We start from the raw sequence: 44257 nt of genomic DNA on the forward strand, positions 1-44257 counted from the left end.
GCTGGCGGTGCTGCTGATCCTGTTCGTGAGCCGGCTGGCCCGCTCCTACGTCGGCCGCGCCTGGGTGGCGCTGCGCGAGGACGAGCACGCCGCCGAGGCGATGGGCATCTCGGGCACGCGCTACAAGCTCATGGCCTACGCCTGCTCGGGCTTCGTCGGTGGCGTGGTCGGCGTGTTCTTCGCCCACTTCATGCGCTTCATCAGCCCGGCCAATTTCACGCTGTTCGAAAACATCCTGATCCTGCTGCTGGTGGTGCTGGGCGGGCTGGGCACGCTGGCCGGCCCCTTCCTGGGCGCCGCCGTCTGGCTGCTGTTCCTGCAGCTGTCCATGCACATCCCGCTGGTCACCCAGCTCCCCGAACTGCGCTTCGCCCTGCTGGGCATCCTGCTGATCGTGCTCGTGCTCTACCGCCCCGACGGGCTGGCCGGCAAGGCGCGCAGCCGCCTGACGATGGGATGAGACCCGCCATGACAGCCCCAACCACCCTGCACCCTGCGGCCGCCCCGGTGGCCCCCGCCGCCCCCACGGAGGTGGCCCTGAAAGCACGCGGCCTGAGCGTGGTCTTCGGCGGCCTGACCGCGGTCGACGCGCTCGACCTGGACATCCGCAGCCACAGCATCCACGCCATCATCGGCCCCAACGGGGCGGGCAAGACCACGGCGGTCAACGCGCTGTCCGGTTTCCAGGCCCCGACCCGCGGCCAGGTCTGGATCGGCACGGCGACCCGCCCGCGCTGGAGCGCCCACCAGATGGCGCAGGCCGGGCTTGCGCGCACGTTCCAGAACATCCGCCTGTTCGGCGGCATGACGGTGCTGGAGACGGTGCTCGTGGGTGCGCACAAGCGCTTCGGCAGCACGCTGCCGGCGCTGCTCTGGCGCTCGGCCCGCGCACGCGCCGAAGAACAGCACGAGGAAGCCCGCGCCCGCGAGCTGATCCGCTTCGTCGGCCTGCCGGACACGGCCGTGCTGCAGCCCGCCTCGTCGCTGTCCTACGGCAACCAGCGCCGCGTCGAGATCGCCCGCGCACTGATGTCCTCGCCCGCCGTGCTGCTGCTGGACGAACCGCTGGCCGGCATGAACGTGAGCGAAAAGGCCGAGGTCAGCGCACTGATCCGCGCCATCCGCCAGCAGGGCACGGCCGTGCTGCTGATCGAACACGACATGGACGTGATCCGCAGCCTGGCCGAGCGTGTCACGGTGATGCACCGGGGCCGCAAGCTCACCGAAGGCAGCTCCGCCGAGGTGCTGGCCGACCAGCGCGTGCAAGACGCCTACCTGGGGAAAGTTCAATGAGCACGCATCCGTACGAACTGCTGCGCGTGGAAGACCTGCGCGTGGCCTATGGCGAAGTCCAGGCCGTCAAGAACGCGAGCCTCACCGTCGGGGCGCACCAGATCGTGTCGCTGGTGGGCAGCAACGGCGCCGGCAAGACCACCTTGCTGCGCGCGATCTCGGGCGTGCTGCCGCTGCAGGCCGGGCGCGTGGTGTTCGGCGGGCAGGACATCACCCGCCTGCCGGTGCACGCGCGGGTTGGCATCGGCCTGGCGCATGTGCCCGAAGGCCGGCACGTGTTCGGCCCGCTCACCATCGCGGAGAACCTGCGCCTGGGCGCCTACAGCGGCACCGACAAACCGGCGATCCGCCGGCGCATGGAGGAGATGTTCGAGCTCTTCCCCATCCTGGCGGAACGCCGCAGCCAGCAGGCCGGCACGATGTCGGGCGGCGAGCAGCAGATGCTGGCCATTGCCCGCGCGCTGATGAGCCAGCCGCGCCTGCTGATCCTGGACGAACCCACCATGGGCCTGTCGCCCAAGATGATCGGCCTGGTGCTCGAAACCCTGGTGCGCATCCGCAGCCAGCAGATTCCCATCCTGCTGGTCGAGCAGAACACGGTGGAAGCCATCCGCATGGCCGACACCGTCTACGCCCTGCGTGTGGGCGAAATCGTCGCCCAGATGCCCGGCACCGACGTGACCGAAGACGTGCTCAAGCACTTCTACCTCGGCTGAAGCCGTCCCGTCCCCTTTTCCCGTTTCCCTCGTTTCTCCGTTTTCCTCTTTTCATTCTTTAGGAGTTGGACATGCGCACCTCTGCTTCGCTTCTCGCCGCCACCGCCCTGATGGCCGCCTCAGCCTGCGCCTCGGCGCAGGACACCGTCTCGGTGGCCTTCACCGGCACGCTGACCGGCGACTTCGCTTCCTACGGCGTCACCGGCAAACAAGGCTTCGACCTCGCCATCGAGGCCTACAACGCCAAGAAAGGCCCCCAGGTGAGCGTGACCGTGGTGGACGACCACGGCAACCCGGGCGACGCCGTGCTCGCGGCCAACCGCTTCTGCTCGGACAAGAACGTTTCCGCCGTGGTGGGCTACACCTTCAGCTCCGTGGCGCTGGCTTCGATGCCCATCCTCGACAAGTGCAAGCTGCCGGTGATCGGCACCGCCGTGACCAGCCCCCAGCTCACCGGCACCAGCCCTTACTTCCGCCGCGTCGCACTGACCGACGCCACCCAGGGCAAGCTGATGGGCGAGTACGTGGCCAAGACGCTGGGCCTCAAGAACGTCTACCTGCTCTACCAGCAGGACGACTACGGCATCGGCGTGCAACAGGCGTTCAAGGCCGCCTACGAAGCCGCCGGCGGCACGCTGCTGGGCAACGACCCCTACATGCTCGGCACCAAGGACTTCCGCACCCTGCTGACCAAGGTCAAGAGCAAGCGCCCGGAGGGCATCTTCATCGCCGGCTTCTACACCGAGGCCGCCAGCCTGGTCGCCCAGGCCAAGGCCATGCGCATCAACGCCCGCATGCTGGGCAACGACGGTTCGCTCTCGCCGCAGCTGATGGCCCTGAGCAACGGCGCCGCCGAAGGCATGACCCTGTACGGCACCTTCGACCCCAGCGCGTCCGCCGACGCATCGCCGGTGGCCGCCGGGTTCGTCAAGGCCTTCACCGCCAAGTACAAGAGCGAGCCCGACAGCTGGGCCGCCCTGGGCTACGACGCCGGCCTGGCGCTGACGGCCGCCATCGACGCGGCCAAGGCCAAGGGCGGCATCGACCGCGCCAGCCTGCAGACGCAACTGGGCGCGATCAGCGGCCTGCCCGGCGCCACCGGGCAGGTGCAGTTCGAAAAATCCGGCGACCGCAACGCGTCGGTCCTGTTCTTCACGGTCAAGAACGGCAAGTTCGCACTGGCCAAGTAACCCTCACGAGACGGACATCCCCATGACCTGTGCCGCAAAAACCGACGGCCGCTGCACGCAGACCCCGCAGGCCTTCGTCTGGTCCGGCAAACCGCTGGGCCAGGCCCGCAGCGCCCCGGCCAGCTTCTACACCTCGCAGGAGGTCTTCCAGGCCGAGGTGAACCAGATTCACCTCAAACACTGGATCTTCATCGGCCGCACCGACCAGGTGGCCGAGCCCAACAGCTACCTGGCCGTGGACACGGTGGGCGGCCCCGTGCTGCTCACGCGCGACCAGAACGGCGAACTGCACGCCTTCGCCAACTACTGCCGCCACCGGGGTGCGCAACTGGTCGAAGGCTGCGGGCGCCGCCAGCGCCTGGTGTGCCCGTACCACGCCTGGGGCTTCGGCCTCGACGGCCGGCTGCTGCGCGCCCCCGGCATGGAAGACGTGCCCGGGTTCGACCTGGACAAGGAATCGCTGATCCCCATCCGCATGGCCGAATGGGCCGGCAACGTCTTCGTCAACTACGACGACAGCGCGCCCGACCTCATGACGCATCTGGGCGGCTTCCCGGCGCTGTTCGCCTCGCACAAGGTCGAAGACATGCGCTGGGTCTTCGGTGTGGAGATTCCGGCCGCCTGCAACTGGAAGATGCTGCTGGAAAACGCCATGGAGACCTACCACACCGGCATCGTGCACGCCCGCACCGTCGGTGCCCAGACCAGCATGACCTTTGACGGCGAGGAAAACTGGGCCGCGATCCAGGTGCAGTCCACCATGACCACCGCCGTGCTCGACAAGAGCGCGCCCGCACCGTTCCCGCAGATCGCGAGCCTGGACGAGCAGGCCCGAAAAGGCACCTACTTCACGCTGCTGCACCCGACCACCCAGTTCGTCTTCGCGCAGGACTGCATGTGGTGGCTGGCGGTGCGCCCGGTGGCACCGGACCGGTCGGTGCTGAGCGTGGGCGGCTGCTTCCCCAAGGACTATGTGGCCCTGCCCAACTTCCAGGAGCTGGCCCAGCCCTATTTCACCCGCTGGGAATCGGTGGCCAAGGAGGACGTCGGCATCCTGGAGCGGCAGCAGAAGGGCGTGAGCTCCGTGCTGTTCAAGCCCGGCCTGCTGTCCTCGCGCGACGACGTGGTCCACACCATGGGCGAGTGGATCCGCCAGCGCATCGGCACCGCCATCTACAACGACCCGTTCTGACGCGCGTCCGGCAGTGCCCGCGCACTGCCGACCCGCCGGCGCCGCAGCCTGCGGGCCTTCGTTCCCTTGTTTCTGCCGCACGCCGCCGGCCGCCCCGGGTGGCCGGCGATGCCTTGCGCCCTTTCTCCGCCTGTCTTTCCATGACCCACGCCTACCCCGACACCCGGTTGCTGATCGCCAACGAATGGGTGCCCAGCCAGACCGGCGCCACCCTGCCGGTGATCAACCCCGCCACGGGCGAAGCCATCGGCCGGGTCGCGCACGCCACCCCGGCCGACCTCGACCGCGCGCTGGCCGCCGCCGAACGCGGCTTTGCCACCTGGCGCCACCTCAGCGCGCACGAGCGCAGCGCCCTCATGCGGCAGGCGGCCACCCTTCTGCGCGCCGACAGCGAACGCATCGCCCACTGGCTGACGCTGGAACAGGGCAAGCCGCTGCGGGAAGCCCGCGCCGAGGTGGCTTCGGCGGCCGGCATCATCGAATGGTTCGCCGACGAGGGCCTGCGGCTCTACGGGCGCATCGTCCCGGCCCGCAGCGAGCGCATGCAGCAATGGGTGACCAAGGAGCCGGTCGGGCCCGTGGCCGCCTTCACGCCCTGGAACTTCCCCATCAACCAGATCGTCCGCAAGCTCAGCGCCGCCCTGGCCTCGGGCTGCAGCTTTCTGGTCAAGGCGGCCGAGGACACGCCGGCCTCCGCCGCCGCGCTGATCGACGCCTTCGTGCGGGCCGGCGTGCCGGAAGGCGTGGTCGGCCTGGTGTTCGGCGACCCGCAGGCCATATCGGCCTACCTGATCGCGCACCCGACCATCCGCAAGGTGTCGTTCACCGGATCGACGGCGGTCGGCAAACAGCTCGCCGCCCTCGCCGGCTCGCACATGAAGCGCGTCACCATGGAACTGGGCGGTCACGCCCCGGTGATCGTGGCCGAAGACGCCGACGTGGCCACGGCCGCCACCGTCCTGGCGGCGGCGAAATTCCGCAACGCCGGCCAGGTGTGCATTTCGCCCACACGCTTCCTGGTCCACCGGCGGATCAAGCGCGACTTCCTGGAAGCCCTGATCGCGCAGACCGAAACCCTGCGTCTGGGCGCAGGCCTGGACGAGACCACCACGCTCGGCCCCCTGGCCCACGCGCGGCGCGTGCACGCCATGGAACAGCTGGTCACCGATGCGGTGGACAAGGGCGCCCTGCTGCTCACCGGTGGGCAGCGACCCGACGGGCCCGGCTTCTTCTACGCCCCCACCCTGGTGGACGAAGTGCCGCTCGATGCGGCGCTGTTCAACCAGGAACCGTTCGGCCCGGTCGCCGGCATCCGCGGTTTCGACACGCTGGACGAGGCCATTGCCGAGGCCAATCGCCTGCCTTACGGACTGGCGGCCTACGCCTTCACCCAGTCGTTCACCACCCTTCACCGGCTGAGCCGCGACGTCCAGGCCGGCATGCTGTGGATCAACCAGGGAGCCACCCCGTCGGCCGAACTGCCCTTCGGCGGCATCCGGGATTCCGGCTACGGCAGCGAAGGGGGCCCCGAAGCGCTGGAGGCCTACCTCTCCACCAAGGCGGTGGCGGTCACGGCGCTGTAGGGCCGGCGGGGTCTGCGGCGGCGAGGTGGCGGGCCACCTCGCCCATGTGGTACATCACGCGCGCCACCGGCAGGCCGGCGAAGGCGCGGCCGTCACCGTGCTGGCAATAGCCCCAGACCGTGGCACCGGCGGCCAGGCCGGCCTGCGCGCCGGTCGCGGTGTCCTCGATCACCAGGCAGCGCGCCGGATCGACACCCAGGTGGTCGGCAGCAGCCAGGTAGACGTCGGGATGCGGCTTCGAGCGCGGCAAGTCGTGGCCGCTGAAGATGCGCTCGCCGAAATACGGTGCCATGCCGGCCATGCCGATCTGCATCACGACCTTGGGCCGGTCGGCGCCCGAAGCACAGGCGATGCGCCCGGCGGTGTGGGCGTGCGCCTCCACCACCGCGTCGAGCGCGCCGACCACCGCCTGCAGCTCGGCCATCAGGCGCTGGTTGCGCCGTGCGTAGAAAGCGCGCATCCAGTCTTCGGTCAGCGGTTGGCCGGTTTCCGCCTCGATCAGGGCCCGCTGGTCGCGCACCGCGCGGCCGATGAAATGGTGCTCGCACTCGGCGGCGCTCAGCCCCCAGCCCGCTTCGTTGAGCATCTGGCGCAGCACGCCGTTGGTGATCGGCTCGCTGTCGACCAGCACGCCATCGCAATCAAACAGAACCGCATCGAATCGCATGCCCCGATTGGAACACGCGCCCCGGCCCGAGGCGGTGCCGGTCAGCAGCGGCCAGCCGCCTTGAGCAAGGCGTTGCAGGTGCCCGAGGGCACGGGCGCCGCTGCGCCCGAGGTGCCGAAGCGCGTGCACAGGGCGTCGGAGTTCGGTGTCATGCCGAAGGTCATCGCGCGCTGGAACCCGCTCGGGGAATAGAGATAACACTTGTAGACGGCGCCGTCCTTGGTGCGGGCAACGTAGTTGATGCGGCCGCCGCTCTCTTCGCTGCGGTCGGACAGGGTGAACGTGCCCACCTCGCGGCCAATGGCCATGGAGGTGCGCTGCTCAAGCCCCCCGTCGTCGATGGTGGCGGCGCAGGCCGTCAGGGCCAGGACCACGGCGAGGGCCATCGGTGTGCGGAAATTCGGTGTGGTGTGGTTCATGGGTTTTGCCGCGATGGCATTCAGTAGGACTGGAAGAACCGGCCTTTGCTGCCGTTGATGATCTTCATGCTCACGCCGCCATCGAGCAGCGACACGGTCATCACGGAGACGTCCGACGTGCCCTTGTCGGCGATCCAGTTGTAGTCGGCGCGGTTGTCGTAATGCGACTCGCCGTTGTTGTGGGCGTAGCCCACGAGGGACTCGACCTCGGCCAGGCTCATGCCCTTGCCGATCTTGTCGTAGGCGGCGTAAAGGGCGGCGGCATCGCCCCCCTTGCCACCGCCCGAATCCACGTCCCCTCCGCCGCCACCGCCGCCGCAGGCCGGCAACAGGGCGGTCAGCATCACCATTCCGCATCCGATCAGAAATTTGCGCATCGATCACCTCGTCATAGGAGCCCCCGGAACCCGGTGTCCGGGTTCGCTGCGGGGCGGTCAACACCATCAGTCATGGCGCGCCATTGGGCCACCGGCCCCGGTCGGCAACAACCCTACCGAAGTGGGGTGCCACAACGTGCGCCAGCGCGGCGGCGGGCGGTAGGATGTCGACCACCCCACGGTGCCCCTCATGGACCATCCACCCCCCTACGCCATCGTTCTGGACGACCATCCGCTGGTCGGTCGCGGCATGGCGCAGTACCTCGGCACGGTGCTGCCGGCACTGGAGGTGGCGGTGGCCACGCAATGGCGCGATGTGCCGCTGCTGAGCGCACAACGGGGCTGCCCCCGCCTGCTGGTGGCCGATGTCTGGCTCACCGAGGGCCCCTGCCTGGACGCCCTGGTCGCCTGGCGGCGGGGCTGCGTCGACACCCCCTGGCTGGCGGTCAGCGGCGACGACGACCCGTCCGTGATCGAGCGCGTGCGTGCGGCCGGCGCGCTGGGCTTCGTGCCCAAGAAGGCCGCCCCCGAAACCTTTGGCGCCGCGCTCAGGGCGGTGCTGGCGGGCCGGCCCTGGTTCGAGCCGGCGCCGGGCGCCGACGCCCGTGGCAGCGTGCCACACCAATGGACCATCGCGCCCCGGGAGCTGGGGCTCACACCGCGTCAGGGCGAGATCCTCGCGCTGGTGCTGCGCGGGCTGCCCAACAAGCGCATCGCCTCGCAGCTCGACATCTCGGAAAGCACCGTCAAGGAACACGTGACGGGCATCCTCGAACGGCTGGGCGTGCGCAGCCGGGTCGAAGCCATCACCCTGCTGCGCGGCCGGCGGCTGGAGCTGTCCTGATGCCCGCCTTCCGGTCCCTGCTGCTGGCCGGGATCCTGTGCCTGCAGGGTGCCCTCCCCGCCATGGCCCAGGCGCCGAACCCGGACCTGGCCGAACTCGACCGGCTGCAGACCCTGGTGCAACGCAACAGCGCCGAAGCCCTGCAGGCGCTGCAAGCCGAAGCGCCGCGCTTCGCCAGCGCGGCCGATGCCGATACCCGGCGCACCTACCTGGCGGCGCTGACGGACGCCGCCTTCGAGACCGGACAGGCCGCGGTGGTGACCCAGGCCATTGCGCAACTGAAGGCGCTGGCAACCGCACAGCACGACGTTTCCGCCCACGTGCTGGCCGTCGCTTTCGAAGCCCGGCAACTGGCCATCGCAGGCAAAACGCGCGCCGGACTGGACGCCCTGGCGCGCGAAACCGCCGCCGCCGAGCAGGCCACCGACCCCTGGGTGCGCTGGCTCTACCACCTGACGCTGGGCGTCCTCCACAGCGGCAACGGCCAGTTCGAAACGGCACTGCCCCACATGCTGCGCAGCCTGGAGCTTTCGCGCACGCTGCCGCGCCAGGCGGCCACGGCCGAGCTGCGCTCGCTCACCCACCTGGAGCAGCTCCACTTCGACATGAAGAACCCGGAGCGCGCGCTGCAGACCATCCGCGAAACGCTGCCGCTGGCCGAGCGTCTGGGCGCCCGGCAGGCGCAGGGCTGGCTGCACCTGCACCGGGGCAACGTGGCCAACGTGCAGGGCGACCTGGGCACCGCCATGGCTGCCTACCGGCAGGCGCTCGCCATCGCCCGGGACGGCGGGCTGGCCGGGCTGCGGGCGACGGCGCTGAACAACCTGGGCGACATCCTGCTGCAGCGCAAGGCCTATGCCGAGGTCGAACCCCTGATGCGCGAGGCCATGGCCGCCTACCGCGACGCGCACGAGCTGAGCGGGGTCGCCCTGGCGCAAGCCAACCTCGGTTTCTCGCTGATGGGCCAGGGCCGCATCGCGGCCGGTGTGCAGGACGTGGAAGCCAGCATCCGGTTCATGCGCGAAGCCGGCGCCCAGCCGATGGAAGAGCAGTTGCTCGCCGAGCTTTCGCGCATGTATGAGCAGGCCGGCCTGTACCGCGAAGCCATCGACACCACCCGCCAGCAGCAAGCGCTGGCCAGGGACCTGTTCCACACCGAGCGCGAACAGGCCGTGGCCGCGCTGCAGGAACGCTTCAACAGCGCCGAGCGCCAGCGCCAGATCGAGCAGCTCGCCCAGGCCAACCGGATCCAGGACGCCGAACTGCGCGTGCGGCGCCTGCAGCAAATCGGCCTGGCCGCCACGGTGGCGCTGGCCCTGCTGGCGGCCGGCATCAGCTTCTGGCAGTACCGGCGCACCCGCGCGGCCAATGCGGCGCTGGCCGCCGCCCGGCACCAGGCCGAGGGCGCGCTGGCCGAAAAGAACCTGTTCCTGGCGACCGCCAGCCACGACCTGCGCCAGCCGGTGCACGCCATGTCACTGATGGTGGAAGCGATCGGCCTGCGCAACAGCGACCCGGTGCTGCGCCCCCTGGTGGCCGACCTGCGCACCAGCATGCAGGCCATGAGCCAGTTGTTCAACGCGCTGCTGGATCTCTCGCGCCTGGAATCGGGCCAGCCGCTGGGCACCCAGGGCGCGGTGGACCTGAACGTGCTGCTCGCGGACGTGGTGCGGCTGTTCCGCGAGCAGGCCAGTCTTGGCGGTCTGGCCCTGCGGCTGCGCCTGCCGCGCGGCGGCGCCACCGTGTGGGCCGAACCCGTGCTGCTGCGCCAGGCGCTGGCCAACCTGGTGCAGAACGCGATCCGCTACACCCCGCAGGGCAAGGTGCTGGTGAGCGTGCGAGCACGCGGAGGCGACTGGCTGGTCGAGGTGCGCGACACCGGCATCGGCATCGCCGTGGCCGAGCAGGACCGGGTGTTCAGCCCCTACTACCGGGGGGAGCGGGCAGACCAAATGGCCGACGCGGGACACGGCCTGGGGCTGGCGGTGGTGGCCCGCTGCGCCGAACAGATGGGCGCCACCTATGGCCTGCAATCGCGGGCCGGCCGGGGTTCGTGCTTCTGGCTGCGGCTGCCGGCCCACGCCACCCCGGCAGCGGTCGCGCCCGCCGGGCCCGCTGCCATGCACCGGGAGGCGATCGCGGCCGATCCGCTGCAGGGCCGCTGCCTGGTGCTGGACGACGACCCGCACGTGCTCAAGGCCTGGCGCGCCATGCTCGACGCCTGGGGCGTGACCGCGGCGTACGCGAGCACCGGGGCGCAGGCCCATGCCCGGCTGGATGCGGGTTTTGAGCCGGACGCGATCTTCTGCGACCAGCGACTGGGGCCGGGCGACAGCGGCTTCACCGTGCTGCGCCAGTTGCTGGCCCGCTGTCCGCAGGCCAGCGGCGCCATGGTCAGCGGGGAGCTGCAGTCGGCCGAACTGTCGCAGGCGGAGGACGAGGGTTACCTGGTGCTGCGCAAGCCGCTGGACCCGGCCGCACTGCGGCCCCTGCTGGAGACCTGGCTGGCCCGGCAGCCGGCCCACACGTCCGCGCCGTGACCCGCCTTCCTGCCCCCTCAGGCCAGGTCCCCGTCCACGTACAACCAGCGCCCGCCCTCGCGCACGAAACGGCTGGTTTCGTGCAGGCGCTGGCCGCGGCCGGCCACCCGCGAACGCGCCACGAACTCGACCTCGGCATGGTCCGCGTCGACCGTCCGGTGCGCACGCACGTCCAGCCCCAGCCACTTCACACCCTGCTCCAGCGCCAGATCGGCCGGCCGGGTGCTGGCGTGCCAGCTCTCGCGCAGATAGGCCACGCGCTCCAGCACGAAGGCGCTGTAGCGCGAGCGCATGAGGCTTTCGGCGTCGGGGGCAGGGTCACCGGCCTCCAGGAAACGCCCGCAGCAGGCATCGAAGGCGAAGGGTCGGCCGCGCGCATCGGCACGGCCGCAAGGGCAGAGAGCAGGCAGCATGAAAAGAGAAAACCCGTCGGCGCACACACCGGATGGCGTGCAGACCATGGGCCTATCGTAGCGGCAACACGCAGCCCGGCGCGCCGGGTGCTACGGTCTGGAGCTGGCTGCCGGCACCTGCCCGGCATTCCCCCTATCTCCGAGGAGTCCCCCATGGCCGATCTGTCCGCCTTTCCCATCACCCGCAAGTGGCCCGCCGCCCACCCCGACCACATTCAGCTCTACAGCCTGCCCACGCCCAATGGCGTGAAGGTGTCGATCGCGCTGGAGGAACTGGGTCTGCCCTATGAGGCGCACCGCGTGGCCTTCGACACCAACGACCAGCTCTCGCCCGAATTCCTTTCGCTCAACCCGAACAACAAGATCCCGGCCATCATCGACCCCGACGGCCCGGGCGGCCAGCCGCTGCCGCTGTTCGAGTCGGGCGCGATCCTGATCTACCTGGCCGACAAGACCGGCCGCCTGCTGCCCGCCGACCCGGCCACGCGGTACCAGGCCCTGCAATGGCTGATGTTCCAGATGGGCGGCATCGGCCCCATGTTCGGCCAGCTCGGCTTCTTCCACAAATTCGCCGGCAAGGACATCGAGGACAAGCGCCCCCTGGGCCGCTACGCCACCGAATCGCGCCGCCTGCTGGGCGTGCTGAACCAGCATCTGCAGGGCAAGGCCTGGCTGGTGGGCGACGACTACAGCATCGCCGACATCGCGGTCTTCCCCTGGGTGCGCAACCTCGTGGGTTTCTACGGCGCCGGCGACCTCGTGGGCTTCCAGGACTTCCCCGAAGTCGAACGCGTGCTGCAAGCCTTCCTGGCCCGCCCGGCAGTGCAGCGCGGCCTGACGATTCCGGGCTGAGCAAACCATACCCCGGAACCCGTGCCCCCGGCCAGGGCACCCGTGGAACCGGCTCCGCCGGGCCACAGGGTGCGTCCCCCCTCCCAGCGCCGCGCGGCGGCGCGCCAGAGAGGGGGGAAGCCGCCCCCGGCGGCGCAGGGGGGTGCGCTCTACTTCCTCCAGAAGTGCCCGGTGAAAAGCACCAGGAACGACAGCAGCTCCAGCCGGCCCAGCAGCATGGCGAAACTCAGGATGTTTAGCTGCAAGCTGGTCAGCACGCCATAGTGGCTGGACGGCCCCACCAGCCCCAGGCCGGGGCCGATGTTGTTGACCGTGGCCACCACGGCCGAAAACGCGGTCACGATGTCCAGCCCCGTGAACAGCAGCAACATGGTCAGGCCCATGGTGGCAGCGCCGTAGATCAGCATGAAGCCGAGCACGGCGTTCATCACCTGCGGCGGCACCACCTGATGGCCGAGCGTCACCGGGTTGACCACGCGCGGGTGGATGATGCGCACCAGCTCGCGCCGGGCCTGCTTAAGCAGCAGCACCATGCGCACCAGCTTGATCCCGCCGCCGGTCGAGCCCGCGCACGAGACGAACGTGCCCAGGAAGATCAGCAGCACCGGCGCGAACACCGGCCATTGCGCGTAGTCGGTGGTGGCGTAGCCGGTGGTGGTGGCGACCGAAATCACGTGGAACGCGCTCTTGCGCAGCGCTTCGCCGATGTCGGCGTACACCCCATGCACCATGAGCAGCACCGTGACCAGCACGATGGCCAGCGCCATCACGACCAGGTAGGTGCGGATCTCGCGGTCCTGCGTCAGCGGCTTGAGCGTGCGGTTGCGCAGCACGATGAAGTAGCGCACGAAGCTGATGCCCGAAATCACCATGAAAAACATGCTCACGTACTCGACGCGGTCGGACTGGAAGTAGCCCAGGCTCTCGTCGTGCGATGAGAGCCCGCCCAGCCCCATGGTCGTGCACATGTGCATGAAGGCGTCGGCCCAGCCCATGCCGGCCCAGCGGTAGGCCAGCAGGCAGGCAGCGGAAAACAGGAAGTACACGCCCCAGAGGCCGCGCGCCGTCTCGGCGATGCGGGGCGTGAAGCGGGTGTCCTTCATCGGCCCGGGCGTCTCGGCCTTGTAGAGCTGCACCCCGCCCAGGCCCAGCAGCGGCAGCACCGCCACCACCAGCAGCATGATGCCCAGCCCGCCCAGCAGCTGCAAGAAGCACCGCCACACGTTGACCGACACCGGCAGCGCATCCAGCCCGTTGAGCGCCGTGGCGCCCGTGGCGGTGAGGGCGCTCATGGCCTCGAAGTAGGCCTGGGTCCAGGTGATACCGGGCACGGTGAACATCAGCGGCACGGCCGAAAACGCCGGCAGCAGCAGCCACACCATGTTCACCAGCAGGAAGCCGTCCTTGGCCTGGAGTTCACGCCGGTGCGGTCGCGTCAGCATCCAGATGACCCAGCCACTGGCCAGCGCCAGCCCGAAAGCCCCCTCCCAGACAAAGCGGTAGCTCTCGTGGTCCTCGCTCCAGGCCCAGGCCAGCGGCACCAGGAAGGCGAACGAAAAGGCCACGAGCACACGCGAGAAGACGTTGAGGGCCGGCAGGATGCTGGTCATAAAAAAAGCGCAGACCGGAAAATGGGATCAGCCGAAGAACGTGGCGCTGACCTGGAACAGGCGCTCGACCTCACGCACCTGGCGCTTGTCCGGGATGAAGATGATGATGTGGTCGTCGGCCTCGATCAGGGTGTCGTGGTGCGGCATCAGCACCTGCGACTTGCGCCCCTGTCCGCGCACGATGGCGCCGAAACGCGCCCCGGCCGGCAGGCGGATCTCGTCGACACGGCGGCCCACGAGCCGCGAGGTCTTCACGTCGCCGCGCGCGATGCCTTCCAGCGCCTCGGCGGCACCGCGGCGCAGGCTGTGCACCGCCGCCACGTCGCCCCGGCGCAGATGCGCCAGCAGCTCGCCGATCACGGTCTGGGCTGGCGACACCGCGATGTCGATCGCGCCGCCCTGCATCATGTCGGCGTAGGCGCGGCGGTTGATCAGCGACATCACCCGGTTGGCGCCCATGCGCTTGGCCAGCATGGCCGACATGATGTTGTCCTCGTCGTCGCTGGTCAGGGCGATGAACATGTCCATATCGCCCACGTTTTCTTCGTGCAGCAGGTCCTCGTCGGCGCCGTCGCCCTGCAGGATCAGCGTGCTCGACGGCAACTGGCTGGCCAGGTACTCGCAGCGCTGGCGGTCGCGTTCGATGATCTTCACCTCGCACTGCCCGGCCAGGCTGCGCGCCAGCCGCAAGCCCACCTTGCCTCCGCCGGCGATCATCACGCGCTGCACCGGCTTGTCGATGTTGTGGATGGCCGCCAGCACCTGGCGGATCTGCTGCCTGTCGGCGAGCACGAACACCTCGTCGCCCGGCAGGATGCGGGTGCTGGGCTTGGCCTCCATCTCGGTGTCGAGCCGGTACAGCGCCACCACCCGCATCTCGGCGTGCGGAAAGCGGTCGCGCAACTCGCCGATGGTGTGCCCCACCACCGCCCCGCCCACCGCCGCGCGCACCACGATCAGGCAGGCCCGCTGCTGCGAGAACTCCACCACCTGCAGCGCTTCGGGATAACTGATGAGCTTGTGGATGTAGCGCGTGACCGACTCTTCCGGGCAGATCACGTTGTCCACCGCGAACCCGCTATTGCCCAGCAACTCGTCGCCTTCGACGAATTCGGGCGAGCGCAGGCGCGCGATGGTGGTGGGCACGTTGAACAGGTCGTGCGCCACCTTGCAGACCACCAGATTGGCCTCGTCGGCGGCCGCGCAGGCGATCACCATGTCGGCATCGCGGGCGCCGGCCTCCTGCAACACCGAGGGCTGGATGCCATTGCCGACCACGCCGCGCAGATCGAGCTTCTCTTCCAGCAGACGCAGGCGGCTGGGGTCCTGGTCGATGACGGTGATGTCGTTCTGCTCGGACACCAGGCTTTCGGCCACGCTTTCACCGACACGGCCTGCGCCCAGGATAATGATTTTCATGATGGGGAATTATCCCCCCCGCGCCACTGGACGGGTTCACCCCCGCCGCGCTTCGCGCGCCCCCTCAAAGGGGCGGCGCTGGCAGCCCGGCAGAACCGGTTCCGCGGGGCCCTGGCACGAACGGCCCTTCGCTCACAGCGCGCGCTGAATGATGATTTTCTGCACGTCGCTCGTGCCTTCGTAGATCTGGCAGACGCGCACATCGCGCCAGATGCGTTCGAGCGGGAAGTCGTTCACGTAGCCATAGCCGCCGAGCGTCTGGATCGCCGCCGAGCAGACCTGTTCGGCGGTTTCGCTGGCGAACAGCTTGGCCATCGCGGCCTCTTTCAAGCACGGCAGCCCCGCGTCGCGCAACGCGGCGGCGTGCCAGATCAGTTGCCGCGCCGCCTCCAGCTTCGTCGCGCATTCGGCGAGCCGGAAGCCCACCGCCTGGTGGTTGAAGATCGCGGTGCCGAAGCTCTGGCGCTCTTTGGCGTAGGCGATCGCCACGTCCAGTGCGCTGCGCGCCATGCCCACGCTTTGCGCCGCGATGCCGATGCGGCCGCCTTCGAGGGCCGACAGCGCGATCTTGTAGCCCTCGCCTTCCTGGCCGATCAGGTTCTCGGCCGGGATGCGGCAGTTGTCGAAGTTGATCTGCGCCGTGTCGCTGCTGTGCTGGCCGACTTTGTCTTCCAGCCGCGCGACCTGCCAGCCTGGGTTGTCGGTCGGCACCATGAAGGCGCTCATGCCCTTCTTGCCAGCTCCCTTGTCGGTCACGGCGATGACCACTGCCGCCTGGCCGTTCTTGCCCGAGGTGATGAACTGCTTGACGCCGTTGATGACGTATTCGTCGCCTTCGCGCACCGCCGTGGTCCGCAGGCCGGAGGCGTCCGAGCCCACGTGCGGCTCGGTCAGGCAGAAGGCACCCAGGATGTCACCGCGCGCCGCCGGCACCAGCCACTGCTGCTGCTGCGCGGGCGTGCCGTACTTCATCAGGATCGCGTTGTAGGGGCAGTTGGTGACGCTGATGGCGGTGCTGGTGCCGCCATCGCCGGCCGCGATCTCTTCCAGCACCAGGGCCAGCGTCAGGTAGTCCAGCCCGGCGCCGCCCAGTTCTTCGGGCACGCAGATGCCGTAGGCGCCCAGTTCGGCCAGCCCCTTGTGTACGTCCTTCGGGAAGTGGTGCTCCTTGTCCCATTTCGCAGCGTTGGGCCAGAGTTGCTCCTGCGCAAAGCTGCGCACGGCGTCGCGAATCATTTCCTGGTCTTGGGTCAGCAGCATGGTCAGAAAGCTCCGGGTTGGCGCACCACAGGGCGCCGATGTCTGTCTAGAAAAAGGCCACGCTCACCACCCACTCAGGCGGGTACCGTCGTGGTTGAAAAAACCGCCGTTATCGGCCGCCTGGGCCGCGGCCAGCGTGGCACGCAGGCCGGCGGCGCTGTCGCTCACCGACACGGGCGCCTGCTGGCCGCCCATGTCGGTCTGCACCCAGCCGGGGTGGAAGCACAGGAACAGTGCCCGCGGGTAGGCATGGCGCGCCGATGCCACCGCCATGTTGAGCGCCGCCTTGCTGACGCGGTAGAGCCAGGCCCCGCTGCCCGGCACGGTGCCGATCTGGCCCATCGCGCTGGAGAGAAAACCGAAGCGGCCGCCACCCGCATCGCGGCTGTCCTCCACGAGCGGGGCCACCTGCGGAATCACCTGCATGGCGCCAAGCACGTTGGCGTGCATCACGCGGTCGAACATCTCGCGCGTCGGCGGTTGCTGTGCATCGGTGCGGGCGCACATCACCCCGGCCACGTACCAGGCGCGGTCGATGCGCTCGCCGTCCAGTTGCCAGGCCAGACCGCTCACACTGGCGGGCTCGGCCACATCCAGGCGCAGCGTCTGGCAGCCCATAGCCTGCAAGGCTTGCAGGCCCGCATCGTCGCGCGCGGTCGCGATCACACGCTCGCCCGCGGTCAGGCTCTGCCGCGCCAGTTCGTGGCCGATGCCGCGCGAGGCACCGATGATCAAAGTGGTCGTCATGGGGTGTCCTGTCTGCAGCGGTTCAGGGCAGCCGGTCGGCCAGGCCTTCGGCCGCCAGTTGGGCCTGGTAACGGGCGCGCCTCGTCGTCCGTTTCGGTGACCACCGTGCTGCCCAGCTGGGCCCGCAGCATCGCGTTCATGGACGGGAAGGCGGCCGCGGCCGCCTGCGGTCGCCACACCCGCGCCCGCAGCAGCGCCTTGGGGCAGTGCAGGTAGGCCTCGCGCACCGTCACCTCGATCACGAGGCGCGGGCGCCAGCTTTGGCCTTCGGGCGCAAAACGTTCGGTATAGGCGGGTTCGTCGCGCAGACGCGCCGTGCCGTTGACCCGCAGCACCTCGTCCACCCCCGGCACCAGGAACAGCAGGCCGATGCGGGGATCGGCCAGCAGGTTCTCCAGCGTGTCGAGCCGGTTGTTGCCCGTGGCATCGGGGATCAGCAGCGTGTGGGCATCGGGCGCCAGCACGAAACTGGCCGGCCCGCCGCGCGGCGACGCGTCGAGCCCCGCCCCGTCGCCGCCTGCACTGGCCACCACACACAGCGGCGCCTGCGCCACGATGCGGCGCATGGTGGCGTCGAGGTGGCCAAGCTGCTTGGCCTGCGAACGGGGTGAGGCGCCCGGATACAGGCGCCGCAGCGCGTCCAGCGAATCGATCACAGCAGTTCCACCGCCATCGCGGTGGCTTCGCCGCCGCCGATGCACAGCGTCGCCACGCCCTTCTGCTTGCCCTTCGCGGCCAGCGCGTGCAGCAGGGTGACGATGATGCGGGCGCCCGACGCACCGATGGGGTGGCCCAGCGCGCAGGCGCCGCCATTGACGTTCACCTTCTCGTGCGGGATGTCCAGTTCGGTCATCAGCGCCATGGGCACCACGGCGAAGGCCTCGTTGATCTCCCACAGGTCCACATCGCCCACGCTCCAGCCGGTCTTGGTCAGCAGCTTCTGCGTGGCGCCCACCGGCGCGGTGGCGAACCAGTTGGGTTCCTGCGCGTGGGTGGCGTGGGCCACGATGCGCGCCAGCGGTTTCAGGCCCTGAGCCTTCGCCGTCGATTCCCGCATCAGCACCAGCGCGGCGGCGCCGTCGTTGATGGAGGAGGACGAGGCGGCGGTGATGGTGCCGTCCTTCTTGAACGCCGGCTTGAGCGAAGTGACCTTGTCGAGCTTGACCTTGCCCGGGCCTTCGTCCACCGAGACCACGCGCTCGCCGCTGCGGTCCTTGACCGTCACCGGCGCGATTTCCTTGGCGAAGGCGCCGCTCTCGGTGGCGGCCTTGGCGCGCGTCACCGAGGCAATCGCAAACGCGTCCTGCTGTTCGCGGGTGAAGCGGTACTTGGCGGCGCAGTCTTCGCCGAAGGTGCCCATACTGCGGCCGGGTTCGTAGGCGTCTTCCAGGCCGTCGAGCATCATGTGGTCGAAGATGCGGTCGTGGCCCATGCGGTAGCCGCCGCGGCCCTTGAGCATCAGGTAGGGCGCGTTGGTCATGCTCTCCATGCCGCCAGCGACCATCACCGTGGCGCTGCCGGCCAGCAGCATGTCGTGCGCCAGCATGGTGGCCTTCATGCCCGATCCGCACATCTTGGACAGCGTCACCGCGCCGGCCGACAGCGGCAGCCCACCCTTGAGCGCAGCCTGGCGCGCGGGCGCCTGTCCCTGGCCGGCCATCAGGCAGTTGCCGAACAGCACCTCGTCGACCAGCTCGGCCTTCACGCCAGCACGTTCAACCGCTGCTTTGATGGCGACGCCGCCCAGGTCGTGGGCGGACAGGCTGGCGAAGTCGCTCTGGAAGCTGCCCATGGGGGTGCGGGCGGCGCCGACGATGACGACGGGATCATTCATAACTTGTGCTCCTTACTAATGAAGTTTCTGATGTCTTCCACGGTATAGGGTGGATTTCTGAGATGCGCCACCGCGTGGCAATTTGCGCACAGTGGCACCATGTCGTTGATGGGGTCACTGGCGCCAGCCGACCCCATTGCAGACAGGGGGTTCAAGTGATGCACTTGAATGTAGTGAGACGCAACCGTCCCATATGTCACTCCGAAGCTAAAGCCACAGGCCTGGCAGGCGTACCCATGCTGCGCAAGGCATGTTCGCCGCGCACCATCACTTCGCTCATACCTTGTGGTTTGGGTCGCGATAGGGTGTCCTTCGAAGAACTCTACGATGTCAGGGTCACCTTCATTAGATGGCGTCTGAGCGACGCCATCATTCGTGCGGCCACAAAACGCTCTGGCGTATTCGACCAGCCCTTCTGAATGGCTGCGCCTGTGGATCGTCCCGTGCCTGACCCTTCCCGTTGACGTTTGAAGTGCCGCTTCCAGGTAGCGCTGATGAGCTGGCCACAGCCTTTCGTACCACTGACCAAGCTCCCCAGCCTGCTCAAATGACAGGAATACCACGTGCTGTGGCCCGGAGATGGGCTTGTACGAAATTACCCGAACATCTACATGTGATGATTGCTTCTGCGAGGCTTTGAGCACCTCGGAAGGCAGCTTTCCCAAAGTCAGCACCCGAACCGAACGCAAGTACCTACCACCAACAGGTTCGTCGCTTTCAACGACACCGCAAGTAAACGCTTCAACGATGCCCACATTGAGCCGAAACCGGTTGCCAAACAAGGTGACGGCCCATGCCTGGGAGGCTCTGCGCTCGACATAAGCGATTGAATCCAGCAGGCATCGGAGAACTTCATATCGTTGCGCCGCATGCGGGCAGATTGCGGACATCACGGCTGCTGCGTCAACGGCCGAACAGCGGTCCAATTTCTCGTTCCCTCGGGTCAATTGAGCAGCTCCTTGTTCTCCTCTGTGCAAAAGCGCCTCTCGCGCTCGTACGGGAACACGTCGGGCATGTGGCCAGCGGCGATGCGGGCCTGGTGGGCCTGCCAGAACGCGGGGTCGAGCAGGTCGGCGTGGTGCTCCAGGAAGGCTTGGCGCACCAGCGGGTTGCCCAGCAGGAAGGGGCCGAAGGTTTCGGGGAACACGTCGCGCGGGCCGACGGTGTACCAGGGTTCGCCCGACAGTTCGTCCGCGTCGTCGCGCGGTGGCGGCACGCGGCGGAAGTGGCAGTCGGTGATGTACTCGATTTCGTCGTAGTCGTAGAACACGACCTTGCCGGGCCGCGTGATGCCGAAGTTCTTCCACAGCATGTCGCCGGGAAAGATGTTGGCCGCCACCAGGTCCTTGATCGCGTTGCCGTATTCGGTCACGGCACGGCGGATCTGCGCGTGCGCCCGCTCCCGCGCCGCCTCGTCGGCCCCGCTGTCGGGCACCAGCACGTCGAAGGCTTCCTGCAGGTAAAGGTTGAGCGGGATCATGCGCCGCTCGATGTAGACGTGCCGCAGGATGACCTCGACGTTGCCGTCACCGTCGCGGTCGCTGATTTCGAGCTGGCTGGGCGCGTGCTTCTGGATTTCGGCGATCAACTCGTCGCTGAAGCGCGCACGCGGGAACCCGACCTCGGAGAACTCCAGTGTGTCGGCCATGCGGCCCACGCGGTCGTGGTGCTTGACCAGTTGGTACTTGGCGCGCACCTGTTCGCGCGTGGTGTCCTTGGGCGCCGGGAAATGGTCCTTGATGAGCTTGAACACAAAAGGAAAGCTCGGCAGGTCGAACACCAGCATCACCATGCCCTTGATGCCCGGCGCGATGCGGAAGCGGTCCGTGGAATGCCGCATGTGGAACAGGAAGTCGCGGTAGAACAGGGTCTTGCCCTGCTTGGCCAGGCCCAGCGCGTTGTAGAACTCGGCGCGCGGTTTGCGCGGCATCAGGCTGCGCAGGAACTGCACGTAGGCGCTGGGCACCTCCATGTCGACCATGAAGTAGGCCCGCGCGAAGCTGAACAGCATGAGCAGGTCGTCCTCGCCGAACAGCGCCGCGTCGACGAACAGCCGGCCCCGGTCGTTGTGCAGGATCGGCAGCGCGAACGGCACTTCCTGGAAGCCGTTGATGATCTTGCCGACGACGTAGGCACCCTTGTTGCGGAAGAACAGCCCCGAGAGCACCTGGAACTGGCAGTTGGCCCTCAGGCGGCTGTGGTCGAAGTGGCGCTTCATCGCCGCCAGCACCCGGGCCGCGTCGCCGGCCAGGTCCTCGAAAGGCACACGCAGGTCGAAGTCTTCGAGCAGATGCCGCACGTCGGCCAGCATGCTGTCTGGCGTCGGGTAGTAGCAGCGGTAGGTGGGCGCCGCGCGCGGCTCTTCGTTTTCGATGTACTCGGTCGACACCGCCGGGCGCACGAAGATGAAGTCGTTCTGGAAGTAGGCGCGCTTGAGGATCTTGGTCGTGACCGAGTTGAAGAAGGTCTCGGCCAGCTCGGGCTGGTGGTGGTTGACCAGCAGCCCGATGTAGTGAAGCTTGACCTGCTCCCACACCGGCATGGGCTGGGCGTCGGCCCTGAACTCTTTGACCAGCCGCTGCAGGCATTCGCGCACGCGCAGGTCGTAGAACTCGATGCGTTCGCGCTGCGCGCGCTGCTGGGCCGGCCAGTCGCGCGTCTCGAAGCGGTGCTGCGCGCGCGCGGACTCGGCACGGAACAACCGGTAATGCCGGTTGAACCCGTCCATCATCGCCTTGGCGATGTCGTAGGCCACGGAAGAATCCAGCCGCTGCGGAAACATGGCCTACATGCGGGTGTCACCCGCCCATGGGGTAACGTTTGAGCGCGGTGCGGAACACGCCCATGACCTCGCCGGGGTGGCTCATGCTCACCCCGAGGTCTTTGACTTTGCCGTCCTTGAGACCGTAGCACCAGCCGTGCACCGACACCTTCTGGCCCCGCGCCCAGGCATCCTGGATCACGTTGGTCAACGCCACGTTGCCCACCTGCTCGATCACGTTCATCTCGCACAGCACGTCTTCCTGCGCTTCGAGCGGCAGGTGTTCCAGGCGCTTGCGGTGGCGGATCATCACGTCGTGCACATGGCGCAGCCAGTTGTCGGCCAGGCCCACACGCATGCCCTTGAGCGTGGCCAGCACACCGCCGCAGCCGTAATGCCCCACCACCAGGATGTGCTCGACCTTGAGGTAGTCGACCGCGAACTGGATCACCGACAGCGCGTTCAGATCCGAGTGCACGATCACGTTGGCCACGTTGCGGTGCACGAACACCTCACCAGGCGCCAGCCCGATCACCTGGTTCGCCGGAACGCGGCTGTCGGAGCAGCCGATCCACAGGTATTTGGGGCTTTGCTGCTGGGCCAGGGTGTGAAAAAAACCCGGGCGCTCGAGCTCCACCTGCTCGGCCCAGCGGTGGTTGGCATCGATGAGATTTTGGACGGTTGAGTTCATGCCGCGATTGTGACCCACGCCCGCACGGTCAATCTTGCGTGGCGTGGTTGCCCATGGTTGCCCGCAGGTGTTCAGCAGGTCTCGGCAAACAGCTCGCGGCCGATCAGCATGCGGCGGATTTCGCTCGTGCCCGCGCCGATTTCGTAGAGCTTGGCATCGCGCCACAGGCGGCCCAGCGGGTACTCGTTGATGTAGCCGTTGCCGCCGTAGATCTGCACGCCCTCGCCGGCCATCCAGGTCGCCTTTTCGGCCGTCCAGAGGATGACCGAGGCGCAGTCCTTGCGCACCTGGCGCACGTGCTCGGTGCCCAGCAGGTCCAGGTTCTTGGCCACGGTGTAGGCGAAGCTGCGGGCCGCCTGCAGCACGGTGTACATGTCGGCCACCTTGCCCTGGATCAGCTGGAATTCGCCGATGCTCTGGCCGAACTGCTTGCGGTCGTGGATGTAGGGGATGACGTTGTCCATGACCGCCTGCATGATGCCCAGCGGACCACCGGTGAGCACGGCGCGCTCGTAGTCCAGCCCCGACATCAGCACCTTGGCGCCCATGTTCAGGCCGCCCAGGATGTTCTCGGCCGGCACCTCGACGTCCTGGAACACCAGCTCGCCGGTGTGGCTGCCGCGCATGCCCAGCTTGTCGAGCTTCTGCGCGATGGAAAAACCCTTCATGCCCTTTTCGATCAGGAACGCGGTGACGCCGCGCGCGCCCATCTCCGGTTCGCTCTTGGCATAGACCACCAGCGTGTCGGCATCGGGGCCGTTGGTGATCCACATCTTGCTGCCGTTGAGCAGGTAGTAGCCGCCCTTGTCCTCGGCCTTGAGCTTCATGCTGATGACGTCGGAGCCGGCGCCGGGTTCGCTCATGGCGAGCGCGCCCACATGTTCGCCGCTGATGAGCTTGGGCAGGTACTTGGCCTTCTGCTCGGGCGTGCCGTTGCGGTTGATCTGGTTCACGCACAGGTTGCTGTGCGCGCCATAGCTCAGGCCCACCGAGGCACTGGCGCGGCTGATCTCTTCCATGGCCACCATGTGCGCCAGGTAGCCCATGTTGGCGCCGCCGTACTGCTCGGGCACGGTGATGCCCAGCACGCCCAGCTCGCCCATCTTGCGCCAGCAGTCCATCGGGAACTGGTCGCTGCGGTCGATTTCGGCGGCACGGGGGGCGATCTCGGCCTGGGCAAAGTCGCGCACCGCATCGCGCAGGGCGTCGATGTCTTCACCGAGCTGGAAGTTGAGGCCGGGCAGGTTGTTCATGAAGGCTCCTGGAGTCGGGGTCAAAAAGGTCGGAAAAGCAAACAGTCAGCCGGCAATGCCTTCGCGGCCGATCACCGCCATGAGCGTGCAGCCCATGGTGGCGATCAGTTTCTCGCGGCCGCCGTCGATGGCATAGGCCTGGCCTTCGCAGACGGTGACAGTGCGGCCCGGCTTGATCACCGTGCCGAGCATGCGAAAGCGTTCGCCCTGGGCGGGCGCCAGCAGGTTGATCTTGAATTCGATGGTCAGCACGGCGGCGTCGGTCGGCATCAGCGAAAACCCGGCGTAACCACAGGCCGAGTCGAGCGCGGTCGACACCATGCCCGCGTGCAGGAAACCGTGCTGCTGCGTCAGCGGCTCGGCCCAGGGCAGCGTGATCTCCACCTGACCGGGCCGCACGGCCGCCAGCGTGGCGCCCAGGGTGCGCATGGCGGCCTGGCGCGCGAAGCTGGCGCGCACCCGCTGTTCAAAGTCCGGGGCACGGGGTTCGAAAGACGGGGTCATGGCTGTCTCCTGGTGCAACGCGCCTCTGCGGGCTGGGTTTTTTTGATTTACGTTTACGTAAACGTCAATTATGCGGCATGCCCGCCCCCGCGCCAAGCCCCGCGCCGCGTGCCCGCTATGCTCGGGCCATGCCCTACACCCTGCCGGCCGCTGCCCACAGCGAGCTGGTCATCAAAAAGAGCCGATTCATCGGCTGCGTCGAGCCCGTCCCGGACCGGGCCGCCGCACGGGTCCGCGTGGCCGCGCTGCGCACCGAACACCCCACCGCCTCGCACGTGTGCTGGGCGCTCATGGCCGGCGGGCACTCGGCCGCCCACGACGACGGCGAGCCCGGCGGAACGGCCGGTCGGCCCATGCTGGAAGTGCTGCGGCACCAGGATCTGGAAGGCGTGCTGGCCACGGTCGTGCGCTACTACGGCGGCACGCCGCTGGGTGCGGGCGGCCTGGTGCGCGCCTACACCGACAGCGTGGCCCAGGCCCTGCTCACCGCCCGGAAAGTGCCGGTGATCCGCCCCACCACGCTGCACTGCGTGGTGCCCTACGCCCTCGAGGGCTGGCTGCGGCGCGAACTGGCCACGCACGACGCCACCTTGCTGGCCGCGCAACACGGCGCCCACGTGACGGTGACCCTGCAACTTCCCGAGCCCCAGGGCCCGGCGCTGCGGGCGCGGCTGAACGAAGCGGGCCAGGGCCAGGTGGTCTGGCTGGAGCCGGACGCCCCGGCCGGCTGAGGCCCCTCAGCCCTGCGGCGACGGGCCGTCGGGTGGCCCGGCCTTTTCGACCTTGGCGAGCAGCGCCCGCGCCTCCTTCTCGTGCACCTTCACCTCGTCGAGGTTGGCCATCAGATCGGCCAGCTGGTCTTCGAGCTGGCGCTTGTGGTCGGCCAGCACCGTCAGGAACTTGCGCAGTTGCGGCCCGGTGTCGCGCGGGCTGTCGTACATGTCGATGATGTCCCGGGCCTCGGTCAGCGACAGGCCCAGGCGCTTGGCGCGCAGCGTGAGCTTCAGGCGCGTGCGGTCGCGCGAGCTGTAGACCCGGTTGCGCCCGCCTGGCCCCTCGCGCTGCGGCTGGATCAGCCCCATGTCTTCATAGAAGCGGATGGCGCGCGTGGTCAGGTCGAACTCGCGCGCGAGATCGCTGATGGTGTAGGTGCTCGGAGGGGTCGCCATGGGGACGTGTCGGGCCGTGCGCAGCTTCGTAGAATGACAGTGGATTGACGTTTACGTCAACGTCAGTTTAACGGAACCGCCCTGCGCATGACCCCACCCACCAAAGACGATCTGGAAGCCCGGCTGCATTACCCGCTGGCCGACACCCTGCCCGAGCCGGGCCGCAGCCTCGAAGTGGCGCCGGGCATCCGCTGGCTGCGCATGCCGCTGCCCTTCGCGCTGGACCACATCAACCTCTGGCTGCTGCGCGACACGATCGATGGCGTCGACGGCTGGACGGTGGTCGACTGCGGCATTGCCCGGGACACGCTGCGCACGCTCTGGGAGCAGGTGTTCACGCACGAACTGCAGGGCCTGCCCGTGCTGCGCGTGATCGTCACCCACATGCACCCGGACCACATCGGTCTGGCGCACTGGTTGTGCGAACGCTGGAGCACGCCCGAACGCGCCTGCCCGCTCTGGATCAGCGCCACCGACTACCACCTCGCCCGCCTCGGCACCCAGGGCCCGACCGCCTTCGGTGGCGACAGCGCGGCGGCCTTCTTCCAGGCCCATGGCCTGACCGATCCGGACGCGCTGGCGCAGGTCCGCGCACGCACCAGCTATTTCCCCAGCCTCGTGCCCAGCGTGCCGCCGCGTTTTCACCGCCTTCTGGACGGCATGCCGGTGACCATCGGCGGCCGGGTCTGGCGCTGCATCGCCGGCTATGGCCACGCGCCGGAGCACATGGCGCTGTACAGCGACGCGGCCGGCGTGCTGATCAGCGGCGACATGGTGTTGCCGCGCATCAGCACCAACGTGAGCGTGTACGACAGCGAGCCCGAAAGCGATCCGCTGACCCTGTTCCTGGACTCGCTGGAACGCTACCGGCCGCTGCCGCCCGACACCCTCGTGCTGCCCTCGCACGGCAAACCGTTCACCGGTTTGCAAGAACGCATCCAGCAGCTGCAGGACCACCATGCCGAGCGCCTGACCGAGGTGGTGGCCGCCTGCCGCACACGCCCGATGAGCGCGCACGACATCCTCCCGGTGCTCTTCACCCGCGCCCTCGACCTGCACCAGACCACCTTTGCCATGGGCGAATCGGTCGCGCACCTGCACCGGCTGTGGTTTGCGGGGCAGCTGCGGCGCAGGCATGACGCCGACGGCGTCTACCGCTTCGCAGCGGTCTGAACGATGACCCGGCTTCGCCGCTGGCGCGGCAGGTGATCCGGTCCAGGCGCAGCGGCCCTATTCCCCCAGCGGCACCGCAGCCTGCTGCAAGGCCTTGCGGCGCTGCGCGTGGTCGGGCATCACGCTGGCCACCACATCCCAGAACTGCGGACTGTGGTCCATGTGGCGCAGGTGGCTGAGTTCGTGCACCACCACATAGTCCAGCATGTCCGGGCTCAGGTGGATCAACCGCCAGTTCAGGCGGATGGTGCCGTCGGCGCTGGCACTGCCCCAGCGGGTGCCGGCGCTCGACAGCCGCAGGCGCGTGTAGCGCACCCCGAGCAGCGGCGCAAAGTGGTCCAGGCGCTGCACGAACAGCGGCTGCGCCTGGCGCATCAGCCAGGCCTGCGCCGCGTCGCGGATCTGGGCCTCGCTCGCGGTCTTGGGCAGGCCCAGCCGCAGGCGCGCCGGTGCGCCGTCATCGCCCGCACACAGCTCGGCGCCCACGCTGGCGAAACCGTGCGCGGGGTCAAGCTGCAACAGGACCCGCTGGCCCAGGTAGTGAAACTCGGCACCGTCGGCCCACACGGTGCGGGCCCGCGCCAGTTCGCCCGCGCGGGCCTGGGCTTTCTGCAGCTTTTCCAGCACCCAGGCCGACTTGGCCTGCAGCAAGGCCTCCACCTCACCCAGCGGCGTCCAGCGCGGCGCGCTGACCGTCAGCCCGTCGGCGCCGACACTCAGGCCGATGGTGCGGCGTTTGCCACGCTTGAATTCGTAGGCAACGTCGCAATGCCCCAGGCGCAGCAGGCGGTTGGCCCGGGGATGGTGCCAGGTGCCGGGCTGGAACACCGCGTGCAGCGGTTCCGCCGGGGGCGCAGAGACCGGTGGCAGGGAAGGTGCGGGAGGCGATGGCGCCGGCATCGGGGCCCGCGCCGGGTCGGGCCCGGCCAGGAAGTCCAGCGCCAGTTGCACGAAGCGCTGCATGGAACGCCTCAGGCCTGGGCCGGCGCCGGATAGGCCGACGGGTCCAGCCGGCGCATTTCAGCCTCGATCCAGGCCTCCACCTCGCGCATCAGCTCGTCGGGTTCGCGGCCCGCACTGGGGATGGGTTTGCCGATCGAAAACTCCACCGTGCCCGGGCGTTTGATGAAGGCCTTGCGCGGCCAGCATTTGGCCGACGTCACGGCCACCGGGATCACCGGCGCCCCGGTGGCGATGGCGAGCCGGGTGCCGCCGCTTTTGTAGTGCCCCTTCTGGCCGCGGTCGATGCGCGTGCCTTCGGGGAACATGATGACCCAGGTGCCCTGCGACAGCAGGCGCCTGCCCTGCGCCACCACCCGGTTGAAGGCCTGCGCACGCTTGCTGCGATCGATGTGGATCATGTCCAGCCGGCCCATGGCCCAGCCGAAGAACGGCACGTAGAGCAGTTCCTTCTTGAACACGTAGGCCAGGGGGTGCGGCATCAGCCCGGGCATGCAGAAGGTCTCCCAGGTGGACTGGTGCTTGACCAACAGCACGGCCGGTGCCTGGCTGTCCACGGGCAGGTTCTCGTAGCCGATGACGTGGTTGCGGATGCCCAGGATCACCTTGCCGCCCCACACCGCCGTGTTCAGCCAGCCCACGCACATGGCGTAGACGCGCTGCCGGCTCAGGAACGGGGAGGCCACCACCACCGCCAGGGCCCAGGGCACCACGGTGACGGCCATGAACAGCAGGTGCAGGACGGATCGGATCAGGTTCATGCGAAAACAGCAAACATGCGGTCAGTTGGGGGCCACAACCCGGCCTTCGGCGGGTTCATCCTGCGCCAGCAGCCAGTCGGCAAACGCCGGGAGGCTGTCGTGCACCTGGGTGCCGGGGGGCAGTTGGGGCAGTTCGGGGGCGTTGGCCATCAAGAGCGAGCCGGGCGCGGCGCGCAGGTGTTCGGATTTGCCCGTCAGCAGCAAATGGGCCGGGCAGCCGGCCGCCGCCGCCGCGTGCACGTGCCGCAAGGCGTTGCCGGCGGCCGGCACCTGCGCCAGCGGCACGCCGAAACGCCGGCCGATCTGCTCGAACAGGCCGGGCGCCGGTTTGCGGCAGTGGCAGGCATCTTCGGGCGCGTGCGGGCAGAAGAACACCGCCTCGACCCGTGCGCCCACCGCCGCCAGCTGGCGGTGCATCTTGGCGTGCACGGCGTTGAGCGCGGCGATGTCGAAGGTGCCACGCCCGATGCCGCTCTGGTTGGTGGCCAGCACCACGCGCCAGCCCCCGTGGTTGAGCCGCGCCACCGCTTCCAGCGCGCCGGGCAGCGCCTCCCACTCGTCGGGCGAGGCCACGTAGTCGTCGCGGTTGCGGTTGAGCGTGCCGTCGCGATCGAGGATCAGCAGCTTCATGCGAGGCTCCCGAAAAAGGGCTGCAGCAGACTGCCGGCCCGAAGCCGGCGCTGCGCCAGTGCCCTGCCCGCCCCGGCCTTCAGGCAGCAACCGGCGAAGCGGTGGCGCAGGCCCATGGTCAAGCCGCCAGGCGCGACAGATCGGCCACGCGGTTCATGGCCTCGTGCAGCGCCTTCAACAGCCCCAGGCGGTTGGCCTTGAGTGCCGGGTCGTCGGCGTTGACCATCACGCCGTCGAAGAAGGCGTCGACCGGCGTGCGCAGCGCGGCCAGGGCTTGCAGGCTGGCGGTGTAGTCGCCGGCGTCGAACTTCGCGCTGGCAGCGGGCACGGTGGCCTGCATGGCGGCGTAGAGGTCTTTTTCTGCGGGTTCGGCGAACAGCGCCGGATTCACCGCAGCGCCCTCGCCTTCGGACTTCTTGAGGATATTGCCGATGCGCTTGTTGGCGGCGGCCAGTGCGGGCGCTTCAGGCAGCGCGGCGAAGGCGCGCACGGCCTGCAGGCGCTGGGCCACGTCGGCCAGACGCTGCGGACGCAGGGCCAGCACGGCGTCGACTTCATTGCTGGAATATCCAGCTGACACTGTTGTACCAGTGTTCCCTGCAGCCGCACCTTCAATGGGGGCTGCAGGGAAAATCAACTCCGAATCTATGTATCCGCGCAGACGGTCGTAGATGAAGTCGGCCAGGGCCGGCGTGGCGTCGCTGATCTTGTCGCCGAAAGCGGGCAGCGCGCCTGCCAGCAGCGCGGTCAACGCCAGCGGCAGGTCCTTCTCCACCAGCATCCGGATCACCCCCAGCGCATGCCGGCGCAGCGCGAACGGGTCCTTGTCGCCGGTCGGCAGGTTGCCGATGCCGAACATGCCGACCAGCGTCTCCAGCTTGTCGGCCAGCGCCACCACCACACCGGTCACCGTGCGCGGCAGTTCGTCGCCCGCGAAGCGCGGCTTGTAGTGGTCTTCGATCGCGAAGGCGATGTCGTCACCCAGGCCATCGTGGCGCGCGTAGTAGCCGCCCATGATGCCCTGCAGCTCGGGGAACTCGCCCACCATGTCGGTCAGCAGATCGGTCTTGGCCAGGCGCGCGGCGGTGTCGGCGCTCTGCGCCAGGGCGTCGCCGCCGAGCTGCTGGCCGATGGCGCGCGCAATCGCACGCACACGTTCGACGCGCTCGCCCTGCGTGCCCAGCTTGTTGTGATAGACCACCTTGCCCAGCCCTTCGACGCGGCTTTCCAGCGTCTTCTTGCGGTCCTGGTCGAAGAAGAACTTGGCGTCGGCCAGGCGCGGGCGCACCACGCGCTCGTTGCCGCCGATCACCGCGCTCGCGTCGGCCGGGCTGATGTTGCTGACCACCAGGAATTTATTGGTCAGCTTGCCGGCCGCGTCCAGCAGCGGGAAGTACTTCTGGTTGGCCTTCATCGTGAGGATCAGGCACTCCTGCGGCACGGCCAGGAATTCGGGCTCGAACTGGCAGGTCAGCACGTTGGGGCGCTCGACCAGCGCGGTCACCTCGTCGAGCAGCGCGTCGTCCTCGATCGGCTGGCAGCCCCCGCCGATCTGGGCGGCGGCAGCGGCCAGTTGGCGCGCGATCTCAGCCTTGCGTTCGGCGAAGGACGCGATCACCGCGCCGTCTTTCGCCAGCGTGGCCGCATACGCGTCGGCATCGGCCAGCAGCACCGGGTCCATGGCGGCTTCAAAACGGTGGCCGTGGGTGGTGTTGCCAGCGGTCAGGCCCAGGGCCTTGACCGGCACCACGTCGGCGCCGTGCAGTGCCACCAGGCCGTGGGCCGGCCGCACGAAGTGCACGCTGCTCCAGCCCGGCTGCTCGCAGTCGGTTTCGAGCTGGTAGGTCATGACCTTGGGAATGGGCAGCTTGGCGATGGCCTCATGAAGCGCCTTCTGCAGGCCTTCGGCGAGGTCGACACCCGGCTGCACGCTGTCGAAGAACAGCGCTTCGGCCCTGCCGTCCATGGCGCGCTTGAGACCCGACACGGCCGAGGCACCGGCACCCAGACCGGCCAGGCGCTTGAGCAGCGCGGGCGTGGGCTGGCCATCAGCGGTCAGACCGACGCTGACGGGCATGAGTTTTTGCGACACGGCCTTGTCGGCGGCCTTGGCGGCGACACCGGTCACATGCACGGCCAGACGGCGCGGCGAGGCAAACGGCGTCACCACCGCATCGGCAGCGGCCAGGCCCTGCACCTTGAGCTGGTCGGCCAGCACGCTGGCGAAAGCGTCCCCCAGTTTCTTGAGCGCCTTGGGCGGCAGCTCTTCCACGAACAGTTCGACGAGGAGGTTCTTCGTTGTCATTTTTGTGCGCTCCCGCTCAGGCGGCTTTCTTCTGTTCGGCCTTGGCCAGTTCGGCCAGCACTTCGTCGCTCCAGGCCTTGGGCGCCATGGGGAAGCCCAGGCGGGCGCGGCTGTCGAGGTAGCTGCGCGCCACCTTGCGGGCCAGATCGCGGATGCGGCCGATGTAGGCAGCGCGCTCGGTCACCGAAATCGCACCGCGCGCGTCCAGCAGGTTGAAGCTGTGCGCGCACTTGAGCACCTGCTCGTAGGCCGGCAGCGCCAGTTGCTGTTCCATCAGGTACTTGGCCTGCTTTTCGTGCGCACCGAAGGCGGTGAACAGGAAATCGGCGTCGGCATGCTCGAAGTTGTAGGCCGACTGCTCTTTCTCGTTCTGCAGGTAGACGTCGCCGTAGCTCAGGGTGTCCGTCCACTTCAGGTTGTAGACGTTGTCCACGCCCTGCAGGTACATGGCCAGGCGCTCCAGGCCGTAGGTGATCTCGCCGGTGGCGGGCTTGCAGTCGATGCCGCCCACCTGCTGGAAGTAGGTGAACTGCGTCACTTCCATCCCGTTGAGCCAGACTTCCCAGCCCAGGCCCCAGGCGCCCAGCGTGGGGTTTTCCCAGTCGTCCTCGACGAAGCGGATGTCGTTCTTCTTCAGATCGAAGCCCAGCGCTTCGAGCGAGCCCAGGTACAGCTCCAGGATGTTGCTGGGGGCGGGCTTGAGCACCACCTGGTACTGGTAGTAATGCTGCAGGCGGTTGGGGTTCTCGCCGTAGCGGCCGTCCTTGGGGCGGCGGCTGGGCTGCACGTAGGCGGCCTTCCAGGGCTCGGGGCCGATGGCGCGCAAAAAGGTGGCGGTGTGGCTGGTGCCGGCGCCCACTTCCATGTCGTAGGGCTGGAGCAGTGCGCAGCCCTGGGCATCCCAGTAAGACTGCAGCTTGAGAATGATCTGTTGGAAGGTCAACATCGTCGAGCGCGGCGGCCATCGGCCCACCGAAAAGAAGGAGACCCAGCAAAAACAGCCGGCGCGGACAGCCCGTCACCGGCAAGGGTCAAACCCGTGATTTTAGGCGCCGACCCGGGGGCGCCGCGCGCGGGTGGGCCACAAAAGGGCCGCCAGTGCCAACCCCAGGCACCCGATCCACAGCGGCCACAGCCCCCAGCGCGAGGCCCAGCGGGCGTAGAGCGTGAGACCGCTGCGGCCTTCCACCGTCACGTCGAGCCGGTCTCGGGTCAGGCGCGGCAGTTGCGCCACCACGCGCCCGGTGTGATCGATGGCCGCCGTGGCCCCGGTGTTGGTGGCCCGCAGCATGGGCCGGCCAAGCTCCATGGCGCGCAGGCGCGAGATCTGCAAATGCTGGTCGATGGCGACCGAATCGCCGAACCAGCCGATGTTGCTCACGTTGACCAGCACCGTGGGCGCGGTGGCCGGGTCCTGGAACGCGGCCGCCAGTTCTTCACCGAACAGATCCTCGTAGCAGATGTTGGGCGCCAGCCGCTGTCCGGCCCAGCCCCACGGCGCCTGCGGCAGCGCCCCCCGGCCGAAATCGCCCAGGGGGATGTTCATCAGGTCGGTGAACCAGCGGAACAGTGGCGGGATGAATTCGCCGAAGGGCACCAGATGGTGCTTGTCGTAGCGGTAGAAGCCCACGGCAGGCGGCTGGGCCTGCAGCAGATCGCTGCGCCCGGTGTCGGCCAGCAGCCGCCGTGCGCGCTCGGCCCGATCCGGGGCAATGCCCCAGACCGAATTGGTGTACCCCGCGTCCAGGCTGCCCAGCGGCAGGCCCGCCAGCCAGCCCGGCTGTGGCCCGGTGGCAGCGTCCGGCGGCGTGAGCAAGGCCTCCCAGAAGGCCGGCTCCAGCTGCGCCGGCAGCAGCGGCAGCGCGGTTTCGGGCGCCACCACCAGTTGGGGCCGCTGCGCAGGCGCGGCCCGTTGCGCCTCGGCAAACTGGGCCGGGTACCACGTCAGCGCCTGCGCGATGCCGGTGCCGGCCTCGAATTTTTCGTCCTGCGCGATGTTGCCCTGCAGCAGCCAGGCCCGCAGGGCGCCGGTGGACTCGGTGTTCTGTGCCCCCGTCCCCAGCATCCGGGGCGCCATGGCCAGGACCACCAGACCGCCGAAGGCCGCCGCCGCTTTCAGCGAGAAGCCCCCGGAACGTCCTGCTCCGCTGGCGGCGGCCGCGGTTCTGGCCGAAAACGGCACGGCCAGGGCGTACGCCAGCCCGGCCGACAGAAAGCCCATGCCGTAGACCCCGACCCAGGGCGCCCACACGCCCAACGCCTCCACCTGCGCATAGCCCCCCGCGCCCCAGGGGAAGCCCGTGAACCAGGTGCCACGCAGCAGCTCGGCCAGGGTCCACAGCGCGGCAAACAGCAAGCCCTGGCGCCAACGGCCGTACGGCGCCCAGCGACAGAGCACGCCAGCGGCCACCGCGTAGTACAGCGCCAGGAACCCGGCCAGGGCCAGCACCGCCAGCGCCGCCAGCGGTGCGGGCAGCCCCCCGTAGGTGTGCATGGAAATGAACAGCCACCAGAACGTGCCGGCCAGCCAGGCGGTGGCAAACACCCACGCCCGCCACACGGCCTGCCTCACCCGCCAGGCATGGCGCAAAGCCAGCACCAGCAGGGCCAGCGACACGATCTGCAGCCCGCCCGAGGGCTGCCCTGCAGCCAGACCCGGCGGTACCCAAGCCGTCAGCGGCCAGGCCAGCGAAGCGGCTTGCAAGGCACCGGCCAGCACGCACAGCAGGAACCAGCCCACACCGTGTCCGCGCGCCGGCCGCCCGGGTGCCTGGCCGCTGAACGGCGAGAAGCCCGACGGGGGGTGCAGATTGCCGAACAGGCTGCGCATCAGACCGAAACCACCTCGACCACCGGCTCAATCGCGCTCGGCCGTCGGCATCGCCTTGAACCAGCGCACCGCGCCGCCCTTGGCGTGCAGCACCACCAGTTGAAGACCATCCAGGTCGTACACCTCGCCCCGCTTGGGCACATGGCCCAGCGTGTGCGCCACCAGGCCGCCCAGGGTGTCGAAATCGTTCACCGACAGGTGTTGGCCGAAAGCCTCGTTGAAACGTTCAAGTGGTGTGTCGCCACTCACGCGCCATGTGCCGTCGGCCAGGGCGAAGATTTCGCCGTTGTCTTCGGCCACATCGAATTCGTCCTCGATCTCGCCGACGATTTCTTCCAGCACATCTTCGATGGTGATGAGCCCGGCCACGCGGCCGAACTCGTCGATCACGATGGCGAGATGGTTGCGGTTGCCGCGGAACTCGCGCAGCAGATCGTTGAGGCCCTTGTTCTCGGGCACGAACACCGCCGGGCGCAGCAGGGCGCGGATGTTCAGGGCCGGCGAGCGCTGCAGCTTGAGCAGGTCCTTGGCCAGCAGGATGCCAATGATGTTCTCGCGCTCCCCTTCGTACACCGGAAAGCGCGAGTGCGCGGTGTCGATGACCAGGTGCAGCAGTTCGTCGTAGGGAGCGTGGATGTCGAGCACGTCCATGCGCGGCGCGGCCACCATCACGTCGCCGGCCGACATGTCGGCGATGCGGATCACGCCTTCGAGCATCACACGCGACTCGGCGTTGATGATGTCGTTGTCCTCGGCGTCGGCCAAGGCCCCGATCAGCTCGTCCTTGGAATCCGGTCCAGGGTGGATGAACTCCGCGAGCTTCTGCAGGAAACTGCGCTTGTCTTTGCTGTCTTCATGCCGCAGGCTGCTGCGCTGCGGCCCCGGACTGGGGGGGTGGTCGGCCACTGAACGTCATCGGCTGGTTGAACTGCGGCAAAGGATACCGCAAGGCCATGACGGCGGCCAACGCCGGGGTCCAGGGGGCCCGCCTCAGCGCACCCGCTCGCGGGAATCCCGCACGCCCTGGCGGATTTCCTGCAACAGGGCAAGCGCATCGCGGAAATGCCGCGCCTGCGCCTTGAGGTGGTAATCGGTCAGGCCGGTCTGCTCGTGCCAGAACGCGGTCACGCGCGAATCGAAGTCGGCCGGCGGCAGGCGCAGATGGGCTTCGGCCTCCGAGCCTTCGCGCACCACGTGAGCGCCGCCCTTGCGCGCGATCTTGAGCATGGCCGTGTTTTCCGACAGCGCATGGATGAACAGCAGGCTGACGCCTTCGTTGCGCGCGTGCATGACCGCCCGCTCGAACAGCCGGCTGCCGTATCCACGTCCGCGCGCGCTGGCCGACACGGACACGCCGAACTCGGCGCAGGCCGTGCAGTCCGGGTCGACCGAGAACGCCAGATGCGCCATGGCGATGAGTTCAAGCCGGCGATTGAAGATGCCGAACAGCTCGTCGCGGTCGAAGCGCAGGCCATCGACATAACGGCCGATCTGCTCGTCGTTGGCGGCGTAGCCGAAACGCAGGTAGCGGTCGTGTTCACCCAGCGCCAGCAGGTGGGCACGAATGCGATCGGCATGGGCCGGCCCGAGCGAACGGATGGGCACCGCGACCGGGGCCCGTGCGGCGGGCACGGCCTCTGACAGCGAAGTGTCATCCGCCGGAGACGGGGCGCCCGATGCCACGGATTTGAGCCACTGAACAGGATCGAACATGACCTGAAATCTAAGGGTTGCCCCTCAGTTCCTGAAAGACCAATCGGACACAACACCGGAAAGATCGACAGACGGGTGACTTGACACCCCGTTGGGGTTCTTCATGTTGTTGCAGTGCAGCATTTTACCGTCAGCCACCGGTAAGCCGACACCCCGGGCAGGCCGATTCCCTGTCGGCGCCGGGGGTTTTGGTGATCAGACTGGCAGGGCCGTGGTGGCTTTGACACGGTCCATGACAAAGCTGGTCTTGCAATCCTGGACGCTGGGGTGCTTGAGCAGGGTGTCCATCATGAAGCGCGAATAGGCCGCCATGTCGGCCACCACCAGCCGCAGCAGAAAGTCCATCTCGCCTGTGAGCGCCACGCAATCCACCACTTCGGGCCAGGTCAGCACGCTGGCGCGGAATTCGTCCATGGGGTTGCGCTTGGCCGCTCCGGTGTGCTTTTCCAGCCGCACGTTGACGTAAGCCGTCAGGCCCAGGCCCACCGATTCGGGCCGCACCAGGGCCACATAGCGGTCGATGACCTTGTGCTCTTCCAGGCGGCGCACGCGCCGCAGCACGGCGCTCGGCGACAGGCCCACGGCTTCGGCGATCTGGTCATAGGTGGCGCGGCCATCGGCCTGCAGGCTGCGCAGAATGTGGCGGTCGAGCTTGTCAAGCGCTGGCATGTCCATCATTTTGCAGTATTCCTGCATTCGAGAAGAAAGATGCGCCCACAAACGCAGGAATCATGACATCCTGCGCCGATACAGTGGCGCATTGCCCCGACAACCCCACAGGAGACCGCCATGAACGCCGCACTGCCCCCGTCCGCCGCCCCCGCCTTTCAGGGCTGGGACAACCCCATGGGAACGGACGGTTTCGAATTCATCGAATACGCCGCGCCCGATCCGGTCGCCATGGGGGAACTCTTCGAGCACATGGGCTTCAAGGCCGTCGCCAAGCACCGCCACAAGAACGTGACGCTGTACCGCCAGGGCGACATCAACTTCATCATCAACGCCGAGCCCGACAGCTTCGCCCAGCGCTTCGCCCGCCTGCACGGCCCCAGCGTCTGCGCCATCGCTTTCCGCGTCCAGGACGCCAAGTCGGCCTACGAGCGCGCCGTTTCGCTGGGCGCCTGGGGGTATGCCAACGCCGCCGGCCCGGGCGAGCTGAACATTCCGGCGATCAAGGGCATTGGCGACTCGATCATCTATTTCATCGACCGCTGGCGCGGCAAGAACGGCGCCCAACCGGGCGAGATCGGCAACATCGGCTTCTACGACGTCGACTTCTACCCGCTGCCCGGCGCCGAGCTCAATCCGGTCGGCCACGGCCTGACGGTCATCGACCACCTCACCCACAACGTGCACCGCGGCCGCATGGGCGAATGGGCGGACTTCTACGAGCGCATCTTCAACTTCCGCGAAGTGCGCTACTTCGACATCGAGGGCCAGGCCACTGGCGTGAAGAGCAAGGCCATGACCAGCCCCTGCGGCAAGATCCGCATCCCCATCAACGAGGAAGGCAACGACAAGGCCGGTCAGATCCAGGAATACCTGGACCGCTACCACGGCGAGGGCATCCAGCACATCGCGCTGGCCTCCACCAACCTCTACGACTCGGTCGACGCGCTGCAGATGGACGGCGTGAAGCTGCTGAGCACCAGCGAGACCTACTACGAGCTGCTGCCCCAGCGCATCCCGCACCACGGCGAGGACCTCGAAGCACTCAAGGCCCGCAACATCCTGGTCGATGGCACCCCGGGCGAATTGCTGCTGCAGATCTTCAGCGAGAACCAGCTCGGCCCCATCTTCTTCGAGTTCATCCAGCGCAAGGGCAATCAGGGCTTCGGCGAAGGCAACTTCAAGGCGCTGTTCGAGACCATGGAACTCGACCAGATGCGCCGCGGCGTGCTTCAGGGCTGACCATCCCCCGCCGGCGGCGTCACATCCAGTTCTTCGGCCAGTTGCAGGGCCGCGCCCACCACGGCCGGATGAAACGCCAGCCCGACGTGAGGCGCGCCGCTCACGAGCCGGTTGTCCGCGCCAGGCAGGGTCGCAGTGCGCACCGGGAACACCACGTTGTCGGTGTCGGCGTACCAGCAGATGAAGCACCCGTAGGGCTCGGCATGCTGTTGACGTTCGCGCGCGGCCAGCGCCTGCAACCACTTGCTGCCCCGCTGCATCTGGCGCCCGTTGACCGTGCGGCTGAAGCGCGCGAGCCAGGTGCCGTGGTGGGGTGAGCCGATGGTGAGTACACGCGCCACCCGCTCCCGCGCGTCCGGCGCCGAGGCCAGCCAGGCGCGGATGGCCAGGCCCCCCATGCTGTGCCCAACCAAAAGGGGCGGACGGCCCGTCAGACGCTCGGCCTCCTGCACCGCCGCCTCGATCTGCGGCACGTAAGCATCCAACGAGCCCGTCAGGGGCTCCAGGCTCACGCTCACGTAGGGACGACCGACTTGGCGCAGACGGCGCATCCAGGGCATCCAGAATCCCCGGTTGCAGACGAACCCGTGCACCAGCACCACTGCCGTGCGTCCCGCAACAACTTCGGCTGTATCGGGACAGGCCCGCCAGCGAAAAGGCTGCCACCAGGCAAACACCCGCGGCCCCCAGCCACACTCCTGCCACCAGGCACGCATCCAGACAGCGCGCTCCGCAGGCAGCGGCTGGCCTTCGGCGCGGCCGACACGGGCCGCCCACAGGAATTCGATCGCCAGAGACACGGCGTAGCCCGTCCAGCCGATCGCGGGCAGGACCAACGCCCACGCCCACCCCAGGCACAACGCGCACACGGCGGTGGCCATCGTGCCCAGAACCACCAGCACCTGCTGCAAGCGTGCCAAGCGCGAAGCCGGCCGTACCGGCTGTCTGGGAAAGTCATCGTGAGGCCAAGCCATGGTCCCACTATGCCCCACCCGTGGCAGCACCGCACCGTCTGACCCCAAGGCGACAGGGCATAAGGGTCGGCCCGGTATGGCCGCAGACCCCGTGTCGTCAGAATGGCGCCATGGACTTCGCTCCCCACCAGACCCAACGCCCCTGGCTTGCCCATTACCCCGAAGGCGTTCCTGCCGATGTGCAGCCCGACGAATACCGTTCTCTTGCGGCTTTGCTGGAAGAGTCGTTCCGGCGCCATGGCAAGCGCCCGGTTTCGGTCTGCATGGAGCGCTGGATGTCCTATGCACAGCTCGATGAACTCAGCGCCGCCTTGGGCGCCTGGCTGCAGGCGCAAGGGCTCGCCCCAGGCGCCCGCGTGGCGGTCATGCTGCCCAACGTGCCGCAGTTCCTCGTCGCCATGGCCGCGGTGCTGCGGGCAGGGTATACGGTGGTCAATGTCAACCCGCTGTACACGGCACGCGAACTCCAGCATCAGCTCCAGGACTCGGGTGCCGAAGCCATCATCGTGCTGGAGAACTTCGCCCACACACTGGAAGAGGTGATTGACCACACACCCGTGCAACACGTGGTCGTCGCCAGCCTCGGGGATCTGCTGGGCTTCTGGTACGGCCGCTGGATCACCTTCGCCGTGCGGCACCTGGCCAAACTCGTTCCCAGCTACAAGCTCCCGCTCACAGGCCCCCGGGGTGCACGCCACATCGTCAGCTTCGCCACGGCCCTGGCCGCCGGCCAGACCCAGACACTGCGCCCGAGCCAAGCCAACGGCGACACCATTGCGTTCCTCCAGTACACCGGCGGAACGACCGGTCTCTCCAAAGGAGCTGTTCTGACACATCGCAATGTGGTGGCGGCCATTCTTCAAGCCGAAGCCTGGTTCCGGCCTGCCGTCCAGCGCGTCGGCGATGTGCGCGACGTCAACGCCATCGCAGCTTTGCCGCTCTACCACATCTTTGCGCTGACCCTGGGCCTCCTGACCGTGCGTTGGGGCGCGCACATGACCCTGATTCCGAATCCACGGGACATCCCCAAGTTTGTCGAAACGCTCAAGAAGCGTCCCTTCCACCTCTTGCCGGCGGTGAACACCTTGTTCAATGCCCTGCTGCAAAACCCGCAGTTCCGGCAACTGGATTTCTCCAGTTTGGCCGTCAGTCAGGCGGGGGGCATGGCGGCGTCTGAAGGGACAGCGCGACAGTGGAAACAGGTGACAGGTTGCACCATGGTGGAGGGCTGGGGCATGAGCGAAACCTGTGCCATCGGCACCAACAACCCTGTGACCAGTGATCGCTTCAGCGGCACCATTGGACTGCCCTTGCCCGGCATCGACATTGCCATCAAGGACGACGACGGCCATGATGTGCCGCTCGGAGGGTCCGGGGAAATCTGCATCCGTGGCGCCAACGTCATGCCCGGCTATTACAACCAGCCCGAGGAGACCGCTCGCGCCTTCACGCCGGACGGCTTCATGCGCACAGGGGACATTGGCGTGATGGACGAACACGGCTACACGCGCATCATCGACCGAAAGAAGGACATGATCCTGGTCTCGGGCTTCAACGTCTTCCCCAACGAGCTCGAAGACGTCATCTCCACCTGCCCGGGCGTCTTGGAGTGCGCGGTCGTCGGCGTGCCGGACGAACACCAGGGCGAAGCGGTCAAAGTGTTTGTGGTGCGCAGCGACGCATCGCTGCGGGAAGAGGATGTGGCCCGCTTCTGCCACGACAACCTCACCGGCTACAAGCGTCCCAAGTACATCGAATTCCGCGATGACCTGCCCAAGACCAACGTGGGCAAGATCCTGCGACGCGCCTTGCGGGCAACGGTCGCATCATGATCGACGGTCCTCCCCGGCTGGAGCTCGCATGCTGAACGACCGCCTGGCATCCGCAGGCGTCACGTTTCTGGAGCGAGGCTGGCTCTCCGCCAACAATGTGATCATCCGCGGCGATGGACGCAATGCCGTTGTCGATACGGGCTACGCCAGCCATGCCGAGCAGACCGTTGCCCTGATCCGGCAAGCACTGGGTGCCGAGCCCCTCCTCGCGATCATCAATACGCACCTGCACAGCGACCATTGTGGTGGTAACGCAGCGTTGCAAGACGCGTATCCGCTCGTCGAAACCCATATTCCGCCCGGACAAGCCGATGCGGTACGCAATTGGGACCCTCACGCGCTCAGCTACACCCCGACCGGTCAGGTATGCCCCCGCTTCAAGATCCAGGGACTGCTGTCACCCGGGGAATCCGTCCAACTTGGCAGCCACGCCTGGGAAGTTCATGCAGCCAAAGGGCACGACCCCCATGCCGTGGTCCTCTTCGAACCGAAATCGGGCATCTTGATATCAGGCGATGCCCTGTGGGAGAACGGGTTTGGTGTCGTGTTTCCCGAGCTTGAGGGTATCGAAGCCTTCCACGAGGTCGGCGAAACCCTCGACGTGATCGAACAGCTGGCTCCATCGATCATCATTCCTGGACATGGTCAGGTGTTTGACGATCTGGCCTTGGCGCTGAAGCGTGCCAGGAGCCGCTTGGAGCAATTCCTCAGGGCGCCGGAAAAACACCACCGGTATGCGATCAAGGTGCTCATCAAATACCGGTTGTTGGAATGGCAACAGATCCCTTTCGATGGGCTGCTCACCTGGGCAGAAGCCACACCGTATTTGCAAAACAGCATGCCGGGCGGATTGGAGAACTCAAGCTCAGATAAGCGCAGCGCTTGGCTACAGCAAATCCTCGGTGAGCTGGAGACCTCGGGGGCTCTGACGCTGCGCGATGGCATGGTCACGAACCGTTGAGACCACACCCCAGAAGGCTCAGAAAAGCCAAAACCCCCACTCCAGGTTATGGAGGGGGGGTTTGTGGGGTTGTAAGAGCCTGACGATGACCTACTTTCACACGGGCATCCGCACTATCATCGGCGCAAAGTCGTTTCACGGTCCTGTTCGGGATGGGAAGGAGTGGGGCCAACTTGCTATGGTCGTCAGGCATAACGGGTTGCCGGCCTGGCAAGCCAGGGCGGCGAATTCACAGAGTCGACTCAGCGTATTTTGATTGCAGCCAACGTCATGACGTCTGGGTCATGAGGGCATAAAGACATTTGCACGTTCAGTGCTTACATCAAAGTTATAGGGTCAAGCCGCACGGGCAATTAGTATCGGTTAGCTTAACGCATTGCTGCGCTTCCACACCCGACCTATCAACGTCGTGGTCTTCAACGACCCTTCAGGGGGCTCAAGGCCCCGGCAGATCTCATCTTGGAACGAGTTTCCCGCTTAGATGCTTTCAGCGGTTATCTCTTCCGCACTTAGCTACCCGGCAATGCCACTGGCGTGACAACCGGTACACCAGAGGTGCGTCCACTCCGGTCCTCTCGTACTAGGAGCAGGCTTCCTCAAATCTGCAGCGCCCACGGAAGATAGGGACCAAACTGTCTCACGACGTTTTAAACCCAGCTCACGTACCTCTTTAAATGGCGAACAGCCATACCCTTGGGACCGGCTACAGCCCCAGGATGAGATGAGCCGACATCGAGGTGCCAAACACCGCCGTCGATATGAACTCTTGGGCGGTATCAGCCTGTTATCCCCAGAGTACCTTTTATCCGTTGAGCGATGGCCCTTCCATACAGAACCACCGGATCACTATGTCCTGCTTTCGCATCTGCTCGACTTGTCAGTCTCGCAGTTAAGCACGCTTATGCCATTGCACTATTAGCACGATGTCCGACCGTACCTAGCGTACCTTCGAACTCCTCCGTTACGCTTTGGGAGGAGACCGCCCCAGTCAAACTGCCTACCATGCACTGTCCCCGATCCAGATAATGGACCTAGGTTAGAACCTCAAACACACCAGGGTGGTATTTCAACGTTGGCTCCACCGGAACTAGCGTCCCGGCTTCAAAGCCTCCCACCTATCCTACACAGATCTGTTCAAAGTCCAATACAAAGCTACAGTAAAGGTTCATGGGGTCTTTCCGTCTTTCCGCGGGGAGATTGCATCATCACAAACATTTCAACTTCGCTGAGTCTCAGGAGGAGACAGTGTGGCCATCGTTACGCCATTCGTGCAGGTCGGAACTTACCCGACAAGGAATTTCGCTACCTTAGGACCGTTATAGTTACGGCCGCCGTTTACTGGGACTTCGATCAAGAGCTTGCACCCCATCAATTAATCTTCCAGCACCGGGCAGGCGTCACACCCTATACGTCCACTTTCGTGTTTGCAGAGTGCTGTGTTTTTAATAAACAGTCGCAGCCACCTATTTTTTGCAACCCATTCATGCTCAGATGTTCTCATCACACTACTAGGGCACACCTTCTTCCGAAGTTACGGTGTCAATTTGCCGAGTTCCTTCTCCTGAGTTCTCTCAAGCGCCTTAGAATACTCATCTCGCGCACCAGTGTCGGTTTGCGGTACGGTCAATTGCAAGCTGAAGCTTAGTGGCTTTTCCTGGGACCTCGTTCAGTTACTTCGCGAGCAAGCTCGCTCGATCGACAGCCTCGGTATATGACACGCGGATTTGCCTACGTATCGCCTACATCTGTCTAAACCGGCACTTCCAACCGCCGGATAACCTATTAAGATCCGTCCCCACATCGCACTTGCAATCGGTACAGGAATATTGACCTGTTTCCCATCAGCTACGCATCTCTGCCTCGCCTTAGGGGCCGACTCACCCTACGCCGATGAACGTTGCGTAGGAAACCTTGCGCTTACGGCGAGCGGGCTTTTCACCCGCTTTAACGCTACTCATGTCAGCATTCGCACTTCTGATACCTCCAGCAGCCTTTACAAGCCACCTTCACAGGCTTACAGAACGCTCTCCTACCACTTGCAATAAATTGCAAATCCGCAGCTTCGGTAACTGGCTTAGCCCCGTTACATCTTCCGCGCAGGACGACTCGATCAGTGAGCTATTACGCTTTCTTTAAATGATGGCTGCTTCTAAGCCAACATCCTGACTGTTTTAGCCTTCCCACTTCGTTTCCCACTTAGCCAATTTTAGGGACCTTAGCTGGCGGTCTGGGTTGTTTCCCTCTTGAGTCCGGACGTTAGCACCCGGTGCTCTGTCTCCCAAGCTGTACTCATCGGTATTCGGAGTTTGCCTTGGTTTGGTAAGTCGCCATGACCCCCTAGCCAAAACAGTGCTCTACCCCCGACGGTAATACTTGAGGCACTACCTAAATAGTTTTCGGAGAGAACCAGCTATTTCCAGGTTTGTTTAGCCTTTCACCCCTATCCACAGCTCATCCGCTAGTTTTGCAACACTAGTCGGTTCGGACCTCCAGTACCTGTTACGGCACCTTCATCCTGGCCATGGATAGATCACCTGGTTTCGGGTCTACACCCAGCGACTGAATCGCCCTATTCGGACTCGGTTTCCCTACGCCTTCCCTACTCGGTTAAGCTTGCCACTGAATGTAAGTCGCTGACCCATTATACAAAAGGTACGCCGTCACCCTTTCGGGCTCCGACTTTTTGTAAGCATGCGGTTTCAGGATCTATTTCACTCCCCTCCCGGGGTTCTTTTCGCCTTTCCCTCACGGTACTTGTTCACTATCGGTCGATGATGAGTATTTAGCCTTGGAGGATGGTCCCCCCATATTCAGACAGGATTTCACGTGTCCCGCCCTACTTTTCGTCAGCTCAGTACCACACAGGTCTTTTC

Annotated in this window: 40 protein-coding genes and 2 rRNA genes (2 of these 42 running past the window's edge); 14 read left to right on the top strand and 28 right to left on the bottom strand. The window is 66.9% G+C overall.

Annotated elements, in window-relative coordinates; genetic code table 11:
• The 6 genes from L0977_RS18860 to L0977_RS18885 all read left to right on the top strand — a co-directional run.
• Window positions 1-460, top strand: partial view of an ABC transporter permease gene (locus L0977_RS18860; RefSeq protein ID WP_234266406.1) — the 3' portion only. The gene continues 1541 nt to the left of window position 1, outside the view; the window shows 460 of its 2001 coding nt (coding positions 1542-2001); the start codon falls outside the window, past its left edge; its stop codon occupies window positions 458-460.
• 8 nt (window positions 461-468) lie between these two features.
• On the top strand, window positions 469-1293 hold the full coding sequence (locus L0977_RS18865) for an ABC transporter ATP-binding protein (RefSeq protein ID WP_234266407.1): 825 nt from the start codon (window positions 469-471) through the stop codon (window positions 1291-1293).
• Entirely contained in the window at window positions 1290-2009 is a 720-nt protein-coding gene (locus L0977_RS18870; protein ID WP_234266408.1) for an ABC transporter ATP-binding protein, read from the top strand. Before L0977_RS18865 ends, L0977_RS18870 begins: the two co-directional genes overlap by 4 nt.
• 71 nt (window positions 2010-2080) lie before the next feature.
• On the top strand, window positions 2081-3199 hold the full coding sequence (locus L0977_RS18875) for an ABC transporter substrate-binding protein (protein WP_234266409.1): 1119 nt from the start codon (window positions 2081-2083) through the stop codon (window positions 3197-3199).
• Window positions 3200-3221: 22 nt separating this feature from the next.
• Window positions 3222-4391, top strand: a complete 1170-nt coding sequence (locus L0977_RS18880; RefSeq protein WP_234266410.1) for an aromatic ring-hydroxylating oxygenase subunit alpha — start codon at window positions 3222-3224, stop codon at window positions 4389-4391.
• Between the two features lie 140 nt (window positions 4392-4531).
• Window positions 4532-5974, top strand: coding sequence for an NAD-dependent succinate-semialdehyde dehydrogenase (locus L0977_RS18885; protein WP_234266411.1), 1443 nt, complete (start codon window positions 4532-4534; stop codon window positions 5972-5974).
• Here L0977_RS18885 and L0977_RS18890 read toward each other — a convergent pair.
• Genes L0977_RS18890 through L0977_RS18900 form a run of 3 tightly spaced genes read right to left on the bottom strand, consistent with a single transcriptional unit; the run spans window position 5961 to window position 7404 of the window.
• Window positions 5961-6641 carry an HAD family hydrolase gene (locus L0977_RS18890; protein WP_234266412.1) on the bottom strand — a complete coding sequence of 227 codons (681 nt, stop codon included), beginning with the start codon at window positions 6639-6641 and terminating at the stop codon, window positions 5961-5963. The two genes, L0977_RS18885 and L0977_RS18890, sit on opposite strands and share 14 nt — an antisense overlap.
• Before the next feature lie 41 nt (window positions 6642-6682).
• Complete coding sequence (locus tag L0977_RS18895; protein WP_234266413.1) at window positions 6683-7060, bottom strand: hypothetical protein; 378 nt, start codon at window positions 7058-7060, stop codon at window positions 6683-6685.
• 20 nt (window positions 7061-7080) lie between these two features.
• Entirely contained in the window at window positions 7081-7404 is a 324-nt protein-coding gene (locus tag L0977_RS18900) for a hypothetical protein (protein ID WP_234266414.1), read from the bottom strand.
• Between the two features lie 223 nt (window positions 7405-7627).
• On the opposite strand from L0977_RS18900, the gene L0977_RS18905 reads away from it, so the two are divergent.
• Both L0977_RS18905 and L0977_RS18910 read left to right on the top strand, forming a co-directional pair.
• Window positions 7628-8281 carry a response regulator transcription factor gene (locus L0977_RS18905; protein ID WP_234266415.1) on the top strand — a complete coding sequence of 218 codons (654 nt, stop codon included), beginning with the start codon at window positions 7628-7630 and terminating at the stop codon, window positions 8279-8281.
• Window positions 8281-10821 (top strand): ATP-binding response regulator, encoded by a 2541-nt coding sequence (locus L0977_RS18910; protein WP_234266416.1) that lies wholly within the window; start codon window positions 8281-8283, stop codon window positions 10819-10821. The genes L0977_RS18905 and L0977_RS18910 overlap by 1 nt, the downstream gene beginning before the upstream one ends.
• Window positions 10822-10838: 17 nt before the next feature.
• On the opposite strand, the gene L0977_RS18915 is transcribed toward L0977_RS18910, so the two are convergent.
• Window positions 10839-11234, bottom strand: coding sequence for a YchJ family protein (locus L0977_RS18915; protein WP_234266417.1), 396 nt, complete (start codon window positions 11232-11234; stop codon window positions 10839-10841).
• Window positions 11235-11387: 153 nt separating this feature from the next.
• On the opposite strand from L0977_RS18915, the gene L0977_RS18920 reads away from it, so the two are divergent.
• Window positions 11388-12086, top strand: a complete 699-nt coding sequence (locus L0977_RS18920; protein WP_234266418.1) for a glutathione S-transferase N-terminal domain-containing protein — start codon at window positions 11388-11390, stop codon at window positions 12084-12086.
• 149 nt (window positions 12087-12235) lie between these two features.
• Here L0977_RS18920 and L0977_RS18925 read toward each other — a convergent pair whose 3' ends face one another.
• The 11 genes from L0977_RS18925 to L0977_RS18975 all read right to left on the bottom strand — a co-directional run bounded on the left by L0977_RS18925 (window position 12236) and on the right by L0977_RS18975 (window position 24165).
• The gene (locus L0977_RS18925) at window positions 12236-13696 is read right to left on the bottom strand and encodes a TrkH family potassium uptake protein (RefSeq protein WP_234266419.1); all 1461 of its coding nucleotides are present in this window, start codon (window positions 13694-13696) and stop codon (window positions 12236-12238) included.
• Window positions 13697-13723: 27 nt separating this feature from the next.
• On the bottom strand, window positions 13724-15115 hold the full coding sequence (trkA, locus tag L0977_RS18930; protein WP_234266420.1) for a Trk system potassium transporter TrkA: 1392 nt from the start codon (window positions 15113-15115) through the stop codon (window positions 13724-13726).
• Window positions 15116-15247: 132 nt separating this feature from the next.
• Window positions 15248-16375: an acyl-CoA dehydrogenase family protein gene (locus L0977_RS18935; RefSeq protein ID WP_234266421.1), complete on the bottom strand. Its 1128-nt coding sequence runs from the start codon at window positions 16373-16375 to the stop codon at window positions 15248-15250.
• A gap of 63 nt (window positions 16376-16438) precedes the next feature.
• The gene (locus tag L0977_RS18940; RefSeq protein WP_234266422.1) at window positions 16439-17122 is read right to left on the bottom strand and encodes an SDR family oxidoreductase; all 684 of its coding nucleotides are present in this window, start codon (window positions 17120-17122) and stop codon (window positions 16439-16441) included.
• Window positions 17119-17778 carry an MSMEG_1061 family FMN-dependent PPOX-type flavoprotein gene (locus L0977_RS18945; RefSeq protein ID WP_234266423.1) on the bottom strand — a complete coding sequence of 220 codons (660 nt, stop codon included), beginning with the start codon at window positions 17776-17778 and terminating at the stop codon, window positions 17119-17121. Before L0977_RS18945 ends, L0977_RS18940 begins: the two co-directional genes overlap by 4 nt.
• Window positions 17775-18956: an acetyl-CoA C-acyltransferase gene (locus L0977_RS18950; protein ID WP_234266424.1), complete on the bottom strand. Its 1182-nt coding sequence runs from the start codon at window positions 18954-18956 to the stop codon at window positions 17775-17777. The genes L0977_RS18945 and L0977_RS18950 overlap by 4 nt, the downstream gene beginning before the upstream one ends.
• Window positions 18953-19846: an HNH endonuclease gene (locus L0977_RS18955; protein WP_234266425.1), complete on the bottom strand. Its 894-nt coding sequence runs from the start codon at window positions 19844-19846 to the stop codon at window positions 18953-18955. Before L0977_RS18955 ends, L0977_RS18950 begins: the two co-directional genes overlap by 4 nt.
• Window positions 19847-19899: 53 nt before the next feature.
• Window positions 19900-21738: a bifunctional isocitrate dehydrogenase kinase/phosphatase gene (gene aceK / locus L0977_RS18960; RefSeq protein ID WP_234266426.1), complete on the bottom strand. Its 1839-nt coding sequence runs from the start codon at window positions 21736-21738 to the stop codon at window positions 19900-19902.
• 16 nt (window positions 21739-21754) lie between these two features.
• Window positions 21755-22408 carry a carbonate dehydratase gene (can, locus tag L0977_RS18965; RefSeq protein WP_234266427.1) on the bottom strand — a complete coding sequence of 218 codons (654 nt, stop codon included), beginning with the start codon at window positions 22406-22408 and terminating at the stop codon, window positions 21755-21757.
• 71 nt (window positions 22409-22479) lie between these two features.
• A complete protein-coding gene (locus tag L0977_RS18970; RefSeq protein ID WP_234266428.1) occupies window positions 22480-23661 on the bottom strand; it encodes an isovaleryl-CoA dehydrogenase in 1182 nt (393 codons plus the stop codon).
• Window positions 23662-23706: 45 nt separating this feature from the next.
• Window positions 23707-24165 (bottom strand): PaaI family thioesterase, encoded by a 459-nt coding sequence (locus L0977_RS18975; RefSeq protein WP_234266429.1) that lies wholly within the window; start codon window positions 24163-24165, stop codon window positions 23707-23709.
• A gap of 128 nt (window positions 24166-24293) precedes the next feature.
• On the opposite strand from L0977_RS18975, the gene L0977_RS18980 reads away from it, so the two are divergent.
• Window positions 24294-24896 (top strand): IMPACT family protein, encoded by a 603-nt coding sequence (locus tag L0977_RS18980; RefSeq protein WP_234266430.1) that lies wholly within the window; start codon window positions 24294-24296, stop codon window positions 24894-24896.
• 6 nt (window positions 24897-24902) lie between these two features.
• Here L0977_RS18980 and L0977_RS18985 read toward each other — a convergent pair whose 3' ends face one another.
• Entirely contained in the window at window positions 24903-25334 is a 432-nt protein-coding gene (locus L0977_RS18985; RefSeq protein WP_234266431.1) for a MerR family transcriptional regulator, read from the bottom strand.
• An 87-nt stretch (window positions 25335-25421) separates the two neighbouring features.
• Here L0977_RS18985 and L0977_RS18990 point away from each other — a divergent pair, with 87 nt between their 5' ends.
• Window positions 25422-26507, top strand: a complete 1086-nt coding sequence (locus L0977_RS18990) for an MBL fold metallo-hydrolase (protein ID WP_234266432.1) — start codon at window positions 25422-25424, stop codon at window positions 26505-26507.
• A gap of 57 nt (window positions 26508-26564) precedes the next feature.
• Here the strand turns inward: L0977_RS18990 and L0977_RS18995 are convergent, their stop codons facing one another.
• From L0977_RS18995 to L0977_RS19035, 9 genes are all read right to left on the bottom strand, one after another.
• Entirely contained in the window at window positions 26565-27470 is a 906-nt protein-coding gene (locus tag L0977_RS18995; RefSeq protein ID WP_234266433.1) for a M48 family metallopeptidase, read from the bottom strand.
• An 8-nt stretch (window positions 27471-27478) separates the two neighbouring features.
• Window positions 27479-28228 (bottom strand): lysophospholipid acyltransferase family protein, encoded by a 750-nt coding sequence (locus L0977_RS19000; protein ID WP_234266434.1) that lies wholly within the window; start codon window positions 28226-28228, stop codon window positions 27479-27481.
• 21 nt (window positions 28229-28249) lie between these two features.
• Window positions 28250-28858: a D-glycero-beta-D-manno-heptose 1,7-bisphosphate 7-phosphatase gene (gene gmhB, locus L0977_RS19005; protein WP_234266435.1), complete on the bottom strand. Its 609-nt coding sequence runs from the start codon at window positions 28856-28858 to the stop codon at window positions 28250-28252.
• A gap of 118 nt (window positions 28859-28976) precedes the next feature.
• Window positions 28977-31163, bottom strand: coding sequence for a glycine--tRNA ligase subunit beta (glyS, locus tag L0977_RS19010; protein WP_234266436.1), 2187 nt, complete (start codon window positions 31161-31163; stop codon window positions 28977-28979).
• Between the two features lie 16 nt (window positions 31164-31179).
• A complete protein-coding gene (gene glyQ / locus L0977_RS19015; protein ID WP_234266437.1) occupies window positions 31180-32109 on the bottom strand; it encodes a glycine--tRNA ligase subunit alpha in 930 nt (309 codons plus the stop codon).
• Between the two features lie 99 nt (window positions 32110-32208).
• Window positions 32209-33993, bottom strand: coding sequence for an apolipoprotein N-acyltransferase (gene lnt / locus L0977_RS19020; protein WP_234266438.1), 1785 nt, complete (start codon window positions 33991-33993; stop codon window positions 32209-32211).
• Window positions 33994-34020: 27 nt separating this feature from the next.
• The gene (locus L0977_RS19025) at window positions 34021-34857 is read right to left on the bottom strand and encodes a transporter associated domain-containing protein (protein ID WP_267966512.1); all 837 of its coding nucleotides are present in this window, start codon (window positions 34855-34857) and stop codon (window positions 34021-34023) included.
• A 126-nt stretch (window positions 34858-34983) separates the two neighbouring features.
• Entirely contained in the window at window positions 34984-35706 is a 723-nt protein-coding gene (locus L0977_RS19030; RefSeq protein WP_234266440.1) for a GNAT family N-acetyltransferase, read from the bottom strand.
• A gap of 195 nt (window positions 35707-35901) precedes the next feature.
• On the bottom strand, window positions 35902-36375 hold the full coding sequence (locus L0977_RS19035) for an Lrp/AsnC family transcriptional regulator (RefSeq protein WP_234266450.1): 474 nt from the start codon (window positions 36373-36375) through the stop codon (window positions 35902-35904).
• Between the two features lie 120 nt (window positions 36376-36495).
• Between L0977_RS19035 and hppD the strand changes: the two genes are divergently transcribed.
• Complete coding sequence (gene hppD, locus L0977_RS19040) at window positions 36496-37617, top strand: 4-hydroxyphenylpyruvate dioxygenase (RefSeq protein ID WP_234266441.1); 1122 nt, start codon at window positions 36496-36498, stop codon at window positions 37615-37617.
• Here hppD and L0977_RS19045 read toward each other — a convergent pair.
• Window positions 37608-38537, bottom strand: a complete 930-nt coding sequence (locus L0977_RS19045) for an esterase/lipase family protein (RefSeq protein WP_234266442.1) — start codon at window positions 38535-38537, stop codon at window positions 37608-37610. The two genes, hppD and L0977_RS19045, sit on opposite strands and share 10 nt — an antisense overlap.
• A 164-nt stretch (window positions 38538-38701) precedes the next feature.
• Between L0977_RS19045 and L0977_RS19050 the strand changes: the two genes are divergently transcribed.
• Together L0977_RS19050 and L0977_RS19055 are read left to right on the top strand one after the other, a co-directional pair.
• The gene (locus tag L0977_RS19050; RefSeq protein ID WP_234266443.1) at window positions 38702-40423 is read left to right on the top strand and encodes an AMP-binding protein; all 1722 of its coding nucleotides are present in this window, start codon (window positions 38702-38704) and stop codon (window positions 40421-40423) included.
• A 28-nt stretch (window positions 40424-40451) separates the two neighbouring features.
• Window positions 40452-41384, top strand: coding sequence for an MBL fold metallo-hydrolase (locus tag L0977_RS19055; RefSeq protein ID WP_234266444.1), 933 nt, complete (start codon window positions 40452-40454; stop codon window positions 41382-41384).
• Window positions 41385-41461: 77 nt separating this feature from the next.
• On the opposite strand, the gene rrf is transcribed toward L0977_RS19055, so the two are convergent.
• Window positions 41462-41574 (bottom strand): 5S ribosomal RNA (rrf, locus tag L0977_RS19060).
• A 142-nt stretch (window positions 41575-41716) separates the two neighbouring features.
• A 23S ribosomal RNA gene (locus L0977_RS19065) occupies window positions 41717-44257 on the bottom strand; it runs 332 nt beyond the window's last position.

Origin of the sequence: Hydrogenophaga sp. NFH-34 (genome assembly GCF_021401345.1) — a bacterium.
In the GTDB taxonomy this organism is placed as follows: domain Bacteria; phylum Pseudomonadota; class Gammaproteobacteria; order Burkholderiales; family Burkholderiaceae_C; genus Hydrogenophaga; species Hydrogenophaga electricum.

Coding starts and splice junctions, on each gene's coding strand:
- L0977_RS18865 (WP_234266407.1), top strand. CDS start 469: ATGACAGCCCCAACCACCCTGCACCCTGCGGCCGCCCCGGTGGCCCCC.
- L0977_RS18870 (WP_234266408.1), top strand. CDS start 1,290: ATGAGCACGCATCCGTACGAACTGCTGCGCGTGGAAGACCTGCGCGTG.
- L0977_RS18875 (WP_234266409.1), top strand. CDS start 2,081: ATGCGCACCTCTGCTTCGCTTCTCGCCGCCACCGCCCTGATGGCCGCC.
- L0977_RS18880 (WP_234266410.1), top strand. CDS start 3,222: ATGACCTGTGCCGCAAAAACCGACGGCCGCTGCACGCAGACCCCGCAG.
- L0977_RS18885 (WP_234266411.1), top strand. CDS start 4,532: ATGACCCACGCCTACCCCGACACCCGGTTGCTGATCGCCAACGAATGG.
- L0977_RS18890 (WP_234266412.1), bottom strand. CDS start 6,641: ATGCGATTCGATGCGGTTCTGTTTGATTGCGATGGCGTGCTGGTCGAC.
- L0977_RS18895 (WP_234266413.1), bottom strand. CDS start 7,060: ATGAACCACACCACACCGAATTTCCGCACACCGATGGCCCTCGCCGTG.
- L0977_RS18900 (WP_234266414.1), bottom strand. CDS start 7,404: ATGCTGACCGCCCTGTTGCCGGCCTGCGGCGGCGGTGGCGGCGGAGGG.
- L0977_RS18905 (WP_234266415.1), top strand. CDS start 7,628: ATGGACCATCCACCCCCCTACGCCATCGTTCTGGACGACCATCCGCTG.
- L0977_RS18910 (WP_234266416.1), top strand. CDS start 8,281: ATGCCCGCCTTCCGGTCCCTGCTGCTGGCCGGGATCCTGTGCCTGCAG.
- L0977_RS18915 (WP_234266417.1), bottom strand. CDS start 11,234: ATGCTGCCTGCTCTCTGCCCTTGCGGCCGTGCCGATGCGCGCGGCCGA.
- L0977_RS18920 (WP_234266418.1), top strand. CDS start 11,388: ATGGCCGATCTGTCCGCCTTTCCCATCACCCGCAAGTGGCCCGCCGCC.
- L0977_RS18925 (WP_234266419.1), bottom strand. CDS start 13,696: ATGACCAGCATCCTGCCGGCCCTCAACGTCTTCTCGCGTGTGCTCGTG.
- trkA (WP_234266420.1), bottom strand. CDS start 15,115: ATGAAAATCATTATCCTGGGCGCAGGCCGTGTCGGTGAAAGCGTGGCC.
- L0977_RS18935 (WP_234266421.1), bottom strand. CDS start 16,375: ATGCTGCTGACCCAAGACCAGGAAATGATTCGCGACGCCGTGCGCAGC.
- L0977_RS18940 (WP_234266422.1), bottom strand. CDS start 17,122: ATGACGACCACTTTGATCATCGGTGCCTCGCGCGGCATCGGCCACGAA.
- L0977_RS18950 (WP_234266424.1), bottom strand. CDS start 18,956: ATGAATGATCCCGTCGTCATCGTCGGCGCCGCCCGCACCCCCATGGGC.
- L0977_RS18955 (WP_234266425.1), bottom strand. CDS start 19,846: ATGTCCGCAATCTGCCCGCATGCGGCGCAACGATATGAAGTTCTCCGA.
- aceK (WP_234266426.1), bottom strand. CDS start 21,738: ATGTTTCCGCAGCGGCTGGATTCTTCCGTGGCCTACGACATCGCCAAG.
- can (WP_234266427.1), bottom strand. CDS start 22,408: ATGAACTCAACCGTCCAAAATCTCATCGATGCCAACCACCGCTGGGCC.
- L0977_RS18970 (WP_234266428.1), bottom strand. CDS start 23,661: ATGAACAACCTGCCCGGCCTCAACTTCCAGCTCGGTGAAGACATCGAC.
- L0977_RS18975 (WP_234266429.1), bottom strand. CDS start 24,165: ATGACCCCGTCTTTCGAACCCCGTGCCCCGGACTTTGAACAGCGGGTG.
- L0977_RS18980 (WP_234266430.1), top strand. CDS start 24,294: ATGCCCTACACCCTGCCGGCCGCTGCCCACAGCGAGCTGGTCATCAAA.
- L0977_RS18985 (WP_234266431.1), bottom strand. CDS start 25,334: ATGGCGACCCCTCCGAGCACCTACACCATCAGCGATCTCGCGCGCGAG.
- L0977_RS18990 (WP_234266432.1), top strand. CDS start 25,422: ATGACCCCACCCACCAAAGACGATCTGGAAGCCCGGCTGCATTACCCG.
- L0977_RS18995 (WP_234266433.1), bottom strand. CDS start 27,470: ATGCAGCGCTTCGTGCAACTGGCGCTGGACTTCCTGGCCGGGCCCGAC.
- L0977_RS19000 (WP_234266434.1), bottom strand. CDS start 28,228: ATGAACCTGATCCGATCCGTCCTGCACCTGCTGTTCATGGCCGTCACC.
- gmhB (WP_234266435.1), bottom strand. CDS start 28,858: ATGAAGCTGCTGATCCTCGATCGCGACGGCACGCTCAACCGCAACCGC.
- glyS (WP_234266436.1), bottom strand. CDS start 31,163: ATGACAACGAAGAACCTCCTCGTCGAACTGTTCGTGGAAGAGCTGCCG.
- glyQ (WP_234266437.1), bottom strand. CDS start 32,109: ATGTTGACCTTCCAACAGATCATTCTCAAGCTGCAGTCTTACTGGGAT.
- lnt (WP_234266438.1), bottom strand. CDS start 33,993: ATGCGCAGCCTGTTCGGCAATCTGCACCCCCCGTCGGGCTTCTCGCCG.
- L0977_RS19030 (WP_234266440.1), bottom strand. CDS start 35,706: ATGTTCGATCCTGTTCAGTGGCTCAAATCCGTGGCATCGGGCGCCCCG.
- L0977_RS19035 (WP_234266450.1), bottom strand. CDS start 36,375: ATGCCAGCGCTTGACAAGCTCGACCGCCACATTCTGCGCAGCCTGCAG.
- hppD (WP_234266441.1), top strand. CDS start 36,496: ATGAACGCCGCACTGCCCCCGTCCGCCGCCCCCGCCTTTCAGGGCTGG.
- L0977_RS19050 (WP_234266443.1), top strand. CDS start 38,702: ATGGACTTCGCTCCCCACCAGACCCAACGCCCCTGGCTTGCCCATTAC.
- L0977_RS19055 (WP_234266444.1), top strand. CDS start 40,452: ATGCTGAACGACCGCCTGGCATCCGCAGGCGTCACGTTTCTGGAGCGA.